This window comes from Arthrobacter sp. ISL-5, from assembly GCF_018613835.1.
GTDB lineage: Bacteria > Actinomycetota > Actinomycetes > Actinomycetales > Micrococcaceae > Arthrobacter.
The window spans coordinates 1-55,463 of the sequence record NZ_JAGGPM010000031.1 but is presented as its reverse complement, the minus strand read 5'-3'; the positions used below and the strand labels follow the sequence as shown (position 1 = coordinate 55,463).

The window sequence follows — 55,463 nt, the reverse complement described above, 5'->3', positions numbered from 1 at the left end:
CGACGGTGCGGAACTCGAGGGCCTTTTCCGCGAACGCGTCCTCGAGTTCGGCCAGGGCGGCGAGCAGTTCCCGGGCGGCGAAGATGGTGCCCAGCTTGACCGCGGTGGGGTAGACGTCGTTGGTGGACTGGCTGAGGTTGACGTGGTCGTTCGGGTGCAGGCGGGCGTAGTCGCCCTTGGGGTGGCCCAGGATTTCCAGGGCCCGGTTGGCGATGACCTCGTTGGCGTTCATGTTCGACGACGTTCCGGCGCCGCCCTGGATGACGTCCACCACGAACTGGTCGCTGAGGAGCCCGTTCATGACGTCGGTGCAGGCCTGCTCGATGGCGGCGGCGCGCTCGGCGTCCAGCAGCCCGAGCTCGAGGTTGGTGCGGGCGGCGGCGAGTTTCACGGCGGCCAGGCCGCGGACCAGGTGCATGTTGGTGGACAGCGGCTGGCCGGTGATGGGGAAGTTCTCCACGGCGCGGAGCGTGTGCACGCCCCAGTACGCGGTGGCGGGAACGTCCCGGTCGCCGAGCAGGTCGTGCTCGGACCGGACGTCCGGGAGGGTATGGGTTTCGGTCATGGGCGGTCCTTATTTGGCGTCGTTGGCAGGGACAAGGGAGGAAAAATCTACGGCCTGCAGCAGGCCCACGGGCGTGCCGCCGCCGAGGACAGCGCCGGTGGCGATGCCCGCGAGCGGGGCGGTGTCGACGTCGAGCGCTTCCAGCGCCTGCACGGTGACGGGCATGCGGGCGCGGTCGCCGCCGTCGGAAATCTTGACCGCGATGGCGCGGCCGTCCGGCAGGCCCACCAGCTGGATGCCCTCAAAACCGTCCTTTGCGAGCATTCCCGGCATGAGGCGCATGAGGTCGGTGACGTCGCGGCCTTCGCCCGCCACCATCTCCGGATGGTTCCGCATGGCATGCGCGACGGCGGCTTCCGGACTTTCCGGGGCGGACGCACCGTCCGGAAGTTCCGCGGAGGCGAGGCGGCCGAAGGCGCGGGCCATGCCGGCGAGGGTCAGGGCGAACAGGGGGGTGCCGCAGCCGTCGGTGCTGGTGCCGGACGGCTCCTCGCCGGTCAGCTCCGCCACGGTCTGCCCCACGAGCTGCTGTAACGGGTGCCCGGGGTCGAGGTAGCCCCGCACCGGCCAGCCGTTGATGACGCAGGTGGCGGCCATGGCGGCGTGCTTGCCGGAGCAGTTCTGGGTGATCCGGGTGGGGAGCCCGCCCTCGCGGAGCCATTCGTCGCGCTCGAGGTTGCCGTAGGGGAGGTCGGTGGTGTTTTCCAGGGCCGAGGCCGTGAGCCCGTGGAGCTGGAGGATACGGAGGGCGCCGTCGCGGTGCTCGGCGGATCCGGAGTGGCTGGCGGCGGTGAGGGCCAGGAGGTCGGCGGGGAGGTCGAGTCCGGCCCGGACCATGGCCACGGCCTGCAGGGGCTTGAGCGAGGACCGCGGATAAAACGCCGCCAGCGGCTCCCCGGCGGAGAGCAGGATGCCGCCGTCGGGCGCGGTGGCGATGAGCGAGCCGTAGTGGACGCTTTCCACGAGGCCGTCGCGGGTCTGGACTGCCAGGGCGGCGTGCCGAGGCAGGGCCGTGAAGTCGAGAGCCGTGAGGTCCGGAGCTGTGTGGTCCCGGGCGTGGGCATGGACGGGCAAGGCAGGGGAGAGCATGGAGTCCTTGGCTGTTATCTGGCTGGGCGGTTACTGGCTGAGGATGGAGTCGAGGGCGTCGCCCACGGCGCGGAGGTGCGCGCTCATGGCGGCGCTGGCGTCTGCGGCGGATCCCGCTTCGATGGCATCGAGGATGCGCTGGTGTTCGACGTCGGAGGCCTGCTGGCGGTCGGTCACCAGGTTCAGGGTTTCGGACTGGTGGGTCAGGGCGTCACGGATGTCCGCCACGACGCTTTCGAAGACCTTGTTGCCGCTGGCCCGGGCAATGGCAGCATGGAAGCCGGAATCGAGCACCACCCAGGCTTCGGGGTCGGTTTCCACGGACATGGAGGCCACCATCGCACGGAGGATGTCCAGGTCCTCGGCGGTCCGGCGCTCGGCGGCGAGCCCTGCGGCGGGAACTTCGATGTGCGGCCGCGCCTCATTCAGGTCACGGGCCGAGAACTGTCCGAGCACGAGGTCATTGGCCACGTGGTCAGCGACGACGAACGAGCCGCGGCCGGTGCGGGTCACGGTCAGGCCGAGGGCGGTGCAGGACCGGAGGGCCTCGCGGATCACCGAACGGCTGACACCGTACTGCTGGGCAAGGGCTGCCTCGGAGTTGAGTTTGGCGCCGACGGCGACGCGGCCGCTTTCGATGTCGCCGCGGATCGCGTTGAAGACAGCCTCGGCGGCGCTGAGGCGGGCAAGCGGAGAAGCGGCTCCAACACCTTGCTGTCCGGCTGTCCGGCTGTCTGACAGGTTCACCCTTGAAATATGGCACGGGTCACACGGCGATGTCAACTGCCGCAATCGCTAGAGGCTGGCTTTGCGGAAACCTTGGGGCTGACATGCGGCACGATCGTTCCGAATCTCACCCCTTTTCGTTCAGCATGGAACGGATTACTCTGGAGGAACGCCTACATCGGCACGTTCGTTCCTATTCGGGAGTCCACGTATGGCCACAACCTTCCCCGAAACACTCGGCGCTGAAGTCCGCGCCCGCAGGGCCGCGCTCCGGTTGAGCCAGCAGGACCTCGCCGACATGGCCGGCGTCTCCGAGCGGTTTGTCCGATTCGTTGAGCAGGGCAAGCCGAGCGTGCAGCTGGACTCGCTGCTGGCGGTCCTGGAAACGCTCGGCCTCGAACTGCGGCTCAGCACACGGTCCCGGGATGCGGCGCGCGCTCTGGTGAGCCAGCCGTCGGGCGTCCCGCCGTCGGACGTCCCGTCGTCGGACGGCGCCTCCGAAAGCAGCGCACGGCCATGAGGCACCGCGTCGCCGACATCTACAAGAGGGGCGTGCTGGCCGCGCGGCTGGAACGTCACGACGGCGGCACGAAGTTCAGTTACCTGCCCGGCTACCTGCAGCAGGGCGGTCCCGCGGTCGCGAGTTCCCTGCCGCTGACTGCGGAGCCGGTGCTGTCCGCGGCAGGCGCCGCCCCGCCGTACTTTACCGGGCTGCTGCCGGAGGGGCGCCGGCTGAACGCGCTGCGCCGGTCCATCAAGACCAGTGCTGACGATGACCTGTCCCTGCTCATCGCCGCGGGCGGGAACCCGGTGGGGGACGTGCAGATTGTGGGGCACGGCGAGCCGCTGGATCCGGAGGAGCACGCCGTGGAGGTGGATCCGCGGAAACCGGTGGACTTCGACGAACTGCTGGGGGACTCGGGCCTGATCGATCCCGTGGCACTGGCCGGCGTCCAGGACAAGCTGTCCGCCGGAATGATCTCCATGCCCGTGGCCAGCGCCGGCCGGCGGTTCATCCTCAAGCTCAACGCGCCGGAGTTTCCGCACGTGGTGGAGAACGAGCTCATCATGTTCCGGTATGCGGCGAAGCTGCGGATTCCGCTGAGCCGGGTGCAGCTGATGCGGGACGTGGCCGGCCGGCCGGGGCTGCTCGTGGAGCGCTTCGATCGGGTGCCGCTGGCGGGCCTGCCTGCAGCGGCGGGTGAGCCGGACGCCGTGCAGCGCCTCGCCGTCGAGGACGGCGCGCAGGTGCTGAAGCTGTACCCGGCCGACAAGTACAACGTGGGGTTCGGGACCGTGTGCACCGCCCTCGCGGCGTACTGCGCGGCGCCGCTGCCGGCCCTGCGAAACCTCGCGATCCAGGTGGGTTTCGCCTGGCTGAGCGGCAACGGGGACCTGCATGCCAAGAACGTGTCCATGGTGCAGCATCCGTCGGGGGAGTGGTCCATCGCGCCCGTGTACGACATCCCCTCCACAGTGGTCTACGGCGACAAAACGCTCGCCCTGACGCTCGGCGGCAAGCGGAGCGGCATCTCGCGGCGGCATTTCCTGGGCTGGGCCATGGAGCTCGGACTCACGGAGCGCGCGGCCACGCAGGTGGTGGAGCTGGCCTTGAAAGCGGCCGGACCGCTGCTCGCGGACCTGGAGGCGGGCGCGGCGTTCGCGTCAGCGCACGACGGCGGCGCCTCGCCTTTCCCGGACATGGTCACCCGGGCATGGGTCAAGGAACTCAGACACAGGCGAAGGCTGCTGGAGGGGTGAATGCCCGGATTCATACCGAGGTCACGGCTGCGCCTGCTCGTACCACTTGAGCACTCGCAGCGCCCTGAGGGTGTTCCACCTGCTCGGTCGCCCGTCGCCGTCCTCGAGTGCGAAGTGGATCCGTCCGGGATGGGTGTTTTCCAGCAGCCAGGTGCCGTCGGGTTGCCGTTTCGAGCGCAGCACCCCGACTGCCTCGGCGAGGCGTTGGTCCGGGGCGCCGCCGGCATCCCGGAAGTAGTCCAGGCCGCGGAGCACGTCGTAGAACCAGCGCGTCGGGTACGAGAACTGCAGCCAGTCCGCGTTGATCAGCTCGCCGGTGCTCTTGCGCCGGAGGAGTGCGCGCTCGAGCAGGTACTCCTCGCCGCGCTGCCGGGCCGCCACCGATGCCGGCGTCCCGCCGGTGGCGCGTTCGTGGTCCAGCAGGCCTTCGAGCACGTTGATCGTGGTGGCGAAGGACGACCGTACGGAGCCCCGTTCCGCTTCGCAGTTCCAGCCGCCGTCCGCGAGCTGTTCCCCGAGCAGCCGCGCGACCACGCCGTCGACGTTTTCGCCGAAGTAGGCTCCAATGGCCACGGCCTTGCCGTTGATGCACGGCTCCACTTCGCCTTCGAAGAACAGCTGGCCGCCCTCTTCCCAGCGGCTGTTCTCCCGGACGAGTTTGACCGCGCGCCGGGCTTCGACGCTACCGGGCTCGAGCCCGAACTCGCGCAGGAGCAGCAGGGTGAACGTCGTGGCAGTCCAGGGCTGGCCCTTCTCGGAGTTATGGTACGGCGACGGGAAGAACGTGCCCCCGTCCCATTGGCCGTCGTCGCCCTGCAGAGCGAGCAGCCGGGAGCCCCAGCCTTCGGTGGCGACGCGGGCCCGTTCGGCGAGGACCTGTTCGTCGGGCGCATCCGTAAGGTCGCGCAGGACCTGCCACCGGATCGAGGGGTCAGAGTCGAGCAGCCAGCCGAGCACGTCCATTCCTCAAGCTAACATCCGTGCGGGCCGCGGGGGAGTGGCCCTTTCGGGCCGAACTCGGTCTACAGGTGCTGGATGCCTGCCCGCTGCATGGCGTCCTTGTAGATGTCGACGCTCTTGGTGAGGAGTTCCTCCTGTTTGGCTTCGGAAACAGCAAAGGCCCGCCCGCCGAGCGCGCTGGCCTTGTAGATTTTGATGCCGCTGTTCTTCAGGGAGGAGTGGTAGGTCTTCTCGAAGAGGGTGAGGAAGGTGGCCGCATCGGTGCCGTGGGCGATGATGGCCGAGACTCGTTTGTTGATTTTCATGAACTGGCGGAAGGGGCGCAGGCCGTCCGTTTTTTCCTGGACGTTCAGGGCTGACGGCAGGTCCGGATCCCGGACCCAGGGGTACGCATTCCACGGCATGACGTAGCGCGGGTCCAGTTCGGCGAGCTCGTAGATCTGCGTTGCCCGGCGCGCGGCCTCGTCGTCGTTGAAGTGGGACACGAAGCCGGACTCGGTACCCTTGCCGGGGCTCACGTGGAGGCTGACGATCCTGCATTCGTCCTCGTCATGGACGGGGTCGATGTAGGGGACGGTGGATCCCGGCTTCTTTTGCATGAGTTCGTCGCAAAGCTGCGTCACCGCCGCGATGTTCGGTTCCTGTAGCAGGGCCTTTTTTTCGTCCCAGTCAATCGTCACGATCTCTCCCTCAGCAGCACGGCGTCCAGAATCAGGCGTCTTGTTCCACTGTACGCTTTTGGCGCGGTGGTCGGGCAGGTCCGGACGTTAACGAGCAACCCGGGACACGGGCCCCGGGAGGACCCAGCGCGTTCTCTGAGGGAACGGCTGGGCCTCCTGACCTGGGGCTACGCCCAGAAGGCGTCTCCCTGGGCTGTGTCAACGTAGAACTCCCGGCCTTCGGTAACCTTGCCGTCGCGGACTTGGAACGTCAGGGCGCCATCCGTGTCCAGAGTCTTGCCGTTGGTCTCAGCATGGTTGTGCTGCAGCCCGACAATGTGGTTATCCCCTCCGATGAGCTCCTGCAGTGTCACCTTGAAGGTTCCGTCAGAGCGCGTCGCCAGTTCGCCGAAATAGGCCAGGATGGCCTCACGTCCCTGTTTGGTCCCCGATAGCACGCCGTTTCCGGCGACGTACCAGACTGCGTCCTCAGCGAATAATTCGCGGAGTGTCGCCATATCCCCGGCGTCGAAAGCCTCGTAGCCGCGCCGGATCAGTTCAACATTTTCCTGGGTTCCCATTTCCGGACCTCTCCGTCTCCATTGTCGGAACACTCTCGGACGGGTCAAGGGTATTCCTGGCCAATACGCTTGTCGATGGCGATTTTGCGAGACATGCCCTAGCAGTTTCCCGGCGCGCAACTGCGCCTTCATCCGGGCGTCCTAACTTGATCGGTGGCAACAACACCCCCGGAAAGGCACCCTTACATGTCCCCCCTCGTCCCCCGCTCCGAACGCACCGCTGCGTCGGGGTTGTCCCGCCGAGGTTTCCTCGGCACTGCGGCGGCAGCGACGGCGCTTGCCGCCACGGGCTCACTGCTCCCGCCATCGGTGCAGGCGGCCATGGCCCAGCCCATCCGGCCCGGCGGCCTCCAGGCCATCAAGCACGTCATCGTCCTCATGCAGGAGAACAGGTCCTTCGACCACTACTTCGGATCGCTGCGCGGCGTCCGCGGCTTCGGCGACAAATCGACCCCGCGGCTGCCCGATGGCAAGTCCATGTTCGAACAGCCCCGCGCCACGGGCGAACCCGTGCTGCCGTTCTCGCTGCGCAAGGCCGCCGAGCTTGCCGGGCGGCCCGGTTCCGACATCCAGTACCTGGGCGACCTCGACCACTCATTCAAGGGCACCACGGCGGCGTGGAACAACGGCTGGTGCGACAAATGGATTCCAGCCAAGGGGCCGTCCACCATGACGTTCTACGAGCGGTCCGACATTCCGCTGCAGTACGAGCTGGCCGACACGTTCACCATCTGCGACGCCTACCACTGCTCGGTGAACGGCTCCACCAATCCCAACCGCAACTACCTGTGGTCCGGAACTTCGCTCAATGAGCCCGGCAGCACCAACCGTGCCGTTACCAACGCCGCCTACGGCTACGACCATGCCGGCTATGACTGGACTAGCTACCCCGAGCGGCTGGAGCAGGCCGGGGTGTCATGGCGGATCTACCAGGACTGGGACAACTTCACCGACAACGCAGTCGAGTACTTCAAGACCTTCAAGGAAATCGGCCACACCATGCTGGCCTCCGTGGACGGCACCCTCCGGACCACGGAAGAGTTCTACGACAAGCTCGCCGGGAAGACGCCCGCTGAACAGCAACACCTCCTGGCCCAGCTTGAGGAGGCCCGCGCGCGTCTGAGCGAAACGGACAGGGCGCTCTTCGATCTTCCTGAACTTCGACGAGAACGACGGCTACTTCGACCACGTTCCCCCGCCTGTCCAGCCGCGACCGGCGTCGGGAGAATCGACGGACTGGTTCACTGGCCAGCCGATCGGGCTGGGCCCCAGGGTTCCCATGACCGTGGTCTCGCCGTGGACGATCGGCGGCTACGTCAGCTCCGAAGTCTTCGACCACACCTCCGTGATCCGCTTCCTGGAACGCTGGACCGGCGTCGAGGAGCCCAACATCTCCGAATGGCGCCGGACGGTCTGCGGGGACCTGACCAGCGTGTTCAACTTCGATTCCGCGGGCAAGCCACCGGTGCTGGAGCACCCCGGTCCTGTCCCGCCGGCCATCAGCCGCTGGCGGCCCAGCCCGCCCGACGTCCAGTCGGCCCCGGTCCAGGAAACGGGTCCGCGGCCTGCACGCCCGTTGCCCTACAGGCCCCAGGGTCCACGGCGTGGCCGCGGCCGCCGGCGTCACCCTGAGCCTGGCGAACAACGGAAAACAGTCGGCGCACTTCATGGTCTACGGCTACAAGGGGGAATTCACCGAACCGCAGCACATCGACGTCCTCGGACGGCAGGACCTCCAGGTACCCGTTCCCGCCGGCAGCTACGACCTGACGGTCCTCGGCCCCAACCGCTTCCAGTACGAACTGAAAGGTTCGACGGCGGGCGCCGCGGCCGGCGTCGACCTCACCGTCGCCGGGCGCACCGGACAGCGCGACGTGGAACTGGAGATCAGCAACCACGGTCCGGGTACTGTGAGCCTTGAAGTGCGCTCGTTGCAGTACGCCGAGGCGGCTGAACAGCTCGTGCTGAAGTCCGGGCAACGGAAGAAACTCGGGTGGCCCGCACCTGGTGGCTGGTATGACGTCGAGCTCACCTCAGTGGACGACGCCGGATTCCGGCGCCGGGCTACTGGCCGGGACGAGGACGGCGGGGAGGGGATCTCCGGCTGACCGCCCGGCGCGGTGGCGCCCAAGGTGTAGCTCCAATGCAGGCCGTGACAGGATCGTCGGTAGCAGGCGGACTTAGACTTGGGCGCCCGCCGTACTCCGCCCCGCGTAAGGAACCCATTGCCGATCAACAAACAAACGCTCAGGGACGCCGGGTTCGCCGGGTTCCGGCCGCTTGCCAGGCTGGAAATCAACAGGGTTCCGCAGGCTCCCGGGATCTTCGCGGTGCTCAAGCCCGACGGCTATGAGCCGCGGTTCCTGGCGAAGAGCACGGCCGGAGTGTTCAAGAAGAAGGACCCCTCGCTGCGCGAGGCAGCTCTGGCTGCGGAATGGATCGACGACGCCGATGTCCTGTACCTGGGAAAAGCCGGACCCGGAAGCAAGGGTAACCGGGGACTTCGCAGGCAAATACAGGAGTTTGTCGACTTCGGGAAGGGCAAGCCGCCGGGCCATTGGGACGGCCGATTGATTTGGCAGCTCGCCGATCCGCAGTCCCTAGTGATCGCCTGGAAAGAGCTGCCGGCAGCCGAGGTGAACCTGGCGGAAGCTAAGTACCACGCCGATTTCCGTGAGCAGTATGGCAGGCTGCCGTTCGCCAACCTCGTCCAGGCGCGCGCCAAAGGGGTCTAAACGCCTGGGCCCCGGTACGTGAGCCGGCCCGCCACCAGCGTGGCGGCAACCGGCATTGCTGCGAACACCGAATCCGGCACCGCCAGCGGGTCGCCGTCGAGCACCGCGACGTCCGCCGCTTCCCCGACACGGATGCGCCCGCGTCCCCGGGTAGAGGCGACGAGCGCCTCCTGGCGCGTGATGGCCTGCTCCTGGTGCCACGGCCCGCGACCGTCCTGCCGGGACCTGGTGGTGGCCGCCGACATTGCCAACCACGGATCCAGCGGTGCCACCGGCGCATCGGACCCGAGGGCAAGGGAGGCGCCGGCTTCCAGCAACGAACGCAGCGGGAAGGCCCGGTCGGTCCGGCCACCCCAGTTGGCGTCCGCGGCGTCGCGGTCGTCGAGGGCGTGGACCGGCTGGACGCTGGCCGTCAAATCCAGTTCGCCAAAACGGACGAAGTCCTCGTGGCGCACAAACTGCGCGTGCTCGACGCGCCCGCGGATGCCCGCTGCGGCGAAGGCGTCCAGCGCCACCTGATTGGCGGCGTCGCCGATCGCATGAACCGCCGGAACGAACCCGGACTCCCGGGCCCGCACCAGCAGCGCCAGCAGTTCCGCTTCGCTCACAGTCAGGATCCCCCGGCCGCCGTGCGGATACGGATCCACGCAGTACGCGGTGCGGGTGTTGAGGGACCCGTCGATCAGCACCTTCAGCGGACCCACGCTCAACAGCCCGGCACCGCCGTCAAGGAGTTGACCGGTCCGCATTCCCGCAGCTGCCGCCCGTTCCAGGTCCTCCGGATACACCCCTGCGTCCACCCGGAACGAGTCGAATCCGCCGGCAATCCGGCGCAGCCAGACGTCGCGGTTCCAGGTCATCTCGAAGTCGACCACACCCACGATTCCGCGGGCGGCCGCCTCGCCGGCGGCGGTGCGCACCCAGCCGTCCACGACGTCGTCGGGCAGGCGGCCCAGCTCGCGCGTGAGCGCAAACGCCGCGTCCTCACGGAGCAGGCCCCCGGCATCGGGCCGCACGCCGTAGCGCTCGGCCGCCGCGGAATTCAGCCACACACAGTGAAGATCATGGCTGATCAGGGCCGTCGGCACTCCCTGCGTCGCGTCGTCGAGCAGTTCCAGGCCGGGAACGTCATCCCACACCGCATCCCGGAAGCCGACCCCCACCAGTGTCCGGGCGGGGCCGGCGCCGGAAATGCGGGAACGAACGAGGTCCACGGCGCCCCGCGCCGACTCCGCCGGCGACAGGTCAATCCGGTTGGCCGCCAGCGCCCACTGCGTCATGTGGACGTGCTCATCCCAGAGGCCAGGAACGGCATACCGCCCGTCGAAGCCGACAACACGGACACTCCGGGGCAGCTCGTCCGCGGCGGTGATCCGGGAAACGAGACCGTCGCGGACGTGAATGTTGGAGCAGGCCGTGTCGCCGGGCTGCCGGACGGAAGCCAGCACAATGTCTGGCAAGGCACGGTCCGCTGCACTGGAAAGCATAGGAACAGGCTATGGGCGGATCGCGTCGTCGCCAATTCACTCTGCCGCTCATTTTGCGCCTGCGTTGCACCGCGCACTCCCCGCGTTTCCGCCCTCTTCCCAGCACAGATAAGAAGGTGCATTCTGGACGTGACACGGGTTCTGACAATGAAGTCGGGGGAGGCGTCGGCATGAGCGCTTACATCCAGGCCGCTGGAATTCTTGAGTCATTGCCGCAGCCCCCCGGAGGGACGTGAGTGCGATGGACCGCACCGCAACGCACCACCGGCTCAAGGTCCTGGTGCACATCGATCCCAACATGGAACGCGCCCGCATCGAGGTGCGCGGAACTGTCACAGCAGCCAACATCCGGGCGCTGTACATCATCGCCCGGCGGGCCCGGACCCTCCTGCCGGGCCGGGAAATCGTCCTTGACCTGACCAAGGCGCGGGCCGTGGAGGAAGCCATCACTGCGCTCCATGACCCCGCCCAGCTGACAGAGCTCAGTGGCGAGGGAACGTCCGAACGTCCGTGCCGGCTCAGCATCCTGGACCCGCGGCCCGCCGCCGCACAAACGCGCGGCCCGCATTCCCACGCCGCCCATCCGCACGGCGCGCAAACGCACGGCGTCCATCCGCACGTCGGCGCCCGACCCAAGGAGCACGCATGAAACCCGGCCGCATTGTGATGGTGGTCCTCGGCACGCTTTCCGCCCTCCTGGGCCTGGGGCTGCTGGCCGGGGCAGTTGGCGTGGGCTGGCTCAACTTCCAGCAGCGGGACGAAGGCTACTTCACGACGCAAACGCACCGGTTCGAAGTCAGCTCGTACGCCATCACGTCCGCCGGGCTGGACATCATGGTAGGCGGAAGGCTGCCGGACGTCATTCCTTCCGACAGCGCGGGCAGCATCCTGCTGCGCGGCGCCTCAGCCACTCCGGGCAAGGAGATCTTCATCGGCGTCGCCCCGCAGGAGGACGCGGCCCGGTACCTCGACGGGGTTAAGAGATCAGAGATCAGGGACCTTGAACTCCGGCCCTTCAGGGTTCAGTACAACGAAGTGCCCGGCACCCGGACACCCGCCGGTCCCGGCGCCCAGGGCTTCTGGGCCGCCTCCGCCGAAGGCACCGGCACGCAGGAGCTGAGATGGGACGTCCGGCCCGGCAGCTGGACCGTCGTGGTGATGAACGCCGACGCCAGCACGCCCGTAGCGACGGACCTGCAGGCGGGAGTCCGCTCCGAGCTGCTCTGGCCGCTCTTCCTGTGGCTGCTGATCTCGGGCATTGTGCTCCTGGCCATCGGCGTGCCGCTGATCGTCGCCGGCGCGGCGGGACTCGGACGGCACGGGCCGCCGCCCCACTATCCGGCGGCGGGACCTCCCGGCGCCGGCGCACAGGCACCGTTCGCCCACGCGGCCGCTCCCGGAGCTCCGGGCGCCGGGTCCGCGGGCGCCGCAGGAGTCCAGGGCGCCGGTGCGGGCGGACAACCTCCCGGCACAGCGGCGCCGCCGGCCGCCGTCGGGCTCTTCGACAACGTGCCGTACCCGGCGCGCCTGAGCGGGCACCTGGACCCGGCACTGTCCCGCTGGATGTGGCTGGTCAAGTGGTTCCTGGCCATCCCGCACCTGATCGTCCTGTTCTTCCTCTGGTTCGCCCTGATCGTGACCACCATCGTGGCCTGGTTCGCGATCCTGTTCACGGCCCGCTATCCGCGCTCGCTGTTCAATTTCAACGTCGGCGTGCTGCGCTGGAGCTGGCGGGTGTCCTTCTACGCCTTCTCGGCGATCGGAACCGACCGCTACCCGCCCTTCACGCTGGCCCGCACGGACTACCCGGCGGACTTCGACGTCGACTACCCGGAGCGCCTCTCCCGCGGCCTGGTGCTGGTCAAGTCCTGGCTGCTGGCCATCCCGCACCTGCTGATCGTGGGTGTTCTCGCCGGCGCCACGCGCACCTGGGTGGCGTCCGACGACGACTGGTCGACGTACGGAGGCCGCTACGCCTCGGGCGGCTCCATTGCGCTGATCTCGCTCCTGGTCCTCATAGCCGGCGTCATACTACTGTTCACGGGCAGATACCTCTGGAGCCTGTTTGACCTGTTGCTCGGCCTGAACCGCTGGGTCTACCGCGTCGCCGCCTACGTGGCACTCATGCGGGACGACTATCCGCCGTTCCGCCTCGACATGGGCCCGGCCGATCCTGGCGAGCCGCACCCTGGCACTCCTCCGAAAGGCCCATCATGAAACTCACGGTCCACACGTTCCTGACCCTCGACGGCGTCATGCAGGGGCCAGGCGGCAGGGAAGAGGATCCGTCCGGGGGCTTCGAATTCGGCGGCTGGCTGGTGCCGCACTACGACGACGACATGGGCAGGATCGTCGACGGCTGGTTCGCCCAGGCCGACGCCATCCTCCTGGGCCGCACCACGTACGAGATGTTCCACCCCTACTGGAAGCAGGTCACGGACCCGGACAACGCCGTGGCCGCCGCGCTCAACCGCCTGCCGAAGTATGTCGTTTCCAACACCCTCACGGACCCCGAGTGGAACAACACCACAGTCCTCTCCGGCAACTTCCTGGAGGCCATCGACGACCTCAAGGCCGAACCCGGCCGGGAACTCCAGGTCCACGGCAGCCACCGGCTTGCCCGCGCGCTGCACGACGCCGGCCTGGTGGACGAGTACCGGCTGTTCATCTTTCCGGTGGTGCTTGGCCAAGGCAAGCGGCTCTTTGAAACCGGGGCAGTGCCCTCCACGTTCACCCTCGCCGGGAGCAAGGCCACGTCGACGGGTGCCGTCTACCTGACCCTCCTGCCCACGGCCTTCGGTGCCGGCGACCTGGAAGTGGGGGAGTTCGAAGTGCGGGACGGGCAGGAAAGGATCCGGGACTGAGGTTCTAACCGGAGCCCTTGAGGCGTTCCATTTCCCGGCGGTCCTTCTTGGTGGGCCGCCCGGCCCCGCGGTCGCGCTGCGGCAGGCCAAGGGCGGGAGCCGCGGGGCGCGGAGGAGTGTGGTCGGTGAAGCAGTGGGACGCCGCCTCGGCACCGACCCGCTTGGCGATCAACCGGCGCACCTCGAGGATGCGCTCGTAGCCCGGCTGGCGGACGCGGACGGTGTCACCGGGAACCAGCGAGTGCGAGGCCTTGGCCGGGTTTCCGTTGAGGCGGACGTGGCCCGCCCGGCAGGCGGCGGTGGCCGCGGATCGCGTCTTGTAGGCGCGGATGGCCCACAGCCACGCGTCGACGCGGACCGTGGCGGGGGCGGAAGGAAGGCTGCTCATGATTGCAGCCGAGTATAGCCCGCCGCCCTTGCCACGTCCGCCGGGCAAGAACATAGTGGAGTGGACTGCCAGAAGTTCACTTCGAGGGAGGCCGACCATGCCCGACGACGGGAATCAGCACAGTGGCATCCTGCAGGGAAAGACTGCCGTGATTTACGGCGCCGGAGGCCCCGTGGGCACGGCTGTCGCCGAGGCGTTCGCCGGCGAGGGTGCCAACGTTTTTCTGGCGGGGCGCACGCAGTCCAGGCTGGACAGGGTGGCCCGGAACATCCGTGAGGCAGGCGGCACGGCCGAGACCGCCGTCGTCGATGCCCTGGACGAAACCCAGGTGGAAGAGTTCGTCGCCCAGGTTGCCAAGAAGGCCGGCCGGATCGACATCTCGTTCAACCTCATTTCCCTCGGCGACATCCAGCAGCCACTCATGGAGATCTCGCCGGCGGATTTCCTCCAGCCCATCGCCAACGCCGCGCGCACGCACTTCCTCACCACCAGGGCTTCGGCGCGCCACATGATCCGGCAGCGCTCAGGGGTGGTGCTGACGTTCGGCGGTTCCGGGCCGCAGACCCTCGCGGGGCTTGGCGGGTTCAAAGTGGCGCTCGACACCATGGAGGGGCTGCGCCGGCAGTGGGCCCTGGAGCTGGGAAAGCACGGCATCCGCGTTGTCACCATTGTCACGGGCGGGATTGCCGAGACCATTCCGTGGCAGATGGAAGGGCGCGAGGAGATCGTGGGTGAGATCATCAGGACCGCTCACTTGGACCGGACCGCCACCCTGGAGGACGTGGGCAACGTGGCCGCCTTCGCCGCCTCGGACAAGGCGGGGTCCATGACCGACGCCACCTTCAACATCTCCGGCGGCGCGATCGTTGACTACTGACGCGATCGCTGGTTACCGGGCGAACCCGAGGACCAAGCGGGCCTACGCCACCAGGACGGCGGCGGCGGAGTCCATGTGCTCGCGGATGGTGTCGCGCGCCAGGGAGGCATCGCCGGTCTCGATGGCCGCCACGATGTCGTGGTGCCGTTCGACGCTCATGTTCCTGACGCCCTTCTCCAGGCCGGCAAACATGATGGACATCCGGATGGATCCCTCCAGCGATTCCCAGGAGTGAAGCAGGGTCTCGTTGCCGGTGAGGCGGCACATGGTGCGGTGGAACTCGAGGTCGGATTCGATCCGCTCCTCGAGGCTGCCCTCGGTTGCGGCCGCCATGGCGTCGATCGCGGCGCGCAGCGACGTGATCACCTTCTGGCGGTCCGGGAGTTCGCACAGGGTGCGGGCCGCAAGGGATTCCAGTGCAGCCCGGACGGAGTAGATGTCGCGGATTTCCTTGGCGTCCAGGTGGCGGACGGAGAGGCGTCCGCGCGGCCCCGCCGACACGAGGCCTTCCTGCTCAAGCTGCCGCAGGGCCTCGCGGAGCGTTCCGCGGCTGATCTGGAGCATTTCGGACAGCTCGGTTTCGACGAGGTGCCGGCCGGGCTCAAGCTCGCCGCTGGTGATGGCGGTGCGCAGCGCGGAGAGTGCCTGCTCGCGAAGGCTCTTCTTTTGCAGTCCCAGCAGGGGTGCTGTTGCTCCGGCCATCATTTGTCCTCAGGGTCAGTGTTCGATGTCAGTGGTCAACTGTTTACAGTGGGTCTGTTAACTGTTGATATTACGGCAGAAGCGCGGAGCCGGGCAGGCCGGCTCCGCGCTTCTCTTGGAGATCTTGGTCAGCCAAGCTCCGCCAGCACCTTGGCCACGATCCGCTGCACGGACAGGCTGTAGCGTTCGTGCAGGGTGGGCAGGGCGCCGGCGTCGAGGAAAGCGTCCGGCAGCGCCACCGGCACCACCCGCTTGCCCAGCCCCGCGGTGACCACTGCCGAGGCAACGGTTTCAAACAGGCCGCCCACCACGCTGTGGTTCTCCAGCGTCACGGCGAGCCGGTCGGTGTTGATTTCGGCCAGCACGGTTTCGGCGTCGAACGGCTTGATCGTGGGCGTGTGGACGACGGCGACGTCCACGTTGTGCTCCGCCAGGGCCTTGGCGGCCTGAAGCGCCCGCATGGTCATCAGCCCGCTGGAGACGAAGACGACGTCGTTGCCGCCGCGCAGCACCTTGGCCTTGCCGAGTTCGAACGTGTAGCCGTATTCGTCCAGCACGGTGGGCACGTTGCCGCGGAGCAGGCGCAGGTAGGTGGGGCCTTCGCTTGCTGCGAGCTGCGGCACTGCCTGTTCGATGTCGATCGAGTCGCAGGGGTCCACGATGGTGAGGTTGGGCATGCCGCGGAAAATCGCCATGTCTTCGGTGGCCTGGTGGCTGGGGCCGTAGCCGGTGGTCAGGCCCGGAAGGCCGCCCACGATGTTCACGTTCAGGTTCGGTTCGGCGCTGTCCAGGCACAGGAAATCATAGGCGCGCCGGGCGGCGAACACGGAGTAGGTTGATGCGAACGGCACCAGCCCGGTCTCGGCGAATCCGGCGGCGGCGCCGAAGAGGAGCTGTTCGGCCATGCCCATCTGGAAGAAGCGCTCCGGGAAGGCCTGGGCGAAGATGTGCATGTCCGTGTACTTGCCGAGGTCGGCAGTCAGGCCAACGATTTTGTCGTTTTCCTGTGCGGCCTTCACCAGGGCGTGTCCGAACGGTGCGGATGCGGTTTTCTGGCCCGGATCGGCGAAGGACGCGATCATGGCCGAGGTCTTCAGCTTGGTGCCCTTCAATGCGGTGGTGGCGCTCATCGGCTTGCCTTTCCTTCGTATCCTGCGGTCAGCTGCTCGCGGCAGAGCTGCCATTCGTGTTCCTCGATGCGCATGAAGTGGGCCTTCTCGCGGTCCTCCAGCAGCGGGACGCCTCGGCCCACCTTCGTGTCGCACAGGATCACGGAGGGACGCCCGACGGCGGCGGCCTGGGCGGCTGCGTTGTCGAAGGCCTGCAGCAGTTCGGCCATGTTGTTGCCGTCCACGCGTTGGGTGTACCAGCCGAAGGACTCCCACTTTTCCGTTACTGGTTCGGTGCGGAGCACGGTGTCCGTCTTGCCGTCCGCCTGCAGGGCGTTGATGTCCACCATCGCGGTGAGGTTGCCGAGCTGGTGGTGGTGCGCGCCCATGGCGGCCTCCCAGGTGGAGCCCTCGTCCAGCTCGCCGTCGGAGAGGAAGTTGTAGACCCTCGCCCGGGACCCCTGGTGCCGCAGCCCCAGTGCCATGCCGACGGCGATGGTGAGCCCGTGGCCCAGGGAGCCGCCGGAAATCTCCATGCCCGGGGTGTAGGTGGACATGCCGGACATCGGGAGCCGGGAATCGTCCGAACCGTAGGTGTCCAGTTCCTCGACCGGAATGATCCCGGCCTCGGCCAGGGCGGCGTAGTGGCCGATTGCGTAGTGCCCGGTGGAGAGCAGGAACCGGTCGCGCTGCTCCCAGTGCGGGTCCTCGGCCTGGAAGCGAAGCTGGTCCGCGTACACGGCCGCCAGCATGTCCGCCGCCCCGAGGGCCTGGCCGACGTAGCCCTGGCCTTGGACCTCGCCCATGGTCAGGGCGTGGTGCCGGATCCGGTACGCGGCGGCCGAAACGCTGTCAACGCGTTCTGTTGTGGTGGCAGTCATGGTTTCCTGTGTGGCGGTCATTTGAGCTTCTTCTGTGGTGGTCATCAGACGGTGACTGTCTGCGGGGTGCTGTTGGTGGCTTCATCTGCCAGCTGCCGCTCACGCTTGCCCCAGGTTTCCCGGGTGACGACGGCCGCCCACAGACCGATGGCTGCGTAGAAGCTGAAGAGGAGGGCCGGGCCCATCCAGCCCAGGGAAACGAACAGGAGCGTGGTGACGAAGGGGGTGAAGCCGGAGACCATGGCGGAGATCTGGTAGGCCAGCGACGCTCCGGAGGAGCGGGTCTTGGCCTGGAACAGCTCGGGGAACCACGGGCCCTGGGCGCCGGCAAGGGAGTTCTGGCAGACAGCGTAGGAGATGACAATGGTGGCGATGACGAAGATGAACATTCCGGTGTTCACGAGCAGGAACATGGGGATGCCGAACAGTGCGGCGAAGGCGCAGGACCAGACGTACAGGGGCCGGCGGCCGATCCTGTCCGTCAGCCGGGCCCAGGCCATGGTGGCAAAGATGCCGATCGCCGAGGCGATGCAGAGGGCCACGAGCGTCTGGGTCTTGTCCGCCAGCTGCTGGGTGTGGAGGTAGGAAATCATGTACGTGATGGAGACGGCGTAGCCGGCAGTCTCCGCAATGCGGAGGCCGATGCCGCGGACAATGCTGCGCCAGTCGGTCTTGATGACCTCGATGATCGGCGACTTCACGATGGAGCCGCTCTCCTTGACCTCGTCGAATACCGGCGATTCCGGGACCTTGGAGCGGATGATGAGGCCGACAGCGACGAGCACGATGCTTGCCAGGAAGGGAACACGCCAGGCGAGCTCGCCGCCAAGGTTCACGCTCACGAGGAAGACGAGGTTCGCCAGGAGGAGGCCAACGGGGAAGCCGGCCTGCACGATGCCGGTGTACTTGCCCTTGGACTTCCAGGGTGCGTGCTCGTAGCTCATCAGGATGGCCCCGCCCCATTCCGCGCCGAAGGCCAGGCCCTGGACCACGCGGACGAACACCAGCAGGGCCGGTGCGAGCAGGCCCACCTGCTCGTAGGTGGGCAGGAGGCCGATGAGGAACGTGGCCACGCCCATGAGGATCAACGAGGCCACCAGCACGGGCTTGCGGCCGACCTTGTCGCCGAGGTGACCGCCGATGATGCCGCCGATGGGCCGGGCCGCGAAGCCCACGCCGAGGGTGGCGAAGGCGGCCAGGGTGCCGGTGACGGGGTCGCCGGTGGGGAAGAACGCCGTTCCGAAGTACAGGGCCGCGGCGGTGCCGAAGCCGATGAAGTCATAGGTCTCAATGACTGCGCCAACACCGGAGCCGATGGCGACGCGCTTTGCGTCCTTCGTGCCGTGCACGTGGCCCCGCATTTTCAGAGCTTCGTTGCTCATGGGTGAATCCCTTTCGAATAGCGACTGAGGCTCAACGCTCCAGCACTGTCGACTGTTAACAAGTGATAAGCCAGTGTGACCTGCATCATGACGCTATGTCAACAGTCAACTTCAGAGGTTGACTGTTGACAGTTAACTTACGTAGTGTGGTGTCCATCACCAAGCCCGCGGGCATGACCAGAGGATCGACGAAGATGTTCAACCCCCGACTCGGCTGCTCATCCATCAGCTTCCGCCACCAGGACCTGAGCACCGCCCTTCACACCATCTCCGGGCTGGGCCTCGAGGAAATCGACCTGGGCGCCCTTCCCGGCGTCTGCGACCACGTCCCCTATGACCTGGATGCGGGCGCCGTCACGGCCGTAACAGCCGAAGTTGCAGCCTCCGGGCTGCGGGTGCGCTCCGTCAATGGGGACATCGGGGATCTCAACGCGGTGCTCGACGCCGGCCAGCAGGCGGCCCGCGACCGGCACCTGGATGCGCTGCTCACCCTCACCGCGAACACCGGCGCGAAGGCGCTGGTCCTTCCCTGCGGCGCCCTGGGCCACGAACCGGTCCGGAGCCTCGAAGAGGACCTGGACGAAATAGCACGCCAGCTGATCCGGGCCGGTCAGCGGGCGGCGGAGTTCGGCGTCGAACTCTGGACCGAATCCCTGCACTTCCTGCGGTTTTGCTGGAACCTGGAACGCGCGGAACTGCTGGCGGGCAGGCTGGCCGGTTCCGGCGTCGGGATCGTGATGGACTTCAGCCACATCGTCGCCGCCGGCGAAGACCCGCTGGAGTACATCGAACGCCACCAGGGCCGGATTGCCCATGTGCACCTGCGCGATGCCGTGCCCGGGAACATCAACCTGAGCATCGGAAACGGCCACGCCGACTTTGCCGCCGGACTCCGGTCGCTTGCGGGGCACGGCTACACCGGCCACTTCTCGCTGGAGTTGGAGACCCGGGACGTCACCCACGATGAACGGCCGGCTGCCGCGGCCAAGGCGGCCAGCTTCATCACCGACCTCATCTGACCATCGATTGCTCCGTAAGCGCCGTTTTGGACCGTGAAAACGGCGCTTGTGGAGCAACCGATTCCAAAAATACACAACCAAGCAACCCAAGGAGCATCATGACCACCATCCAGCGCACAGCCGTCCTCACCGGGGCCACCTCGGACCGGGGCATCGGCATCACCACCGCACGCCGCTACGCCAGCCAGGGCTGGGCCGTGGTGATCCTGGACCTCGACGGCGAGAAGTCCGCTAAGGTCGCCGCCGAAATCGGCAATGAATTCAACGTCCCGGCCTTCGGCTACGAGATCGACGTCGCCAACGAGGACTCCGTCAGCGCCGCCCACAGGGCCGTGGCGGCCGAGGTCACTGCCGGCACGCTTCCCGCGGTCGGCGCCTTGGCCAACATCGCGGGCATCACCTCGCCCGTGCCGTTCCTGGAAACCACGCTGGACCTCTGGAACAAGGTCATGGCCGTGAATTCCACCGGCACCTACCTGGTCACCAAGGCGTTCCTGCCGGACATGATCGCCAGCGGCTGGGGCCGGATCGTCAACATGTCCTCCGTGTCCGCCCAGCGCGGCGGCGGCGTGTTCGGCAAAGTCCCCTACTCCGCCGCGAAGGCCGCCATCCTGGGCTTCACCAAGGCGCTGGCCCGCGAAATCGGCGCCACGGGAGTTACCGTCAACGCCATCACGCCGGGCGCAGTGGACACCAACATCCGCGTGGGCAGCACCGAGGAGCAGGAAGCCGCCATCAACGCCGGCATCCCCCTCGGCCGCAACGCCACCACCGAGGAAATCGCGGCCGTCATCACGTTCCTGTCCTCCGAGGAATCCGCCTACCTCACCGGCACCACCATCGACATCAACGGCGGCAGCCATATCCACTAGCAGCACCTGCCCGCCGCCGTGCGCCGGCCAGCGGGGGCCGTGTCATGACGTGCAACGATGGTGAGGTCCGGCCTACTCCACCGTGACCCGCACGCGCTGGACCACGTTGTTCCCCATGCCCTGATAGTTCCAGTTTTGATCCAGGGGCTGGACGGCTCCGGTGGCGTCGGTGGCCCGGCAGGCAAGCTCGTGATGGCCCGGATCCGCCACCCAGGGCAGGCTCCAGCCGCGCCACGCGAAGGAGCCGGCGGGCTTATCCAGCTGGGCATGAAGCCACTTGCCGTCGATGCCGACCTCTACGCTTGTCACCGCGCCCTCGCCGGACCAGGCCCGGCCGCGCAGCATGACCGGACCGCGGGGGAGGATGCGGCGCCGCGTGAAGAAGTCCGGAATTCCCGGGGGAACCATCAGCGACCGCACCCTGATCCGCGAAACCGGTGTGCCGGCGTCGTCCGCATTGTGCTGGTAGCGGTACGCGACCGACTGCTGGAAGCCGCGGAACGGGGCCGTCACCACCTTGATGGACTGCAGCCATTTGACGCTCGCCATGCCGTACCAGCCGGGAACCACCAGCCGCAGCGGGTAGCCGTGCTGGGGCGGCAGGTCGCTGCCGTTCATCTTGTAGGCAAGCACGACGTCGGGCCGCAGCGCCTCAGCGATCGGCAGGCTCCGCGCGTACTGCTGGCGGACGCCGCCCTGGACCCCTTCATCGACCCCGGTGAACACCACCTCGACGGCTTCGGGCTCCACGCGGACCTGTGCCAGGAGGTAGGCCAGCGGGACACCCGTCCATACGGCCGTGCCCACGCCCTCGAGCACCCATGGCTGGCTGAGCGGCCGCGGCTTGAGCAGGGAGCGGCCGTTGCCGGCGCACTCAAGCGTCACCGGGACGCTGATGGCCGGGTCCTTCTTGAGCGCGGCCAGGCTCAGTTCCATCGCCATCTCGACGGCGCCGCCGATCCGCAGGTGCCAGGATCCGTCGCTTGTCTGCGGGATGTCGAAGTGCGTCAGCACATAGTGCATGCCGGGCGGCGTCACGTCCTCGCGGAGGGCCTCCAGCGGCATCGAATGGTTCCGCGCGGCGAGCTGCAGTTCGTCTTGGGTGAGCGGCCCGTACGTGGGTTCCCCTGAATGCGGCCTGGGCCGGGCGGACTGGCGGCGGCGGTAGATCAGCTTTGTCATGGCGTTGCGATTCTGCTCGGTGCTGCTGACGGGCGTGCTCCCTTTTAGGTTTACGCCGACCCCTCAGGGCCGTCAACAGCCGCTCCCCGGCGGCCCGGCGGGCCGTCCGCCACCGCCGCCAGCCCGCCCCGGCAGCCCGTCCGGCGGTGCTGCCGGCTACAGCTGCGGCAGCTTCGCAAACTCCTCGAGTCCGATCGGGTCCTGCCCGGTCAGCCCGCGCACGTCCGACGTCGGCCCGGCCAGTTCACCGGCGGCGATCGCCGTGTACGTGCTCACCCACGCCTTGACCAGCCACGCCGGAGCCCCGTACGAGGCCCTGGAGGAGTACGCCTCCTCCAGGGTTTCGTCGTGGTACGTGATGGTCCGGCCGGTGGACCGGGTGAGCACCTCGGCCGCACGCGCCAGCGAGATGTCCTCCGGACCCGTGAGGTTGTACGTGAAGCCGGCATGCACGGCAGGATCCCGGAGCACCGCCACCGCGCTCCGGGCGATGTCCTCCCGGGCCACGGCCGCCATGACACCGTCGCGGGCCGGGCCGCGGATCACGCCGTCCTCCCCGGCCAGCGTCGGCAGGAAGTCCAGGTAGAAGTTGTTCCGCAGGAAGGTGAAGGCCGTCCCGGACGCACGGATCCGCTCCTCGGTGGCGTAGTGGTCCCGGCCCAAGGTGAACGTGCAGTCCGGTGCCGCGCCGAAGAACGACGTGTAGACGATGTGCTGCACGCCGGCCGCGGCGGCGGCGTCCACGAACGCGTAGTGCTGCTGCAGCCGGTCCTCCGCCTCAGCCGCCGAGACCATGAACAGGGTCTTCACGCCCTCCAATGCCGGGCGCGAAAGCACCGGGTCCGCGTAGCTGACCAGGACGGGCGGTGCGGTGTCCAGCTCCGGTGCGCGTCCGGCGTCGCGCACCAGCAGCCGCTGCGGGAACCCGGCTTCGGCGAGCTGGCGGGCCACCATTCCGCCGAGGACGCCCGAGGAACCGGTGACGGCAAGGCCGGGAAGGTCTGTCACGGCCGGTCCTAGGCTTCGCGCGTCGCGGGGGATTTAGTCTGGGCGGGATCACGCTCGGCGAGCGAGCCGATGGCGTCATCGATGTTCTTCAGGATCTCCGGTTCCAGCCGGACGCCGGCAGCCGCCGCGCTGTCCGCAATCTGCTCGGGGCGGGAGGCGCCGATGATGGCCGAGGCCACGTTCGGGTTCTGCAGCACCCAGGCAACGGCAAGCTGCGGCATGGTCAGCCCGGCTTCTTCCGCGATGGGCCTGAGCTGCTGCACGCCGGTCAGGACGTCATCGCGCATCCAGTGCTGGATCATCTTGGCGCCGCCCTTGTCATCCGTGGCGCGGCTCCCTTCGGGCAGCGGCTGGCCGGGAAGGTATTTGCCGCTCAGCACGCCCTGTGCCATGGGGGACCAGACGATCTGGGAGATGCCCAGCTCTTCGGACGCGGGAACAACCTCCTCCTCGATGACCCGCCACAGCATGGAGTACTGGGGCTGGTTGGAGATGAGCTGGAAGCCGAGTTCCTTCGCCAGTGCGTGGCCGTTCCGGAGCTGTTCCGCGGTCCATTCGCTGACCCCGATGTACAGCGCCTTGCCCTGCCGCACGATGTCCGCGAACGCCTGCATGGTCTCTTCGAGCGGCGTCTCGAAGTCGTAGCGGTGGGCCTGGTACAGGTCGACGTAGTCGGTCTGCAGCCTGGCCAGGGAGCCGTCGATGGATTCCATGATGTGCTTGCGTGAGAGTCCAAGATCGTTCTTGCCCTTGGGTCCCGTAGGCCCGAAGACCTTGGTGAAAATCTCCAGGGACTGGCGGCGTTCACCCTTTAGCGCTTCCCCGAGCACCGTCTCGGCTGCGGTGTTGGCGTAGACGTCAGCTGTGTCAAAGGTGCTGATGCCGGCGTCGAGCGCTGCCCGCACGCACTGGGCGGCGACGTCGTTCTCCACCTGGGAGCCGTGGGTCAGCCAGTTGCCGAACATGATTTCCGAAATCTTGAAGCCGCTGTTTCCGAGGTATCTGAATTCCATGGGTTTCACGCTAGCGGAGATGGTTGCCCAGGGTAAGGGATACGGGCAGGTCATCTGCCTGCCGCGCCGATCAGCCTTCGTGCCTAACTGTCGGGACTGATGCGTCAGGACCGGACGCGGACGTCCTCGTGCTGCGCCAGCGAGACCATGGAACCGGTGTCCAGGACGGCCATGTGCCCGGCGGGCTTCCGGGAGGGGCGCGGAGGCTGGGCGGACAGGGCAAGCGCGGACCGCACGGGCGCGCCCTTGGATCCCGCGTCGCCCGGCGTCGGTGCCTCCGTGCGGGGGGCCTCGTTGTGTGATGCGTCCTTGTGGGCGGCCTGTTTTTGCAGGGCCTCGGTGTGCAGCGCCCCCGTGTGCAGCGCGGACTCCACGAGCGGCGCAACCTTCACCACGCCGTCCGCAGCCACGCCAAGTGCGGGCCGGTCCGGTCCGGTGACCTTGATCGCCGGGGCAGCCGCCCTGGCGCGCGCCACCGCGCGGGCATCGGCGGCAGCCACCGCGGCTGCCCAGTCCTTCGCCAGGACGGGCGGCACCGGCCGTGCGGCCGTCAGCAGCGGGTGATGGACGACGGCGGTGCGGAGCGCCGCTTTGAGCCCGGCGCGGCTCAGCAGCTTCTTCCAGTCGCGCGGAGGGCGCGGCTCCCGCACCGGACGGGGGGCCTTCGGTGTCTTTGCGGGACGTTCCTGGCGGGCTTCGGGGGTCCGATCAGGTGCAGCGCCGGGGGAAGCCTGCGTGCCTACGGGCAGCCGCACCACTTCGATGGTGTCGTTCCCGGGGAACCGGCCGAACAGGGCCATCAGGATCAGCGCAGCCAGGCGTCCCACGCCCGCGATCACCAGCGTGATCACGACGAGGATGAACATGCCGATGAACATGACGAACGCCACACCCAGCGTGCCGAAAAAGGTCAGATTAAGTGCGATCGTTGTCGGATCTTCCACTTCACCCTCCTAAACCAGCCAGCGGACATTGCTTCCCGCCGCATCACGGCGGACAACGGCCCCTAACCACCTTACGGACTATTTACTGCCGACATGCGCGCATGACAAGCCCCGCCGGGGGTTGTTTCGAAGCTGTTATCGGATGCGCACCCAGTCCGGCGCCTATAGTCGGAAACACCAAGCGAACTCGATACTTTCCAGGGATGCCAATGACCCAGCCCCAGCCCTTTACCGGTAACTGCCCGTGCCTGTCCGGTGAGCAGTATGCAGACTGCTGCGGCCGGTTCCACAGCGGAGCGGCGGAGGCGGCGACGGCCGAGCAGCTGATGCGTTCCCGCTACAGCGCCTTCGTGCTCCTCGACGCCGGCTACCTGCTGAAAACCTGGCACCCTGACACGCGTCCGTCCGAGCTGGAGCTCGATCCCGGACTCGAATGGCGCCGCCTGGACATCGTGTCCACGGGGCGGGGCGGTCCGCTCGACACCGAGGGAAAGGTGGAGTTCAAGGCGCATTTCCGGCAGGGCGGGGAGCGCGGGGTCCACCACGAAACCAGCCGTTTCCTGAGGGTGGACCGCCGCTGGTACTACCTCGACGCCGTCGTCCTTCACCAGACGTAGCGGACGCTACCGCTCCTCATAGTCCGCCGTGGGCGTGAACCCGGCACGGTCCACCTTGCGGTGGAAGTGCATGCCGGCCAGGCCGCCGAGGACGGCGCCCACCAGCGCCACCGCTGCGACCACGACGGCGGCGATGATGCCGGTGGTGGTGAGCTGGCCCTCGTTGACGGGAATGCGCGGGAAGCTGTTCAGCTGGGCCAGGATGTTGAACCGCTCACCGGCGATCATTCCCAGCACCGCCACCACCACGGCGGCAATGAGTGCCCAGATCCACACCATGAGGCCCTGCTTGGCCCCGTTGAAGCGGGCCATCCGACCCGCCACGTAGCCTCCGCTGTAGTAGGAGACGAACAGGATGACGAGCAGCACGATGATGCCCACGATTCCGACCGTCTGGTCCGACGCCGCCTGGCCGACCGCCACGTTGACATCGGTGTTCGTCGCCAGTCCCACGGCCGTTCCGGCTGCCGCGACCAGGGCCGTCAGCAGCACGGCCATCCCGGTGGCGGCCAGCCAGCCGAAGAATGCCGAGCCCACCTTGACCCCGCCGAAAGCCTCCTTTTCGCGGGCAACTGCCATTTCCCGCGTCGCGAGGCTGGGATCGGTGTGGGTCTCATCGGCGGTGCGGGTGTCGGGTGTGTAGTCCCGCTCCGCGTATGGTTCCCTGAGGTCCCTGTTCCGGTCGTCCGTGTCCAGCGCCCTGGTGTCTGTATCCCCGGCTGTACCGCCCGTGCCGCGCGCCTGCGTGGCGTCATAGACTGGCGTGGCCTCGGTGCGGGGTTCGGCGGGGTTGGCTTCTGCGGGGCTGGGTTCGGCAGCGCGGTGTTCGCTGCGGCGGATGCGTCTGTCCTCGGAGCCTATTGAGTTGCTCATCGAACTTCTCACTTTCATTGGACGGACCAGGCTCATGGTCTAAGCCGGGCAACGCAATGCCTAGGCCGCGGCCCTGGCCTCACTTCTAGCTAACTCCGTTCAATGACCGATAGCAAGGAAGCTTAGTATTTGGTTTTCGCGCCGTCCTTCCAGTTGGGAGGCCGATTCCGGTCCGTGATTACCGGTACGTGCGGTGCAGATTCTCCTTCACCGTCGCCCGGGGGGACGCGTCGGCGATCCACGGCCCGGTGCCCTCGGACTGGTCGAGGACCCCTGCCTCAAGCCACTCGTAGTCGCCGGCGAGCACCTTTCGCGAAAGCTGGCGGTCGCCGTCGTCGGTGTTCCTCCACAGCTGATCGAAGTATTCGTCCACGCGCACGCGCGCCTGTTCGCAGAAGGCCTCGGCGAGCTCGAATGCGGTGGCCCCGCGCTCCGGTGACGTGCGGAGCAGCATCTCCGCCCGCGAGCACGACGCCGCCATCGCGAAGAGCTCGGCACCGATGTCCACGATCCGTCCCAGGAATGCCTGCTTGTGCTCGAGCCCGGCCTGCCAGCGGCCCATGCCGTAGAACGTCTGCCGGGCCAGCCGCCGCGAGGACCGCTCCACGAAGCGCAGCTGCTTGGCAAGGCGGCCGAACTCGCTATAGGAGCGCGGGTCCATGCCCGCCCCGGCCACGAGTTTCGGCAGCCACTTCGCGTAAAAGCCGGAAGCCCCGACGGCGGCCCGCGCCTTGTCTGACAGGCTCGCCTCCGCGGAGGCCAGGTCCCCTGCGGCGGCAAGATGGGCGTCCACGGCCTCACGGGCGATCAGCAGCTTCATGATCTCCGAAGAGCCCTCGAAGATCCTGTTGATGCGAAGATCGCGCAGCTGCTGTTCCGCGGGAACGCCCCGTTCGCCGCGGGCCTCCAGCGAATCGGCCGTCTCGAAACCGCGCCCGCCCCGGATCTGCACCAGCTCGTCGGCGATCCGGTAGCTGATCTCGGTGGACCACAGTTTGGCCAGGGCGGCCTCGATCCGGATGTCCTTCTGCCCGGCGTCCGCCATTTCCGCGCAGAGCTCGAACACCGCATCCAGGGCGAAGGCCGTGGCGGCAATGAACGCGATCTTCTTGCCCACGGCCTCGTGCCTGCCCACCGGCCGGCCCCACTGGGTGCGCGCGTTGGACCATTCGCGGGCAATCTTCAGGCTCCAGCGGCCCGTGGCGACGCAGAGCGCGGGGAGGGACAGCCGCCCCGTGTTGAGTGTTGTGAGGGCGATCTTCAGCCCCTGGCCCTCGCGGCCCAGCCGGTTGGCCGCCGGAACCCTGACCTGGTGGAACCGGGTAACGCCGTTCTCGATTCCCCGCAGGCCCATGAAGGCGTTGCGGTTTTCCACGGTGATGCCGGGGGAGTCCATCTCCACCACGAAGGCGGTGATCCCGCCCTTGTGGACGGTGCCGTCGGCGTCGGTGTGGCGCGGCACCACGGCCATCACCACCACCAGTTCGGCGATCACGCCGTTCGTCGTCCACAGCTTGACGCCGTCCAGAACGTACGCTTCGCCGTCGTCCGTGGGAACAGCGGTGCTGCCCATCCGGGCGGGGTCGCTGCCGACATCCGGCTCGGTGAGCAGGAACGCGGTAATGGCCCCTGCGGCGCAGCGCGGCAGGTATTCCTGCCTCTGCTCCGGGGTGCCGAACACCTTGACGGGTTCCGGGACGCCGATTGACTGGTGCGCCGAGAGCAGCGCGCCGAGGCTGGGGTGAACGGAGCCAAGCAGCGCCAGCGCCCGGCCGTAGTACACCAGCGAAAGGCCCAGGCCGCCGTACTCCAGCGGGATCTTCATGCCGAACACGCCGAGGTCGGCGAGGCCCCTGAGGTATTCGTCCGGGATCTTGGCGTCGCGCTCGATCACCCGCCCGGACATGGTCCGGCAGAATTCCGTGAGCCGCTCCATAAAGGCCTCGCCGCGCTCCACATCCTCCGCCCTGGCCGCCGGCCAAGGATGGATGAGGCCGAGGTCGAAGCTGCCGAGGTACAGGCCCTTGGCGAAGCTGGGCCTGCCCCATTCGGTCTCGCGCGCCGCCTCGGCGATGGCGCGGGCGTCCTCGGCGGATGCACCGGCCCCGATCTTCTCGGCGGCGACCGGCGTCTCGGAGGCGGGGCTGTCGATGGGCGGGATCGTCTTGTGACCCGCGGCCTGCGCCTGGGTGGGATCCTCGGTGGCCTGACTATCAGTGGCGGAGCTCACGGGGCATCTCCTCTAACCGGATGACCGGCTCAAGCCCTGGGTCCGCCGCGGGTGGAGGACCCTTCAGCTGTCCCTCAATGCTACTCGCGGGTAAGTACCGGTGCTAGGGGATGGCTGGCCCTGAAAGTCGCCGGGAAGCTCGACAGTGGAGGCATGGTGAACCAGCCTGTCCCACAAATCGTTGATGCCGTGGACCATTCCGACCAGCGTGCCCGCCACGATCAGCCAGGCCAGCCGTCCCACGCCCACCAGGATCAGCGCGGCGAAGGCCGCCGCCGCCACGAACACGACGAGCACCAGGGCAAAAACCAAGGTTCCGATGAACACCAAGGTGGCCGTCTCCACTGCACTTAGGTCGAACTCCATGCTTCCCCCTGCGCCTTTGCTGCGGTTGGATCAGTAGCACGAGCGTAGGGCCTGCCGTGAGTCCGGGCCACTGTCCGCGTGGCGAGTTGGACCCGTTGATACGGGATCGAAATCATACTGCTCCGTAGGTCACGGCTTTGTCTCAGCAGCCCCACCAGTCACAGCCGTAACGTTGCTTCCCAGTCAACATGAGGGCGTCTCATGGCCGGGCGTCGGGTGGAAGTCGGTCTGCGTTAACCTTGTACTTGGCCGTTTTCAGGTTTCCGCCGCCGAAACGATCCCCCAGCTACTGAAGGAGAGTGTGTGCCCCGGTCCGCCACGTCCTCCGCTGACGCGATCAGCGCACGGCTCCGGGACCTCGAGCTCCTCACCAAGGGACCCGCCTGGGCGCTCACGCGTTCCGCCCCGTGGGTCATCGCTGTGCTGCAGGCGTCCTTTACGCGCACGCGGCCGCAGCTTCCGCTGGAAGAGTTCCATGCCGACGTCGACTCCTTCCTTGAGCAGCTCCGCCACCAGGAGCCCGGTCTGGGAGGCGGTGCCAACGGCAAATCCTTCGGCGACGAGTGGACGCGCAAGCAGTTCCTCACCCGGCGGAACCAGTCGGGCCAGATCGTGTACGAGGTCACCGAACCTGCCGCCCGCGTGTTGGCCTTCCTGGACAGCCTTTCCAGCGAACGCTCCACCCTGAACGGGTCCCGGCTGGGCACGCTGCTGGGCGACGTGGAGAAGCTCGCCAACGAGACCAACCCGGACCAGACCGCCCGGCTGGAATCCCTGGAGGAGGAGATCGGGGAGCGCCGCCAGCTGATCCAGGACATCGCCTCGGGCGACTTCGACGGACTGCTCGACGACGACCAGGCCGTGGAAGCCGCGGGCAACATCCTGGACCTCGCGGCGAGCCTGCCCGCCGACTACAAGAAGATGCGGGACCGGATCGAGGAGCTGGTGGGCGAGCTGCGCAACCAGATCATCGAGGAGTCCCTGAGTAAGGGTGCCACCATGGCGCAGGTGCTGGAGGCTGACAAGCGGCTGCGGCAAAGCCCCGAAGGCAGGACCTTCCGCTCCTTCACGGCCTTCCTCGAGGACCCGCAGCAACAGCTGCGGTTCCGTTCGGCGATCGGCGAGGTGCTCAGCCGCCAGTTCGCGGACGACCTCTCGCCGGAGGACCGGGAAACCCTGAAGAACCTTGTGGCAGAGCTCCGGCAGCAGCACAGCCAGATCCAGCGCATCTACGGCAAGCTCAGCGAGAGCCTGAACACCTACGTCCAGAGCGACGACTTCCGCCAGTCGGTGCGCCTCCGCAAGGTGCTCCGGGAGGCCGAGCAGGCCATCCGTTCCCTGCCCTATGAGCGCGAACGCCCGGGCCTGGTCCCGGGGCCGGTGCTGTTCAACGCCGGCTTCGAATCGCTGGCCATGGTCAAGCTGTTCGATCCCGACGAGTTCGCGGCCCCGCCGAAGCTCGCCGACCCCATCGCCTTCAGCGACTCCGACCGCCTGCGCTCGCCGCGCACCGGCAAGGCGAAGCCGGCGGCCATCCGCGCCGCCGCGGCCGGCGCCGCGACCCTCGCCGAGGCCTGGGGGCAGCTTCCGCCAGAGGAGCAGCACATCAACTCGATCCGGGCGCTCCTGTCCCACGCCCTCCACGAAGGCGCCCGGTTTGACCACGCAGCCGTGGACGCCCTCGACTTCGAACAGATAGACGGAACCACCCGCACGGCATACCTGCCGGTGGTCACGCTCAAGAAGGATTCCGATGACTGAACTTCCCCAAGAATCACCCGGCGGGCTGGACACCGACGCATCGGCTGCGGAGCCACCCCGCGCCGACACGTTCTCGGTCACGCCCCGGGACACCTTCGTAGACGGCGCCGCCTTGTTCCCGGGCGACACCGGCGTGCTGTCCATGAAGGTGCGCCAGGCCCTCGTGAAGCTGCTGAAAGGCCCCTACGTGGACGGCGGCCGCGACGAAAAACTGTGGACCACGCTCCTGGACAACCAGCTGATCCTCCGCAGCCGCCTGTCCGAGCTGTTCCTCACGCTGCAGTTGGACCACGAGCGCAAGATCGCCGTGGTCCGGCCGGTTGATCCCGAGGCCATCGGCGGCAGCACGCGCTCCAGCATCCTGCGCCAGCAGCGCGCCCTGAGCCGGGTGGAAACCATCGTGCTGCTCCGGCTCCGGCTGCTGCTGGACCGCCACGTCGCGGCCCAGACCGACCCCACCATCACGCGCGAGGAAATCGCCGAGCTCGTGGCCCACTACCAGCCGGCGGGCCAGCAGGACGCGCTCCGCGATTCAGACGTGGTCAACCGGGCCATCACCAAGCTCCTGGCCCGCCAGCTCTTGCTCACCACCGCCCTGGACGACGTCTACACCATATCCAACGCCCTCCCGCTGGCCCTTCCGTTCGAAAACATAGGGGACATCCCCGCCCAGATCGAAGCCCTCGTCACAGCCACGGCAGACCCCACGGGAACCGAAGCACTGATAGAGCTCGACGGCGACAACTCCGGCGGCGACGAAGAGGCAGACGGCGACGAAACAGCCGATACGGCCACGAACGGAGAGGCCAAGTGAGCATCGCAACCATGCTGCCGATGGGCGAGCTCACCAACCCAGGCCAGATGCGCCTTGCCCTCGTCCAGGTGGTCAACTGGGGCACGTTCCATGGCGCCCACACGATGCACGTGGACCGCAACGGCACGCTGCTCACGGGCAACTCGGGCGTCGGCAAGTCCACGCTGTTCGACGCCATGCTGAGGGTGTTTGACGCCCGGCCCCGCTCCAACGAGGCCGCCGCCCAGCGCGTCGGCGGAGCCGTGGAGGACAAGAGGACCACGTTCACGTATATGCGCGGCAAGGTGGGCGACAAGGCTGTGGGCGAGGGCTCGGCCAGTGCCTTCCAGCGCCCGGGTGCCACGTGGTCCGCCGTCGCCCTGACGTTCGACAACGCGGCCGGCACCAAGGTGACGGTGTCCGCGCTGTTCGACCTGCCGAAGAACGGCACGGAATCGAGCGTCGGCCGGTACTACCTGATCGACAACAAGCCGCTGGACCTTCCCGCGATCGAGGACATCGCCGAGAAACGCTTCACCAAGGCGGCTCTGGAGTCGATCTTCCCGGACGCCCAGGTCTTCGACGTCCACAAGGCTTTCGCCGAGCGGTTCCGCCGCCTCCTGGGCATCAACTCGGACCAAGCGCTGCCGCTGCTCCGCGTGATCCAGGCCGGCAAGGGCCTCGGCGGAAGCGTCAACACCTTCTTCCGCGACCAGGTGCTGGACGCCCCGGCCACCCTCGCTGCGGCGGACGACGTCGTCGAGGAATTCAGCAACCTCATGTCCATCCGGCAGCGGCTGGAGGACGTCCGCCAGCAGCGCGACCAGTTGGCTCCGGTGCCCGGACTGAACAAGGAATATGCCCAGGCGCTGCTGGACGCGAACCGGCTCCGGGAGCTCGCGGGCGAGGAGTTCGAGGCCTACAGGCAGCAACTTGCGGTCACGGTCCACGAGAAGACGCTGGCCCGATTCAAGGCGCTCGCCCAGGCCAAGGCCAAGGAGCTCAGCGCCGAACGGGCAGTCCGGGACGGCCTGGCCAAGGACCTGCGGCAGCTTGAGGCGGACTACAACAACCAGGGCGGCAACGCCATCTCCTCGATCGAACAGTCGCTTGAGAATGCCCGGGTCGGGCTCAAGCTCCGCCAGCAGGTGGAGGACGTGGCCCGCCAGGCTCTGACGGATGCCGGCCTGGAGCTGGAATGGACAGCCGGGGGCTGGGAACAGGCCCACGAGCAGGCGGCCGCGCGCTCGGCCGAGCTCAAGGGCGATTCGGATGCCCTGAAGGAGCTGCGCTTCGAGGCCTTTGACGGCCACGCCACGAAGAAGCGCGAGCTCGCCGCGGCGGAGCAGGAGCTCGTGTCGCTGAAGACACGCAAGTCCCTGCTGCCGCCGTCGAGCATTGAAAACCGCGCCGCCATCGCGGCCGCAACCGGAGTTCCCGAGGAGCAGATGCCCTTCGGCGGGGAGCTCATCGACCTCGCGGAGGGTCAGGAGCAGTGGCGGCCCGCCGCCGAGCGCGCCCTGCGGAACCTGGCCACCACGCTCCTGGTTCCCGGCGAGCACTTCGCCGCCGTCACCAGGTACCTGAACGACCACACCGTCCGGGGAGCCCTGCGCGCAGTGGACGTGTCCAAGCCGCTCGCCGGCGCGGCGCTAGCCGTGGAGGACGTGTCCGACGGCGACCTGCTGACCAAGCTGGAGATCCTCACCGCCGGGCACAACGCCGCGGCCGGGGAATGGGTCCGCGAACGCATCGCCCTCGACTTCGCCTATCCGTGCGTGGAAAGCCCGGACGAGCTTGCCGGGCTGGACAAGGGCCTGAGCCTGGGCGGCGTGGTCAAGCGCAACCGGCACACCGTGGAGAAGGACGACCGCTTCACCAGCAGGCAGGACTACGTCCTGGGATTCGATAACGCGTCCAAGCTGGAACTCGTGGCCGGCCGGGTGGCGGACCTGCGGCAGGAACTCGCCAAGGCCGCCGAGCTGGCCCAAAGCCGGGAGGAGTCCCACCAGGGCATGTCCCGGCAGCTCGAGGCCCTGCGCCGCGTGGCCGACGACCACCGTACGTGGGAGCAGGTCTCGGCTGCCGTGGCCGCGGACGAGCTCGCCAGGATCGAGCAGCGGCTCAAGGATGCCCTGGCCGCGCAGGCGGACCTCGAACCGCTCCGGGCCAACATCGAAGCGGCGCGCCAGAAGCACCAGTCCAGCACCGAGGCAGCGGCCGTGCTGCAGAGCGAATACAAGGCCGTGGACCACCAGCTCACCGCCTCCGATTCGCTGCTGGAAGCCGCGCGGACCCGCCTGCACCAGGCGCCGCCGTCGGACTCCACCGTCACCGCGCTGGAACCGTACTTCGGGGGCTTCGGCGACGTCAGTGAGATGCATGAGCTGGACAACCTTGCCGCCCGGGTCAAGACCCAGCTGCTGGGCGAGCTCCACGCCGCGGAATCCCGCGGCCAGGCAACCTCCGAGCGGCTGACCCGGATATTCGAAGGCTTCGTGCGTGAGTGGGGCACCGCCATCTCCGCCGACCACGGCACGTCCATCGGGGCGGCCGGCGAGTTTGAGGCCCGCTACCACGCGATCGTCAGCGACGGACTGCCCGCCCAAGAGGCGGAGTTCCGGCAGTTCTTCAACCAGCGCACGCACGAGTCGTTCAGCACGCTGCTGCACCTGCTGGACGAGGAACGCCGCTCCATTACCAGCCGCATCCTGCCGCTGAACGGCATCCTGTCCGAGGTCAACTTCCACGAGGGCAGCTTCCTTGAGCTAGACATCAAGCAGACCCTGCCGGCCACCGCCAAGCAGTTCAAGGACGCCATCCAGAGCGCGCTGAAGACCCGGCACACGCGGCACGGCAAGTCCGCAGCGGCCGGAGCGGAAACCGACGACGACGCCGAGCTCACCAACCGGTACAAGTCCCTGGAAACCCTGGTAAAGCGTTTGGGTTCGCAGGCGCCGGAGGACCGGCGCTGGCGCGCCGAGGTGCTGGACGTCCGCGGGCACCTGTTCATCCAGTGCAAGGAGCATCGCGAGGTGGAGGCGCCAGCGAAGCAGAAGGCCGCCAAGGCCGGCACGAAGACGGAAGTCTTTATGCACGCCGACACCGGATCCATGTCCGGCGGGGAGCGGCAGCGCTTCACCGCGTTCATCATGGCTGCGGCGCTGAGCTACCAGCTGGGCATCGCCGAACAGGGCTTCACCACCTACGGCACGGTGATGATGGACGAGGCCTTCGTGCTGGCCTCTGAGGAATTCGCCGGGGCCGGGATCAAGGCGCTGCACGAGTTCGGTTTCCAGCTGCTCCTCGCCGCCCCGGAGAACGTGATCGACCTGTCGCGGCACCTCGGCTCCGTCACGGAAATCCTGCGGGACAAGCGCACCAACCGCTCCGGCGTGCTGACCGCCCCGGTGATCACGCCGAAGCCCGGGTCCGAAGGTCAGTGGCGGTCCGAAGCCAACCCCGTGGACATCGTGCTCCGCTAGCCCCTGGAGGCAGCCGGATCACCCGTTGTCACCTTTCCGCGCCGAAAAATAACAAATCGATGGATTTATTGACGGATCCCTAGGAAGAGCCCGCTCCTGCGTGCGATTGTATTTTGCATCAACTCTTCGCCTCACGCTCCACCAGGGTCATCAACACTCCCATGCGGCGGGCCACAGCTACCCTTCCGGGCTTGACGGCGTCCTTCATGAAAGGCACCATCATGCGTCCTGCACACCAGCGCCCCTTCATCGCAGCCCTCGCGGCCGCCGCCGCACTCAGCCTGGCCGGCTGCGGCGCAGTCGCCCAGTCGGCGTCCTCCGGCACTGCGTCGCCGTCGGGCGTCGCCACGACTTCGCCGGCAACGTCCTCGACCGCCACGGCGAGCCCGACGACGAGCGGCGGCAAACCGTCGTCGTCAGCTCCCGCTCCGGCAGTCCTGGCGACGTACACGTTCCCGGACGGGCGCCTCTCCTTCAAATACCCGGCTGACTGGAAGGTGGAACTCTTCACCGGAGACGTGAAGCCGTCCACCTCCCGGACCGCGACCGTCTTCGACGCCAGCGGCACCAAGCAGGTCACTGTGTATTCGGGGCTGATCGCCGACGGCGTGACCCATCCGGTGACCCGGACCGTGTTCGAATCCGCACCTGTCCCGGGCCTCGGGGAGCAGCCGGCCCCCGCCGCGCACTACTCCTTCTACGTGGACCGGATGGACAGCAATTCCACGTACCGCATGCACCTGACGGCCGGGGCACCGCAGGCAGGGAAGGGCGCGGCACTCGACGGGATCATCCGCATCGGTAAGGAGGTGCTCGTGGCCGAGGCGCAGTTCATCGAGAAGCCCTTCGCCAACGACGCCGCAGCCAAGGCCTGGCTGGCCAGCACCGAGGGGCGGGCCATCAAGGGGCTGCTGCTCAGCGTCACCTACCGGTGACCTAACGCTGGTTTCGGCGGGCTCAGCCAGCTTCTTTGATTATTCGAGGGAGGCGGCGCAGGCGTCGATCTGGGCCTGGACGATCGCCCCGTAGTGCGCCACGAGGTCGTCGAAGTCCCAGTCGTCGAAGAGGCCGAGGGTCCTGACGGTCTCGCCGAAACCGGTCATCAGGGCCGTCACCGTGGACGCGAAACGGCGGTCCGGCGTGGCGTCCCCGATCAGCCGGGCGATGGCGCCGAGGTAGCGTTCGCGCAGTTCTGTCCGCGCCGCCTCGGGATCGGGGGAGTCGTGGACGCTGAACGGAATCATGGCCCACGGTTCCTGCATGCCGCGTTCCCGGCGCATCAGCACGCGGAACACGAGCGCGCTGCCGAGTTCCGACGTCGGGACGTCAAGTTCCGTGAGCAGCGACTCGTCCGGCTGCACGGCGGCAAACAGTTTGTCCTTGGAGATGAAATGCTTCATGACCAGCGCGGCCGAGACGCCGGCCTCGGCGGCGATGTCGCGGACCGTCACCGCGCGGTAGCCCCGTTCGCCGAACAGTCGCCGGGCGGCGCTGAGGATGGCCTCCTGGCTCGGGGCGCTCAAGCGGTCACCGGCTCGCCGGCATTCCGTTCCTCCACAAGGGGAGCGGCGAGGTCCACGGTCACGGAGCGGTTGTCGACGGCGAGCTTCCGCGCCATAGCCTGATGATTCACGGGATGAAGCATAGTCACTATGTAGCGGCCGGCGGCCGGCAGCGGAAGCCTGTAGACGCCGTCGTCGTCAGTCCTCGTGGTGGCCACATGCTCGCCGCTGGCCTGCAGCAGCGTCACCACGGCGCCGTCAACCGGCTCCCCGCCAAGGGTGGCCGTCCCGCCGAGTTCGAGCCGATCCTGCAGCAGGAAGTTCTGCCTCAGGGTGCGGCCGTCGAATTCGAAGACCTCGGCCATCGGCGCCCAACCGGCGGCATTGGCCACCATGAGGTACCTGCCGGCGCCGGGCAGCGCCACCGAATAGTTGCCGTCGGTGTCCACCCGGCTCCAGTCGACGGGCTCGCCGGTGGTCTGGAGGACGGTCACGACGGCGGGAGTCAGCGGGCGGTGGTCGGCCGCCAGGACCCGGCCCTGGACCACGAGCTCCGCAGCAGCTGCGGCGGGCACCGCGGGGCGGTTCGCGGCGGCCCACGGAATGGCGACAGCGGCGAGCACCGAGGCGGCCGATGCCAGCGCGGCCATCCAGAACACGTCCTGGAACGCCTCGAAGGAGGGCAGACGAACCGGCCCCGCCGTCATGGTCACGGAGGTGAGGACGGCGGCGACGGCGGCGCTCGACGTCGAGGTGCCGATCGAGCGCACCAGGCTGTTCAGCCCGTTGGCGGACGCGGTTTCAGTGATGGGGACGGCGCCCATGATCAAGGTGGGCATGGCCGCGTAGGCGATGGCGGTGCCCACGCTCACCACCGTGGAGCCGATGATCACCGTGGCGACGGAGTCGTAGAAGAAGACGCGGCCCACGTAGCCGGCAATCATGACGCACGCGCCGGTCATCAGCGCCGTCTTGCCGCCGAAACGCCGGATGATCCCGCCCGACACCGGTGCGAACACCACCATGGCCAGTCCGGACGGCACCATGCACAGGCCGGCTGTGATGACGTTCAGCTGGAACCCGTAGCCGGTGGCGGTGGGGAGCTGCAGCTGCTGGGTGGTGAGGAGCATGTTGGCGAACATCGCGAAGCCGATCAGCAGCGACGCGAGGTTGGTCATGAGGACCGGGCGGCGGGCCGAGGTCCGCAGGTCCACCATGGGCTGGCCCACCTTGAGCTCGTAGGGCACCCACGCCGCCAGCAGCAGTGCGGCGGCAAGGAACAGCAGGAGGACCGGTTCGGAGTCCCAGCCCCACAAGCCGCCCTTGGAAATGGCCAGCAGCAGGGACCCCAGCGCGGCGGACAGTACCAGGGCGCCCGCATAGTCGAAGCGGCCCGGGGTGCGGACCTTGGATTCCGGGACCACCAGCACCACGGCGAGGAGCAGGAGCGTGCCTGCCCCGGCCGCAACCCAGAAGATCGATTCCCAGCCGAGGCCCTCGTACAGCACCCCTGCCAGGGGGAGGCCCAGGGCGCTGCCGATGCCCAGGGTGGCGCTCATGAGCGCCACCGCCGAGCCCATCTTCTCCTTGGGGAGCTCATCGCGCATGATGCTGATGCCCACCGGGATCAGGGCCGAGGAGAAGCCCTGGAGGGCGCGGCCGATGATGAGCCACAGGAACGTTCCGCCCACGGCGGCCATGATGGAGCCCGCCACCATGATGGCCAGGCACACCACCATCATCCTGCGCTTGCCGTACATGTCGGCGCTGCGGGACACGATCGGCGTCGCCACCGCGCTGGAGAGCAGCGTGGCAGTCACGAGCCATGACGCGTCGTCCGCCGTGACGCCCAGGATCCGGGGGAAGTCCGGGAGCAGCGGCACCACAAGGGTCTGCATGAGTGCCGCCACCGTGCCGCTCAACGCGAGGACGGCCGTGATGGCGGACGGGGAGGGGGTGCGGGATGGTTTCGCGGCTGCTGTCATGAGGCGCTTTCGGGGGTGCGGACGGGTGCGCGGCGTGGTGAACGCGCGTTTACTCCTTTCGAGTGAACCATTGTTCACCCTGGAACGGCAAGGAATCCGGGCATGCTTTGCGTCACGCGGGAATTACGTGACGCAAACCTTTCGTAATCCGGGCGAGGATAGGCTAGCCTTACTCGGGTTCGCATCAATGACCTAAGGAGTTCCGTGACTTCCCCCCTCTTCTCCGGCCCGCACGCCGGCCGCGGCACCGCCGGCACCACCCGCCGGACGCTGCTCAAGACCGCCGGCAAGGCCACCGCCGTCCTGGCCGCCGCGGCCCTCTCGCTGACCGCCTGCTCCACCGGACCTGCCTCCTCGGCCTCCGACGCCGGCGCGACGACGTCAGCCAGCACGCAGTTCCCCGTCACCATCAAGCACGTCTTTGGCGAAACCACCATCAAGTCCCAGCCCAAGCGCGTGGTCACGGTCTCCTGGGTCAACGACGACGTTGCCATCGCCCTGGGCGTGGTCCCTGTGGGCGTCCCCAAGAACGAGTGGGGCGGCAACGACAAGGGCTCCACCCCCTGGAAGGACGCGGCTCTGGAGGAGCTCGGCGCCGGCTTCGGCACGGAGAAGGCACCGGCCCAGTTCTCCGAGGCCGACGGCATCAACTTCACCGAAATCGCCAAGCTCAACCCGGATGTCATCCTGGGCGCCTACTCCGGGCTCACGGCCGAGGACTACAAGAAACTCAGCGAAATCGCCCCCGTGGTGGCGCACCCGGAGCTGGCGTACGGCACCTCCTGGCAGGATTCCACGAGCATCATCGGCAAGGCCCTAGGCAAGGAGGCCGAGGCGACCAAGCTCATCTCCGACACCGAAGCCACCATCAAGGAAAAAGTCGCCAAGTACCCGCAGATCCAGGGCAAGTCCTACATCTACGGCAACCTCGAGCCTGCCAAGGGTGACGGCGTCAACGTCTACACGGCCATCGACAACCGCCCGAAGTTCCTCACCGCGATCGGCATGAAGCTGGCGCCGATTGTGGAGGAAAAGTCGAAGGGCTCCAAGGAATTCTTCGTCGCGTGGTCGGCCGAGAAGGCCAACGAGCTTGAGTCCGACATTTTCGTGACCTGGGTTCCCGACGCCAAGACCGCCGATTCGATCAAGAAGGATCCGCTGCTGAGCCAGATTCCCGCCATCAAGGGCGGCGCCCTGGTGGCCGACTCGGACAACACGCTGACCCTGTCCATCTCCGCTTCCTCGCCGCTGAGCCTGCCGTGGTCACTGGACACGTTCCTGCCGCAGCTGGCCAAGGCCGCCGACGCGGTCAAGTAGGCAGCACTCCATGACATCAGGCACGACGACGGCGGCCAAGTCGCGCGAACTGGCAGCTAACGACGCCAAATCCGGCGCCAAAGGGCATTACCTGCCAGTTCGCGCTCCCCGGAAGGGGAGGGCACGTGGCCCGCAGGCCGCGTGGCTGCTGGCCGCCGTCGTCGTGCTTGCTGTCGCCTGTGCCGCCTCGCTGGCCGTCGGTGCCCGCGGGCTGTCCCCGGACACCGTGTGGCTGGCGCTGACGCAGTTCGACCCCGCCAACGGCGACCACGCCGTGGTGCACGCACGCATCCCGCGCACAGTCCTCGGGCTGCTGGCGGGCGGAGCGCTGGGCCTCGCCGGAGCGGCGATGCAGGGCGTGGCCCGCAACCCGCTGGCCGATCCCGGCATCATCGGCGTCAACGCGGGCGCCGCGCTGGCCGTGGTCACCGGCATCTACGTCTTTGGCGTCTCCTCGCTGACCGGATACATCTGGTTCGCGTTCCTCGGCGCCGCGGCGGCCGCCGTCGTCGTCTATCTCATTGCCTCCATGGGGAGGGACGGTGCGACGCCGGTCAAGCTCGCGCTTGCGGGCGCCGCCCTCAGCGCGGGCCTCTACTCACTGATGAACGTCATCCTGGTCTCCAGCCAGGACACCCTGGACCGCTTCCGCTTCTGGCAGGTGGGCGGAATCGCGGGGCGCGACTGGTCCGTGGTGCTGCCCGGCGTGCCGTTCCTCGTGGCCGGCGCGCTGATCGTGCTCTCGGCCGGGCGGATCCTGAACGGCCTTGCCCTCGGCGACGACATCGCCCGCGGACTGGGCCAGCGCGTTGGCCTGGCCCGCGGGGTGACGGCGCTGGGCATCGTGCTGCTGTGCGGCTCCGCAACCGCGCTCGCCGGGCCGATCGGCTTCGTTGGGCTGGTTGTCCCGCATGCCGTACGGTCCCTGACCGGGCCCGACTACTGCTGGATCCTGCCGTTTTCCCTCGTGCTCGCCCCGGCGCTGCTGCTGCTGTCCGACGTGGTGGGCCGCGTGGTGCTGCTTCCCGGTGAAGTGCCGGCGGGCATCATGACCGCCCTCGTGGGTGCGCCCGTTTTTGTCTGGCTGGTCCGCCGCGGCAAGGGGGCAGGCCTGTGAGCAAGCCAGACCCCGCCTCCGGCACGGTGCGCGAACGGGCAGATAATGCCCTCAAAACCGCAAAAACAGGGCATTATCTGCCCGTTCGCGCTTCGTTGCGGACCGCGCTGCTGAACCGTACAGCGGCCCTGGCGCTCGCCGTCGTGCTCCTCTTCGCAGCGGGCGTCCTGCTGGGCAGCTACACGGTGACCATCCCCGACTTCTTTAGGATCCTGTCCGCCCACTTCACCGGCGGCGAGAAGATCCCCGGCGCCAGCTTCATCGTGATGGAGACCAAGCTGCCCCGGGCCGTGATCGGCGCCATGATCGGCATAGCTTTCGGACTCTCCGGCGGGCTGTTCCAGACGATGCTCCGCAACCCGCTGGCCAGCCCCGACGTGATCGGCATCAGCTACGGGGCCAGCGCCGGCGCCGTCACCGCCATCGTCATCTTCGGCGCCTCCGGGGCGGCCGTTTCCGGTGCAGCCCTGGGCGGCGCGACGGCCGTGGCCGCACTGATCTACGGCATCTCCCGCAGCGGCTCCCTTGGAGGGGGCGGCGGAGGGGGCGGCACCGCCGCTGGCAACCGGCTCATCCTGGCGGGCGTCGGCATCGCCGCGGCGCTCCACGCCGTGGTCAATTTCCTCATGACCCGGGCGGACATCCGCACGGCGGCGGATGTCCTCGTCTGGCTCAACGGCTCGCTCAATTCCGCCAGCTGGGACCGCGCCGGCGTGCTCGCCTTGGCGCTGCTGGTCCTCATTCCGGCCGTGGCGCTGCTGGCCGGCCCGCTGCGCATCCTCGAACTCGGGGACGCCGCCGCCGCGGGGCTGGGAATCCGCGTAGGGCGGACCCGGCTGGGCGTGGTGATGACCGCCGTCGCCCTTGCCGCAGTGGCGACGGCGGCAGCCGGCCCGGTGGCGTTCGTCGCGTTTCTGGCCGGCCCGATCGCGCGCCGGTTCACCGGGAAGTCCAGCCTCCCGGCGTCGGCCCTTGTCGGTTCCCTGATCGTCCTGGCGGCAGACTACTTTGCCGCCAACATCGCCCCGCTGCTGCTGGACGGCACCGTGCTGCCGGTGGGTGTGATCACCGGTGCCCTGGGCGCCCCGTTCCTGCTGTGGCTGCTGGTCACTTCCAACCGAAAGGATGCCTGACATGGCTGTTCTCAAAGCCCGGGACCTCACGCTGCAGTACGATCGGCGCCGGGTCGTGGAGAACCTCACCGCCGAGATTCCCGAGGGCCGCGTGACGATGATCGTCGGGGCCAACGCCTGCGGGAAATCCACGCTGCTGCGCGGGCTGTCGCGGCTGCTCAAACCTGCCGGCGGCACGGTCACCCTGGACGGCAAGGACATCCATTCCCGCCCCGCGCGCGAGCTGGCACGCACGCTCGGCCTGCTCCCGCAGCACCCCACCGCACCGGACGGGATCACCGTCCGCGATCTGGTGGGCCGCGGACGGTACCCGCACCAGGGCTTCTTCCGCAGCTGGTCGGAGAAGGACGACGCCGCGGTGCAGCGCGCGCTGGAGGCCACCGAAACGCTGGACCTCGCCGGGCGGAACGTCGACGAACTGTCCGGCGGGCAGCGCCAGCGCGTGTGGATCGCCTTGGCCCTCGCCCAGGAAACGGAGGTGCTGCTGCTCGATGAGCCCACCACGTACCTGGACCTCGCCCACCAGGTGGAAGTGCTGGACCTCGTCACCGACCTGAACCGGCAGCGCGGCACCACGGTGGCTATCGTGCTGCACGACCTGAACCTCGCTGCTCGGTACGCGGACCATGTCATCGCGCTGAAGGGCGGGCGAATCGTGGCCGAAGGCGCGTCGACCGACGTGATCACCGAGGACCTGGTGCGGAACGTGTTCGGGCTCGAATCCCGGGTGGTGCCGGACCCCGTCTCCGGCACGCCGCTGATCATTCCCCTCGGCAGGCACCACGCAGCCCCAAAAGCCTTGACCTCAATCCTGGAGATGGCCTCATGAGCACAGCAAAGAACAGCCCTGCCCGCGCGTCGTTGACCGGTCGCCCCGGACGTTCCGCCCAGGCAGTCGCCGAGAGGCCCCCGGTCTCCACGGAGCCCATGACGCTCGCGTTCGATGTCACCGTGTCTGCCGTGGAGGAACTGAGCCCGAACTTCCGGCGTGTGACGTTCGGCGGATATTCGCTCCGCGACTTCGGGGTGCATGGCGACACCCTGGACCTGCGGGTCAAGCTCATGATCCCCTCATTGGCGCCGGACGGCAGCCGGCTCCCGCTGCCGAGTTTCCGCATGGAGCAAAGCGGCTGGTACCAGGAGTGGCTGGCCATGGATCCGGCCACGCGCGGCTCAATGCGCACATACACTGTCCGGCAGTCGAGGCTCGATGCCGTCTATCCGGAGATCGACGTCGACTTCGTGATGCACTTTGACGCGGACGGGAACGGCGGTCCCGCCGCGAACTGGGCACTCAGTGCCAAGCCGGGAGACACCCTGACGCTGATCGGCCCGAACAACCGCGCGGCGCACTGCGTCACGGCCGAAACCTACTCCGGCATTGAGTGGCGGCCGGGCCTCGCCCAGCGGGTGCTCCTCGCCGGCGACGAGACGGCCGTTCCCGCCATCAGCGCCATCCTGGAAAGTCTGCCGGAGTTCATGACAGGCCATGTCTTCCTGGAGGTGCCGGAAGCAGGCGACTTCCTTGACCTCCGCACGGCAGCCGACGTCGAAATCACCTGGCTTGCGCGCGGCGCCGCGATCGGCCGGTCCCGGCCGCACGGGGAACTCCTCCAGGACGCCGTCCGCAAGGCGGTCCCCGTCCCGGGCTGGGTGGCCATCAAGGCTGCGGGCGCTGCCGGACCTGAACCGGACGACGTCGACGTGGACCAGGACATCCTGTGGGAAACGCCGGCGCGCATGGACACGGCTGCGATCAGTGCGACCAAGAATCCGGACAAGCCGGCGGGGGCCATGCCCTTCTATGCGTGGATCGCCGGCGAGGCCGGCGTCATCAAGGACATGCGGCGCTACCTGGTCCGCGACGTCGGGATCGACCGCAAACAGGTGGCGTTCATGGGGTACTGGCGGCAGGGAAAGTCCGAACTCTAAGCGGTTTCCTTGGCAGCGGTCCGCAGGGCGCCCGTCCCCGCGTGCTCGGTCGTTTACCCCGCCGTCCCCCTAACCTCGCAAGCTCGGCCAGGGAACCCCGACGGCGGGTCTCTCCCTTAGACGCACGCTTCCGGACGGCCACCTCACGGTCGCCTTTTCAGGACGCTCTCGCAGATCCTGCCGCTTAATCGGCAACGCTCTCGCAGTTCCTGTCGCTGGGCGTTAACCCTGTCGTTTCTTTCGGTGGTTAGGGTAGCCGAGTGGGCTCATATCCTTTGCTTCCGGACAGGGACGAGCGGCGTGTGTTCGTTGCCTTGGGAGATTCCTTCACCGAGGGGGTGGGGGACCGGAGCTCGCGGCTGCCGAACGGGGTACGCGGATGGGCCGACCGCGTAGCGGAGAAGCTGGCCAAGGCGGAACCGGGCTGGGAGTACGCCAATCTGGCCATCCGGAGCAAGCGGCTGCGCCACATCATCGATGAACAGCTCGAGCCGGCGCTGGCCATGGAGCCCACCCTTATCACCCTGTATGCCGGCGGGAACGACATCCTGGACCTCGGAACAGACATCAACGTCCTCATGGCCCAATACGAAGCCCTTGTGGCCAGGCTGGCCGCGACCGGCGCCACGCTGGTCCTGTTCACTGGTTTCGACGTCAAGGTCTCCGCGGTGCTGGAGCCACTGAAGAAGCGGAACGCCGTGTACAACCAGCGGGTGCGCGAACTTGCTGCCAAGTACGGGGCAGTCCTGGTGGACTACTGGTGTTTCGAGGCCTTCCACGACCGCCGGATGTGGGACACGGACCGGCTGCACATGTCCAAGGCGGGCCATAAGTACCTGGCGGCGCAGGTCCTGGACCACCTCGGCGTGCCGCACAAGATCACCCTCAAGGAATGGGAGCCGCCATCCAAGGTGACTCTCCGCGAGTGGGAGCGGAGGCAGCGCCGCTGGGTTAGCGACTGGGTGTTCCCGCTCGTCGGAAGGAAGCTCCGCGGCGTCACGCTGGGAGACAACCTGAGTCCGCGGTGGCCCCGGCCGGTGAAGGTTCCGCGCAAAGGCGGCCTGAAGAAGCTCATGGATTCCAGTCCTTCCCGCTGAACCGGCCCGGTTTTGGGCAGTGTGCCGCGAACCGGGGCTCCGGACAGCGTGTCCGGAGCCTTAAACGTGGGCTAGTTCTGCTGCCCGGGCTCCTCCTAACGAGTGGCTTGAATAGTGCCACCGTAAACAACTGTTGACTTGTGTGCAACGTCACAGCTACTGTTGCGGCACTGACAATCCGTCAATCATCAAGCTTCAAGTCCGCCCAGCGTTGCGTGGACCGTTCGAAGGCGTGAACCGCCGTCGCCGGCAACCCGACGTGACGGCCGGATCCCTGCTCCTGCTCCCCCATTCACGCGGACCTACTTCCTGCGTGCGCCGGGGCGGGCCACCACGAGAGGCACCAACGCCATGACTGACAGCAATTCCCTCCACTTCGACCGCCGGAAGCTCCTGAAGGCTGCGGCGCTGACGCCGTTTGCCGGGCTGGCACTGTCCGGCTGCGGGGCCAAGCCCTCCGACAGCGCGGCAGCCAACAAGACCGTGACGGTCACGTCCTATGGCGGTTCCTACAACGACCAGCTGACGCAGACGATCCTGGATCCGTTCGCCAAACAGACGGGCATTCAGCCCACACTGCTGGCGAATACCAGCCTCGCGGCGCTCAAGGCCCAGGTGCAGTCCGGTGACGTGCAGTGGGACCTCGTGGAAATCACGGCGCCGGAGTACGAGACGGCCGTTGCCGAAGGCCTGCTGGAAAAATTCGATTACGACATCATCAGCGACAAGGGCCTGCCCGGCTACGCCAAGGCCGAATACGGCATCAAGTACCTAAGCTTCCTGTTTGTCATGGCCTGGGACCAGAAGGTCATTTCGGACGCGCAAGCGCCGAAGGACTGGGCCCAGTTCTTTGATCAGGACAAGTACAACACCAAGCGTTCCGTTTACAACCAGCTCTCCGACAGCTCGGTTCTGGAAGCCGCGCTGCTGGCAGACGGGGTTCCGTTCGACAAGATCTACCCCCTTGACGTGGACCGCGCCCTTCGCGTCCTCGGCCACCACCCGGGCAAGGACAGATTGCTCTACCACGCCGCAAACCAGGAACCGATCCAGCAGCTCACCTCCGGCGAAGTCTCGCTCTCGACGAGCTTCAACAACCGGATCAACGCCGCGCGCACAGACGGCGCAAAGCTGAACTTCTCCGCTGAGAACGCGGTCCTCGCCGGAGACTACTTTGTGGTGCCAAAGGGTGCCAAGAACAAGGAAGCGGCATTCAAGCTCATGAACTTCATGTCCAACGACGCCGAGGCCGGTGCCGCGTTCGACAAGGTCACCAACCTGACCCTGGCCAATACGCCGGCTCTCTCCAAGCTGCCGAAGGAGATCGCGGACACGCTGCCCACGAGCCCGCGGCTGGCCGACAAGATCCTCGTGCGGGATGACAAATGGTGGTCCGAGAACCTGAAGAAGACCGAGCAGCAGTTCAAGCTTTGGCAGGCCAGCTGACATGACGGCCGCAACTCTCACGGTCCGGCCACAGGGCCGCCGTGCGCCGGGGGAGGGGAATCCGAAGGCCCGGCGGCGGCTCAGTGGCTGGTGGCTGCTGCTGGCCCCGATCCTGGTTTTCGACGTCATCCTGTTCCTGACGCCTCTCGGGAAGCTCGTGGCCTCGAGCTTCGCCGACAACGCTTACCAGCGGGTGCTCGAGGACCCGCTCGTGCTGCGCTCCCTGGCAAACACTTTGAGCATCAGCCTCGCTTCCACCATCGTGACGGTGGTGCTGGGCTACGTGATCGCACTCGTGCTGTGGCGTGCCGGGAACATCGCGCGGGTGGTCCTGTTCGCCGTCGTGCTTTTGCCGTTCTGGACCGGCATCCTGGTGAAAAACTTTGCCTGGGCGGTCCTGCTGCAGGATAACGGCATCGTCAACGCCTTCCTTCAGGGGATCGGGCTGACCAGCGCACCCATCGAGCTGTTGCACAACCGTTTCGCGGTGATCGTCGGGCTGGTGCACTGCCTCCTCCCGTACGCCGTCTTCCCGATTTTCTCCTCCCTGACTGCCATTGACGACCGGCTTGGCCTGGCCGCCAGGTCACTGGGTGCGCGGGAAGGATCCGTGTTCCGCCGGATCACGCTTCCGCTCTCCGCCCCCGGCATCTCGGCGGCGGGGCTCCTGGTCTTCATCATCAGCACCGGCTTCTTCATCACTCCTGTGGTGATGGGCGGGCCCGGCGACATGATGATCGCCAACCAGATCGACTACTACGCGCGCCAGCTCACCGACTTCTCCGGCGCCGCGGCACTGGCCGTGGTCCTCACGGTGATGGTGAGCATCATGGTGGCCGTATATCAGCGCGTGCTCAAGGCAGGAGGCCAACATGAAGACAACTAATCCGCAGCACCGGGTGCTGGCGCTGCTTTCAGTGCCCGTGTTTCTGTTTCTGGTGATCCCGACGGCGATCGTGGTGCCGGTGGCGCTGAATGACAGCCGCTACATCACCTTTCCGCCGGAAGGATTCTCCTTCGCGGCCGTCGCCGGCTTCTTCGGGGACAAAGCCTGGACCTCGGCACTGACTGCCAGCCTGCAATCGGCGGGCATCGCCGTCGTGATCGGTGTGCTCCTTGGCTCGACGGCCGCGATAGGCCTGCACGGACGGAAGTTTCCCGGCCGATCGGCGGTGATGGGGCTCATTCTCGCGCCGATGATCGTGCCAACGGTGGTGCTGGCGCTGGCCTTCTACCAGTTCTTCATCTCGATCGGGATGGTGGGCAGCATCCTCCCCATCGGCCTGGCCCACGCCGTGATCGCCACCCCGTACGTCTACCTGACCACCAGGGCGGCGCTCGCAGGCCTAAACCCGGCCCTCGTGAGGTCGGCACAAAGCCTTGGTGCGGGCCCGTTGTCGGTACTGCGGCACGTGTACCTCCCCATCATCCTGCCGGGCCTGATCTCGGGCGCCCTGTTTGCGTTCTCGGTCTCGATCGACGAGACCGTGATGTCGCTGTTCATGCAGTCCCCGAGCGCCACCACGCTGCCCGTCAAAATGTTCACGGACATCCAGTTCAACTTGACTCCGAAGATTGCTGTTTCCTCCGCGCTGCTGGTCAGCGTCGCCACCATCGGACTCCTTCTGCAGGTCATGTTTGTCCTCAGGCGCCGGTCCACCGCACGGATGCTGCCCCTGGCAGTGTCCGCCCAAACGTAAGGAATGCCGATGACAACGTCAGTGATTTCCGCAGAATCAATTCCCCGCACCCGGACCGCTTCCCGGGGTGCCATTGAACTCCGCAGCGTCAGCAAGAACTACGGCGACGTCGTGGCCGTGGACCGGCTGGACCTCGTTGTCCAGCCGGGCGAGTTCGTCACCCTGCTCGGGCCCAGCGGGTCCGGTAAAACCACCACCATGATGATGGTTGCCGGCTTCGAGGAGCACAGCGCAGGGTCGGTCCTGATCGATGGCCAGCCGGTGGACACGCTGCCGCCACGGGAGCGCAACCTGGGCGTGGTGTTCCAGAACTACGCACTGTTCCCGCACATGAGCGCGCTCGAAAACGTTGAATTTGCACTCCGCATGCGGAAAATCCCCAAAAACGAACGACGCAAGCGGGCCGAAGAAGCCCTGGTCCGCGTGGGCCTCGGCAAGATGGGCACGCGCAAGCCCCGCCAGCTCTCCGGTGGGCAGCAGCAGCGCGTGGCACTTGCCCGCGCGCTGGTCTTCAACCCGGCCGCGTTGCTCCTGGACGAGCCCATGGCCGCACTGGACAAACGCCTCAGGGAACAGATGCAGGAGGAAATCAAGACCCTGCAAAAGAGCCTCGGCATCTCCGTGCTTTTCGTCACCCACGACCAGGACGAAGCCATGGCCATGTCCGACAGGATCGTGGTGATGAAGGATGGCAAGATCGTCCAGTCCGGACCGCCGGAGGAGGTCTACAACCAGCCGCTGACGGACTGGGTGGCCAGCTTCCTCGGCGACACCAACCTCATTCCCTGCACTGTGCTGGAGCGCAACGGCGCCGAGGCCTTGGTGGACCTCGGCGGCTTGGGCACTGCACGGGTTGCAGACCGCGGAGTCGAGGGCGAAAACTATGCCGTCTCGATCCGACCCGAGCACCTTAAATTCCGCTCGGCCGGTGAGGGCGGCAACGGCGGTGCGGCAACGCTGGTGTCCTCCACCAACCTGGGAGCCACCGTCCGCCACCGCCTGACGGCAGGCGGCCACGAGCTCCAGCTGCGCGAGCTCAGTCCGGACTCTGCCGGCAGGCCCGCACCCGGCGGCCAAGTATTCGTGGGATGGGATTCCGGACGGGCGCAGCTTCTGGTCATGGAGCCCTAAGGCGTCTCATCCGGGCAGAAGCGGCCCGGTTTCGACTCGCACCACGCCTGTTGGGGCCCCGGACAGCGTGTCCGGGGCCTCAAAAGTGGGCTAGTTCTGCTGCCCGGACTCGTCCAGCAGGTTTTCGAAGCCGGCAGCAACCCGGTTCGCCGCGAATTCGATGACCTCGAACTCGGCAACGCCGTTAATGTAGAACGGGTCCTTGGCCAGGGACGCATCGAGAGTCTTCCGGTCCGCCTTGGACAGCAGCAGGCCGCCGGTGCGCGGAACCTTCCGGCCGGCTGCCAGGAACACGCCGTCGTCGAAGGCGTCCTTCAACCAGGCCACGTGGGCGTCCAGGTGATAGTCCACGATGTCTTGTGCAACCTTGTAGGTCAGGGAAACTACGTACATGCCCGACAGCCTACCCGTTGGCCTGTGAGGTCAGAGTGAGCCCGAAAGTAAACGCCAGCGCTCCACCTTGAACTGTCAAGCTTTTTTTCTCCTAGGATGGGGTAATGACCGAACCGCGCTGGCTCAATGCCAATGAACGCCGGGCCTGGCTTGCCCAGCTGAGCATCAACACCATGCTGCCGGCAGCCTTGGACACCCAGCTTCACGCCGCCGGCAAGGTCTCTCTGTTCGACTACAACGTGCTTGCCATGCTCTCCGAGGCGGAGGGCCACTTCCTGCCGATGAGCGAACTCGCGGCGCGGACCAGCGCCTCCCTCTCCCGTCTATCCCACGTGGTCACCAAGCTCCAGAACCGGGGCTGGGTGGAGCGCAGGCCGCACCCGGGGGACGCCCGCGTCACCACCGCGCACCTGACCGAGCAAGGAATGGCCACCATCGTGGAGCTCGCACCGGGCCACGTTGAGTCCGTCCGTTCGCTGTTCCTCGATGCACTGACCGACCGTGACGTTGCGGACCTGGCCCGCATCGGGGAGAAGATCGTGGCGCGGCTGGACAGCAACCACTGGATCCTCCGCGAGCGCTGAGCGCGTTCCGGTGCCAGATCAGCCACTGCCCAGACCAGCCGCCTTGGTTGCTCCCGGCAACGGATGGCAGACTTGCCCTATGGATTTCACGGCCCGGTATGTCGCTCTCGGAGATTCGTTCACGGAAGGCGTGGGGGATGACGACCCCACCCGCCCCAACGGAGTTCGGGGCTGGGCCGACCGCGTTGCCGAGCAGCTCGGATCGGCGGATCCGGCCTTCGGGTACGCCAACCTAGCCATCCGCGGGAAGAAGCTCCGCCAGATCATGGCTGAACAGGTGGACGCCGCCGTCGAGCTTAAACCCACGCTGGTGAGCATCTACGCCGGGGCGAACGACATCCTTCGGCCCAAGGTCGACATCGACACCCTGCTCGTGGACTACGACGCCGCCATCGCCAAACTAGCCGCCACCGGCGCCAAGGTAGTCATGTTCACCGGCTTCGACTCCCGCGGTTCAAAGGTTTTCAGCACTACGCGTGGCCGCACGGCCATCTACAACGAACTGGTCCGTGGGATCGCCGGGGACCACGGGGCGTTGCTTGTGGACTACTGGCGCTTCAGCGAGTACTACGACTGGGGCATGTGGGCGAAGGACCGGATGCACATGTCCGCCGCGGGCCACGCGAATATGGCCAAGCGCGTCCTGACCGTCCTCGAACACGAGCACTCCATCGAGGTGCCGCCCATGACGCCGGTGCCGGAGCTCAGCAAGGTGGAAGCGATCCGGGCCAACGCCCGCTGGGTGCGGGAATTCGCCGCCCCGTGGGTGGTGCGGCGCGTCACCGGCAAATCGTCCGGCGACAACCTCCAGCCTAAGTACAGCCAGCTCGCCCGGCTCTAGCTGGCCCCGCCCCCGGCCGGCCTCACCCCCGCCGGTCGAGGTTGCCCTCGCCGGTCGAGCCTGTCGAGACCTACCGCCGGAATCCGGGCGTCGCGAGGAGTTCGCCGCCCCTGCGGACTGCCAGCACGTCGATGTCCCAGAGCGCGGTTGCACGGCGGAGCATCGGGATGCCGCCGGTCACGATCGCCGTTGCCAGCACATCGGCCGTGACCACGTCCGCGGCAGCCACGGAAACCTGCCTGAACTCCGCGGAGCCGGCGGCGACGCTCCAGATGTGGTCGCCGCGTTCCGCCGAACCGGACGTCGCCAGCGCAACCTTCCCGCCGCCGTCGGACGCCAACGCGCTGGACGTAAAAGCTCCCGGCTGAGACCCCTCCCACGCAGCCCCTCCGAGCGGAAAACCACCCAGCGGAAAGCCGGCCAGCAGCGTTCGCCGGTCGGCCGGATCAACAATTCCCGCCCGCCAGGATTCGCCGCTGCCCGGGGTGGGGGAGCCGCTGACCAGCACATCCCTCCCGCGTTCACACACCAGTCGGCCAGCCCCAGGGCGCGCAGCGAGGTGCCCGCTTCCTTGATCGCGTGCCCCTTGATGAGCCCGGACAGATCCAGGGCGCCATCCGGGCGATCCGGCGTGAATGCGCCCTCGGTCAGGAGCCGCCACCCGGCCGCCTCCTCATACCGTGCCCTCATCTCCGCCGACGCGTCCTGCAGCAGAAGCTCGCCGCGCGCCAGCCTGCTGGCCTCCGAGTCAGGACGGTAGAGGCTGAAGGTCCCGTCCAGTTCAGTGAAAAGACGTTCGACGACGGCGGTTGCCGCTTCCAGCTCATCCTCCGCTGTCGCGGGTGCTTTTTGGGTATCGGAGGGGACGGTCACGCTGATGACGGTACCCATGCAGGTGAACGTGCGGGCCCGCAGGCGGTACCGGCTGTCAGAGGTTTGCTGCATCGAGGGCCGCCTGGAGCGAGGTGAGGTAGGCGTCGCTGGTCACGGTGGCGCCGCCCACGGTCCGCACGTCGGCCGACTGTGCCTGGAGCACTTCGCTGCGCAGAATCGGGGCGGCGTAGTTGCTGATCTGTACGGACCTGCCCTCGTGGTCGGTCAGTTTTAGGGCGGTGACGTCGGTTATGTCGCCGGCCTTGACCGTAATCCGCACCTGGACTATGCCGAAGCGGGTCTGGACGATGTCGCCGTCGTACGTTCCGCCGGCTTTGGCCGCCGCGCCGGCGGCGCCCGTTCCTGCGGCACCCGAAGAACCCGTTGTGCCGGCGGAGCCGGACGTGCCCAGCCCCGACGACGATCCCGAGGAGTTGCCCGTGGACGCGGCGGCAACTGCGCTGCGGGTGTCCGCCACGTGCACCCCGGACTGCCACCCCGCCAAGAGGATTCCGGCCGAAGCCAGGGCGGCTGAAACTGCTGCTCTTGGTCTCACCAGTCGAACCTTTCGTAATGGAGCTGATCTTCGCGGACGCCCGCAGAACGGTCGGCGCTGAGGACATTCCCGGCCCAGGCCGCGGGGCCGCAGACGTAGACGTCGGCATCGGCGATGTCCGGGACGTAGTCCGTCAGGGTGTAGCCCGCCATGTGCCCGGCCGCGGGAAGCCAGCTGTCGGGAGCGACTGGATCCCGTGGCCGACGAGGTGAAACAGGGTGGCGCCGCGCCGCCGGCACAGCTCAAGGACTTCGTCGCCGAGGTAGAGTTCCTGGCCGCTGTGCCCGCGGAGCAGAACGGTGGCCTGGCCGGGGGCCAACGGAGTCCGTTCCAGAAGTGCCCGAAGCGGAGTGATGCCGATGCCGGCGCCGATCATGACGATCCGATCCCTGCTGCGGGCCGCGGAACTGAAGAGCCCGTAGGGGCCCTCAATTGCAACCTTGGTGCCCGGCCTTAGCGCCGCCAGCTGTGCTGTGCCCTGGCCGAGATCCCGCACGGTGATCCGCAGCAGCCCGCGCCCGTCGTTCCCCAGGGCCATCGGCTCGGCTGAAAGGCTGAAGGGATGCGGATGCCACCAGAGGCCCGGGGCCAGGAACCGCCAGATGAAGAACCTGCCGCCGCTGCCTTCCAGCGACTGCAGTTGCAGTCCGCTCATCTCAACACTGATAACGCCACGCGCCTCGGCCGTCACACGCTCAACCGTCAGCTGGTGCCGGAACGTGGCGACGGCCGGCTGTATCACCCGGTAGTAGAGCAGTGCGGCACCGGTCGCGGCGCAGATGGCGGTCCAGCACCAGCGCTGCCACGTTCCCTCCGCGAAGAGGCCGCCCACGCTGAACTGGTGCGGCAGCGACGTCAGCACTGCCGCATAGGTGAGCAGATGCACGACGTACCAGAATTCGTACGGGAAGCGGCGGCGAACGGCCACCAGGGAAGTCACCACCACGGCGATAAACAGCGCCAGGGAGACGAAGGCAAGCCACATGTCCGGCACCAGCGCCCAGAGCGCCACTGCCTCGCTGACCGGGTCCAAGCCCTCCGCCATGCCGTAGCCAACCGCTATCAGGATGCCGTGCGCCAGCAACAGGTACAGGGACGGCTTCCCCAGCTTTCGGTGGAACTCCAGGGCGCGGTCATGTCCCACCGCGCCGTCGATCAGTGGAATCCGGGCGGCCAGCAGGAGCATGAGCAGGACCAGGTCCATGCCGGCCAGCCCGGCAACGATGCCCAGGGCGGTGACGCCGGAGGCGACCGTCGAGACTCCCGCCGTGCCGCCGTCGGCAAGCCACAGCGCGACCGAGGCAGCCAAAGAGCCCCATGCCGCCACTGTCAGTGCATCGGCACGAAGGAGCCGGCGCCGGTGCCGGGCTGCGAAGCCAGGCAAGGCGTCTCTTCCGGCCGGCAGTCCAAGGTCAGGGGTCCGCGGATCCTCGGTCCCGAGGCGGGGCGAGAGCTGTGTGTTCATGACTCAAGATTCCGGCTCGAGGCTTTCGTTTGCTGTGAAAACCCTTCTCCCCGGATATGTCTTCGGAACCGGGAACCGGGAACCGGGCGCCGATGAGCCGGGACTCGGGCCGCCCCTTATACACTCGCTAACGCTATACACCCGCTAACGCTTGATTGGCCTTTAATTGGCGCGTCTCGTAGACTTGGTGGGCGCTAGGTGGCGCGGAGCGTGTGCAATTGCTCCGGTTGACGGTGGTTGTTGGCAGTAATAACAGCTCCGGAGGCCGGTAGTTAGGGGCTCAAGTTGCGTGCATTCCAGTATTCGCCCAGCATCCCGGCACTTCGCGGTGGCTTCCACTGCCCGGTGCCCGTGGCTCATCGTATTCGCCGCAGCACGGAATTCCACGGTTTTTCGCCGTCGATTTCGGGCCTGCGGAATTGGAACGCATGGGGCTGGATGCGGACGCCGCCTGCCGCACGGTGACGCAGAACTCTGCCAGCCGTTTCAATTTATTTTTCAGAGGAGAGTCGTCATGGCAGCACACTGCCAGGTGACCGGAGCCGAGCCGGGCTTTGGACACAGCATTTCGCACTCGCACCGCCGCAACAAGCGTCGGTTCGACCCGAACATTCAGAAGAAGCGCTACTGGGTTCCGTCCCTGCGCCGCAATGTCACCCTGCAGGTCTCTGCAAAGGGCATTAAGACCATCGACGTACGCGGCATCGACGTTGTCGTCGCCGCAATCCTGGCACGAGGGGTGAAGCTCTAGTGGCTAAGGACAAGGACGTACGTCCGATCATCAAGCTCAAGTCGACCGCGGGCACGGGTTACACCTACGTAACGCGTAAGAACCGTCGTAACGATCCGGACCGCATGGTCCTGAAGAAGTACGACCCCAAGATCCGCAAGCACGTCGAATTCCGAGAGGAGCGCTAAACACATGGCTAAGAAGTCCAAGATTGCTCGCAATGAGCAGCGCAAGGTCATCGTTGAGCGTTACGCTGCAAAGCGCCTCGAGCTGAAGAAGACCCTGGTTGACCCCAACGCGACTGACGAAGCACGCGAAGCTGCACGCCTCGGCCTGCAGAAGCTGCCCCGCAACGCCTCCCCGATCCGTCTGCGTAACCGCGACATCATCGACGGCCGTCCCCGCGGTACCTTCCAGAAGTTCGGTATCTCCCGTGTTCGCTTCCGCGACATGGCTCACCGCGGTGAGCTCCCGGGCATCACCAAGTCTTCCTGGTAATCCAGCACCGCTGATTCCAGCTGCTTGAGAAGGGCCGGCAACCGAATGGTTGCCGGCCCTTCTTTGCGTTAACGCCGCTTCGGTGGGGCGCCGGTTTGCGGCACCGGTTTGTGGGTGACGCAGCGCACAAAGTGGAATTACGACGCCGGCACCCGGTTTTTCATCCGGACCGCACCGTTTTTCCGCGTAATCACGCGGATCCCGGCCCAAGGGGGGGCGTGTTTGGGTGGGTTT

Annotated in this window: 56 protein-coding genes and 3 pseudogenes (1 of these 59 running past the window's edge); 32 read left to right on the top strand and 27 right to left on the bottom strand. The window is 67.3% G+C overall.

Annotated elements, in window-relative coordinates; genetic code table 11:
* The 3 genes in view from J7I89_RS17625 to J7I89_RS17615 are tightly spaced (at most 30 nt apart) and all read right to left on the bottom strand, a layout consistent with a single transcriptional unit that may run on beyond the window.
* Positions 1–565, bottom strand: partial view of an aspartate ammonia-lyase gene (locus tag J7I89_RS17625; protein WP_214973024.1) — the start only. The gene continues 851 nt to the left of window position 1, outside the view; 565 of the gene's 1,416 nt are visible here — the first part of the coding sequence; its start codon is at positions 563–565; the stop codon falls past the left edge of the window.
* A 9-nt stretch (positions 566–574) separates the two neighbouring features.
* Positions 575–1,654: an asparaginase gene (locus J7I89_RS17620; protein WP_214973023.1), complete on the bottom strand. Its 1,080-nt coding sequence runs from the start codon at positions 1,652–1,654 to the stop codon at positions 575–577.
* Between the two features lie 30 nt (positions 1,655–1,684).
* Positions 1,685–2,401, bottom strand: coding sequence for a FadR/GntR family transcriptional regulator (locus tag J7I89_RS17615; RefSeq protein ID WP_214973022.1), 717 nt, complete (start codon positions 2,399–2,401; stop codon positions 1,685–1,687).
* A 190-nt stretch (positions 2,402–2,591) separates the two neighbouring features.
* On the opposite strand from J7I89_RS17615, the gene J7I89_RS17610 reads away from it, so the two are divergent.
* Positions 2,592–2,900, top strand: a complete 309-nt coding sequence (locus J7I89_RS17610; RefSeq protein ID WP_214973021.1) for a helix-turn-helix transcriptional regulator — start codon at positions 2,592–2,594, stop codon at positions 2,898–2,900.
* A complete protein-coding gene (locus J7I89_RS17605) occupies positions 2,897–4,141 on the top strand; it encodes a type II toxin-antitoxin system HipA family toxin (RefSeq protein WP_214973019.1) in 1,245 nt (414 codons plus the stop codon). Before J7I89_RS17610 ends, J7I89_RS17605 begins: the two co-directional genes overlap by 4 nt.
* Before the next feature lie 21 nt (positions 4,142–4,162).
* On the opposite strand, the gene J7I89_RS17600 is transcribed toward J7I89_RS17605, so the two are convergent.
* The 3 genes from J7I89_RS17600 to J7I89_RS17590 form a co-directional block, all read right to left on the bottom strand.
* Positions 4,163–5,104: a hypothetical protein gene (locus J7I89_RS17600; protein ID WP_214973017.1), complete on the bottom strand. Its 942-nt coding sequence runs from the start codon at positions 5,102–5,104 to the stop codon at positions 4,163–4,165.
* A gap of 59 nt (positions 5,105–5,163) precedes the next feature.
* Positions 5,164–5,781 (bottom strand): uracil-DNA glycosylase, encoded by a 618-nt coding sequence (locus tag J7I89_RS17595; RefSeq protein WP_214973015.1) that lies wholly within the window; start codon positions 5,779–5,781, stop codon positions 5,164–5,166.
* A gap of 167 nt (positions 5,782–5,948) precedes the next feature.
* Positions 5,949–6,341, bottom strand: a complete 393-nt coding sequence (locus J7I89_RS17590; protein ID WP_214973014.1) for a nuclear transport factor 2 family protein — start codon at positions 6,339–6,341, stop codon at positions 5,949–5,951.
* A 186-nt stretch (positions 6,342–6,527) separates the two neighbouring features.
* On the opposite strand from J7I89_RS17590, the pseudogene J7I89_RS25355 reads away from it, so the two are divergent.
* The 4 genes and pseudogenes from J7I89_RS25355 to J7I89_RS17580 form a co-directional block, all read left to right on the top strand.
* Positions 6,528–7,268: pseudogene (locus J7I89_RS25355) on the top strand (alkaline phosphatase family protein); the annotation flags it as partial.
* Between the two features lie 220 nt (positions 7,269–7,488).
* Positions 7,489–7,659, top strand: a pseudogene (locus tag J7I89_RS25350) (alkaline phosphatase family protein); the annotation flags it as partial.
* Positions 7,660–7,945: 286 nt separating this feature from the next.
* A complete protein-coding gene (locus tag J7I89_RS25345; protein ID WP_308159953.1) occupies positions 7,946–8,449 on the top strand; it encodes a phospholipase domain-containing protein in 504 nt (167 codons plus the stop codon).
* Positions 8,450–8,566: 117 nt separating this feature from the next.
* Positions 8,567–9,076, top strand: coding sequence for a hypothetical protein (locus tag J7I89_RS17580; protein WP_214973013.1), 510 nt, complete (start codon positions 8,567–8,569; stop codon positions 9,074–9,076).
* Here J7I89_RS17580 and J7I89_RS17575 read toward each other — a convergent pair.
* Entirely contained in the window at positions 9,073–10,563 is a 1,491-nt protein-coding gene (locus tag J7I89_RS17575; protein WP_214973011.1) for an amidohydrolase, read from the bottom strand. The genes J7I89_RS17580 and J7I89_RS17575 overlap by 4 nt on opposite strands.
* A gap of 241 nt (positions 10,564–10,804) precedes the next feature.
* Between J7I89_RS17575 and J7I89_RS17570 the strand changes: the two genes are divergently transcribed.
* From J7I89_RS17570 to J7I89_RS17560, 3 genes are read left to right on the top strand one after another with little or no spacing between them, the layout of a single operon-like run.
* Complete coding sequence (locus tag J7I89_RS17570) at positions 10,805–11,212, top strand: hypothetical protein (protein ID WP_214973005.1); 408 nt, start codon at positions 10,805–10,807, stop codon at positions 11,210–11,212.
* Positions 11,209–12,780, top strand: coding sequence for a DUF4389 domain-containing protein (locus J7I89_RS17565; RefSeq protein ID WP_214973003.1), 1,572 nt, complete (start codon positions 11,209–11,211; stop codon positions 12,778–12,780). The genes J7I89_RS17570 and J7I89_RS17565 overlap by 4 nt, the downstream gene beginning before the upstream one ends.
* Positions 12,777–13,427 (top strand): dihydrofolate reductase family protein, encoded by a 651-nt coding sequence (locus J7I89_RS17560; protein ID WP_214973001.1) that lies wholly within the window; start codon positions 12,777–12,779, stop codon positions 13,425–13,427. Before J7I89_RS17565 ends, J7I89_RS17560 begins: the two co-directional genes overlap by 4 nt.
* Positions 13,428–13,431: 4 nt before the next feature.
* On the opposite strand, the gene J7I89_RS17555 is transcribed toward J7I89_RS17560, so the two are convergent.
* Positions 13,432–13,815 carry an RNA-binding S4 domain-containing protein gene (locus J7I89_RS17555; RefSeq protein ID WP_214972999.1) on the bottom strand — a complete coding sequence of 128 codons (384 nt, stop codon included), beginning with the start codon at positions 13,813–13,815 and terminating at the stop codon, positions 13,432–13,434.
* A 97-nt stretch (positions 13,816–13,912) separates the two neighbouring features.
* Here J7I89_RS17555 and J7I89_RS17550 point away from each other — a divergent pair, with 97 nt between their 5' ends.
* Positions 13,913–14,692, top strand: a complete 780-nt coding sequence (locus tag J7I89_RS17550; RefSeq protein ID WP_214972997.1) for an SDR family NAD(P)-dependent oxidoreductase — start codon at positions 13,913–13,915, stop codon at positions 14,690–14,692.
* 42 nt (positions 14,693–14,734) lie between these two features.
* Here the strand turns inward: J7I89_RS17550 and J7I89_RS17545 are convergent, their stop codons facing one another.
* The 4 genes from J7I89_RS17545 to J7I89_RS17530 all read right to left on the bottom strand — a co-directional run bounded on the left by J7I89_RS17545 (position 14,735) and on the right by J7I89_RS17530 (position 18,766).
* Entirely contained in the window at positions 14,735–15,394 is a 660-nt protein-coding gene (locus J7I89_RS17545; RefSeq protein ID WP_214972996.1) for a GntR family transcriptional regulator, read from the bottom strand.
* Between the two features lie 128 nt (positions 15,395–15,522).
* Positions 15,523–16,524, bottom strand: coding sequence for a transketolase family protein (locus J7I89_RS17540; protein WP_214972990.1), 1,002 nt, complete (start codon positions 16,522–16,524; stop codon positions 15,523–15,525).
* Entirely contained in the window at positions 16,521–17,405 is an 885-nt protein-coding gene (locus J7I89_RS17535; protein WP_214972988.1) for a transketolase, read from the bottom strand. Before J7I89_RS17535 ends, J7I89_RS17540 begins: the two co-directional genes overlap by 4 nt.
* Before the next feature lie 23 nt (positions 17,406–17,428).
* Positions 17,429–18,766, bottom strand: coding sequence for an MFS transporter (locus tag J7I89_RS17530; protein WP_214972986.1), 1,338 nt, complete (start codon positions 18,764–18,766; stop codon positions 17,429–17,431).
* Between the two features lie 194 nt (positions 18,767–18,960).
* On the opposite strand from J7I89_RS17530, the gene J7I89_RS17525 reads away from it, so the two are divergent.
* Positions 18,961–19,785 carry a sugar phosphate isomerase/epimerase gene (locus J7I89_RS17525; RefSeq protein WP_214972984.1) on the top strand — a complete coding sequence of 275 codons (825 nt, stop codon included), beginning with the start codon at positions 18,961–18,963 and terminating at the stop codon, positions 19,783–19,785.
* Positions 19,786–19,883: 98 nt separating this feature from the next.
* Complete coding sequence (locus J7I89_RS17520) at positions 19,884–20,657, top strand: SDR family NAD(P)-dependent oxidoreductase (RefSeq protein ID WP_214972982.1); 774 nt, start codon at positions 19,884–19,886, stop codon at positions 20,655–20,657.
* Positions 20,658–20,729: 72 nt separating this feature from the next.
* Here the strand turns inward: J7I89_RS17520 and J7I89_RS17515 are convergent, their stop codons facing one another.
* The 4 genes from J7I89_RS17515 to J7I89_RS17500 all read right to left on the bottom strand — a co-directional run bounded on the left by J7I89_RS17515 (position 20,730) and on the right by J7I89_RS17500 (position 24,804).
* Complete coding sequence (locus J7I89_RS17515; RefSeq protein ID WP_214972980.1) at positions 20,730–21,839, bottom strand: sulfite oxidase; 1,110 nt, start codon at positions 21,837–21,839, stop codon at positions 20,730–20,732.
* Between the two features lie 156 nt (positions 21,840–21,995).
* Complete coding sequence (locus J7I89_RS17510; RefSeq protein ID WP_214972978.1) at positions 21,996–22,847, bottom strand: SDR family oxidoreductase; 852 nt, start codon at positions 22,845–22,847, stop codon at positions 21,996–21,998.
* 8 nt (positions 22,848–22,855) lie between these two features.
* Entirely contained in the window at positions 22,856–23,860 is a 1,005-nt protein-coding gene (locus tag J7I89_RS17505) for an aldo/keto reductase family protein (protein ID WP_214972976.1), read from the bottom strand.
* A gap of 104 nt (positions 23,861–23,964) precedes the next feature.
* The gene (locus tag J7I89_RS17500) at positions 23,965–24,804 is read right to left on the bottom strand and encodes a hypothetical protein (RefSeq protein WP_214972974.1); all 840 of its coding nucleotides are present in this window, start codon (positions 24,802–24,804) and stop codon (positions 23,965–23,967) included.
* A 209-nt stretch (positions 24,805–25,013) separates the two neighbouring features.
* Between J7I89_RS17500 and J7I89_RS17495 the strand changes: the two genes are divergently transcribed.
* A complete protein-coding gene (locus J7I89_RS17495; RefSeq protein WP_214972972.1) occupies positions 25,014–25,421 on the top strand; it encodes a YchJ family protein in 408 nt (135 codons plus the stop codon).
* 6 nt (positions 25,422–25,427) lie between these two features.
* Here the strand turns inward: J7I89_RS17495 and J7I89_RS17490 are convergent, their stop codons facing one another.
* The 3 genes from J7I89_RS17490 to J7I89_RS17480 all read right to left on the bottom strand — a co-directional run bounded on the left by J7I89_RS17490 (position 25,428) and on the right by J7I89_RS17480 (position 28,890).
* Positions 25,428–26,294 carry a TIGR04086 family membrane protein gene (locus tag J7I89_RS17490; protein WP_214972970.1) on the bottom strand — a complete coding sequence of 289 codons (867 nt, stop codon included), beginning with the start codon at positions 26,292–26,294 and terminating at the stop codon, positions 25,428–25,430.
* Between the two features lie 178 nt (positions 26,295–26,472).
* Positions 26,473–28,524: an acyl-CoA dehydrogenase family protein gene (locus tag J7I89_RS17485; RefSeq protein ID WP_374102025.1), complete on the bottom strand. Its 2,052-nt coding sequence runs from the start codon at positions 28,522–28,524 to the stop codon at positions 26,473–26,475.
* Between the two features lie 63 nt (positions 28,525–28,587).
* Entirely contained in the window at positions 28,588–28,890 is a 303-nt protein-coding gene (locus tag J7I89_RS17480) for a hypothetical protein (RefSeq protein ID WP_214972968.1), read from the bottom strand.
* A 303-nt stretch (positions 28,891–29,193) separates the two neighbouring features.
* Between J7I89_RS17480 and J7I89_RS17475 the strand changes: the two genes are divergently transcribed.
* The 4 genes from J7I89_RS17475 to J7I89_RS17460 all read left to right on the top strand — a co-directional run bounded on the left by J7I89_RS17475 (position 29,194) and on the right by J7I89_RS17460 (position 35,864).
* Entirely contained in the window at positions 29,194–30,651 is a 1,458-nt protein-coding gene (locus J7I89_RS17475; RefSeq protein ID WP_214972966.1) for a DUF3375 family protein, read from the top strand.
* A complete protein-coding gene (locus J7I89_RS17470) occupies positions 30,644–31,465 on the top strand; it encodes a DUF4194 domain-containing protein (RefSeq protein WP_214972964.1) in 822 nt (273 codons plus the stop codon). The genes J7I89_RS17475 and J7I89_RS17470 overlap by 8 nt, the downstream gene beginning before the upstream one ends.
* Complete coding sequence (locus tag J7I89_RS17465) at positions 31,462–34,929, top strand: ATP-binding protein (RefSeq protein WP_214972962.1); 3,468 nt, start codon at positions 31,462–31,464, stop codon at positions 34,927–34,929. Before J7I89_RS17470 ends, J7I89_RS17465 begins: the two co-directional genes overlap by 4 nt.
* A 206-nt stretch (positions 34,930–35,135) precedes the next feature.
* Positions 35,136–35,864: a hypothetical protein gene (locus J7I89_RS17460; protein ID WP_214972961.1), complete on the top strand. Its 729-nt coding sequence runs from the start codon at positions 35,136–35,138 to the stop codon at positions 35,862–35,864.
* A 39-nt stretch (positions 35,865–35,903) separates the two neighbouring features.
* Here J7I89_RS17460 and J7I89_RS17455 read toward each other — a convergent pair whose 3' ends face one another.
* Both J7I89_RS17455 and J7I89_RS17450 read right to left on the bottom strand, forming a co-directional pair.
* Positions 35,904–36,452: a TetR/AcrR family transcriptional regulator gene (locus tag J7I89_RS17455; RefSeq protein ID WP_214972960.1), complete on the bottom strand. Its 549-nt coding sequence runs from the start codon at positions 36,450–36,452 to the stop codon at positions 35,904–35,906.
* Positions 36,449–38,416 (bottom strand): MFS transporter, encoded by a 1,968-nt coding sequence (locus J7I89_RS17450; RefSeq protein WP_214972959.1) that lies wholly within the window; start codon positions 38,414–38,416, stop codon positions 36,449–36,451. Before J7I89_RS17450 ends, J7I89_RS17455 begins: the two co-directional genes overlap by 4 nt.
* Before the next feature lie 204 nt (positions 38,417–38,620).
* Between J7I89_RS17450 and J7I89_RS17445 the strand changes: the two genes are divergently transcribed.
* The 10 genes from J7I89_RS17445 to J7I89_RS17400 all read left to right on the top strand — a co-directional run bounded on the left by J7I89_RS17445 (position 38,621) and on the right by J7I89_RS17400 (position 49,289).
* A complete protein-coding gene (locus J7I89_RS17445; protein ID WP_214972954.1) occupies positions 38,621–39,733 on the top strand; it encodes an iron-siderophore ABC transporter substrate-binding protein in 1,113 nt (370 codons plus the stop codon).
* A 10-nt stretch (positions 39,734–39,743) separates the two neighbouring features.
* Entirely contained in the window at positions 39,744–40,850 is a 1,107-nt protein-coding gene (locus J7I89_RS17440) for an iron ABC transporter permease (RefSeq protein WP_214972952.1), read from the top strand.
* A gap of 77 nt (positions 40,851–40,927) precedes the next feature.
* Positions 40,928–41,983, top strand: a complete 1,056-nt coding sequence (locus J7I89_RS17435) for a FecCD family ABC transporter permease (RefSeq protein ID WP_374102026.1) — start codon at positions 40,928–40,930, stop codon at positions 41,981–41,983.
* Between the two features lies 1 nt (position 41,984).
* Complete coding sequence (locus J7I89_RS17430) at positions 41,985–42,812, top strand: ABC transporter ATP-binding protein (RefSeq protein WP_214972950.1); 828 nt, start codon at positions 41,985–41,987, stop codon at positions 42,810–42,812.
* Positions 42,813–42,910: 98 nt separating this feature from the next.
* Positions 42,911–43,915, top strand: coding sequence for a siderophore-interacting protein (locus tag J7I89_RS17425; protein ID WP_251045495.1), 1,005 nt, complete (start codon positions 42,911–42,913; stop codon positions 43,913–43,915).
* 260 nt (positions 43,916–44,175) lie between these two features.
* Complete coding sequence (locus tag J7I89_RS17420) at positions 44,176–45,012, top strand: SGNH/GDSL hydrolase family protein (protein WP_214972946.1); 837 nt, start codon at positions 44,176–44,178, stop codon at positions 45,010–45,012.
* Between the two features lie 351 nt (positions 45,013–45,363).
* The gene (locus tag J7I89_RS17415) at positions 45,364–46,458 is read left to right on the top strand and encodes an extracellular solute-binding protein (protein ID WP_214972945.1); all 1,095 of its coding nucleotides are present in this window, start codon (positions 45,364–45,366) and stop codon (positions 46,456–46,458) included.
* Between the two features lies 1 nt (position 46,459).
* Complete coding sequence (locus tag J7I89_RS17410) at positions 46,460–47,344, top strand: ABC transporter permease (RefSeq protein ID WP_214972943.1); 885 nt, start codon at positions 46,460–46,462, stop codon at positions 47,342–47,344.
* Positions 47,331–48,158, top strand: a complete 828-nt coding sequence (locus tag J7I89_RS17405; protein ID WP_214972941.1) for an ABC transporter permease — start codon at positions 47,331–47,333, stop codon at positions 48,156–48,158. Before J7I89_RS17410 ends, J7I89_RS17405 begins: the two co-directional genes overlap by 14 nt.
* 9 nt (positions 48,159–48,167) lie before the next feature.
* Entirely contained in the window at positions 48,168–49,289 is a 1,122-nt protein-coding gene (locus J7I89_RS17400; RefSeq protein ID WP_214972940.1) for an ABC transporter ATP-binding protein, read from the top strand.
* Between the two features lie 90 nt (positions 49,290–49,379).
* Here J7I89_RS17400 and J7I89_RS17395 read toward each other — a convergent pair whose 3' ends face one another.
* Entirely contained in the window at positions 49,380–49,682 is a 303-nt protein-coding gene (locus J7I89_RS17395) for a YciI family protein (protein ID WP_214972938.1), read from the bottom strand.
* A gap of 104 nt (positions 49,683–49,786) precedes the next feature.
* Between J7I89_RS17395 and J7I89_RS17390 the strand changes: the two genes are divergently transcribed.
* Positions 49,787–50,266: a MarR family winged helix-turn-helix transcriptional regulator gene (locus tag J7I89_RS17390; RefSeq protein WP_214972936.1), complete on the top strand. Its 480-nt coding sequence runs from the start codon at positions 49,787–49,789 to the stop codon at positions 50,264–50,266.
* Positions 50,267–50,345: 79 nt separating this feature from the next.
* Positions 50,346–51,107, top strand: a complete 762-nt coding sequence (locus J7I89_RS17385) for an SGNH/GDSL hydrolase family protein (protein WP_214972935.1) — start codon at positions 50,346–50,348, stop codon at positions 51,105–51,107.
* Between the two features lie 70 nt (positions 51,108–51,177).
* Here the strand turns inward: J7I89_RS17385 and J7I89_RS25840 are convergent, their stop codons facing one another.
* From J7I89_RS25840 to J7I89_RS17370, 5 genes and pseudogenes are all read right to left on the bottom strand, one after another.
* A complete protein-coding gene (locus J7I89_RS25840; RefSeq protein WP_308159952.1) occupies positions 51,178–51,636 on the bottom strand; it encodes an FAD:protein FMN transferase in 459 nt (152 codons plus the stop codon).
* A 158-nt stretch (positions 51,637–51,794) separates the two neighbouring features.
* A pseudogene (locus J7I89_RS25835) lies at positions 51,795–51,998 on the bottom strand (FAD:protein FMN transferase); the annotation flags it as partial.
* 37 nt (positions 51,999–52,035) lie between these two features.
* The gene (locus J7I89_RS17375) at positions 52,036–52,536 is read right to left on the bottom strand and encodes an FMN-binding protein (protein WP_214972934.1); all 501 of its coding nucleotides are present in this window, start codon (positions 52,534–52,536) and stop codon (positions 52,036–52,038) included.
* Positions 52,533–52,688, bottom strand: coding sequence for a hypothetical protein (locus J7I89_RS25340; protein ID WP_251045504.1), 156 nt, complete (start codon positions 52,686–52,688; stop codon positions 52,533–52,535). The genes J7I89_RS17375 and J7I89_RS25340 overlap by 4 nt, the downstream gene beginning before the upstream one ends.
* Complete coding sequence (locus J7I89_RS17370) at positions 52,670–54,001, bottom strand: ferric reductase-like transmembrane domain-containing protein (protein ID WP_251045492.1); 1,332 nt, start codon at positions 53,999–54,001, stop codon at positions 52,670–52,672. The genes J7I89_RS25340 and J7I89_RS17370 overlap by 19 nt, the downstream gene beginning before the upstream one ends.
* A gap of 514 nt (positions 54,002–54,515) precedes the next feature.
* Between J7I89_RS17370 and rpmB the strand changes: the two genes are divergently transcribed.
* From rpmB to rpsN, 3 genes are read left to right on the top strand one after another with little or no spacing between them, the layout of a single operon-like run.
* Positions 54,516–54,752, top strand: a complete 237-nt coding sequence (rpmB, locus tag J7I89_RS17365) for a 50S ribosomal protein L28 (RefSeq protein ID WP_050687447.1) — start codon at positions 54,516–54,518, stop codon at positions 54,750–54,752.
* On the top strand, positions 54,752–54,919 hold the full coding sequence (rpmG, locus tag J7I89_RS17360) for a 50S ribosomal protein L33 (protein ID WP_078026306.1): 168 nt from the start codon (positions 54,752–54,754) through the stop codon (positions 54,917–54,919). The genes rpmB and rpmG overlap by 1 nt, the downstream gene beginning before the upstream one ends.
* A 4-nt stretch (positions 54,920–54,923) precedes the next feature.
* On the top strand, positions 54,924–55,229 hold the full coding sequence (rpsN, locus tag J7I89_RS17355) for a 30S ribosomal protein S14 (protein WP_003798555.1): 306 nt from the start codon (positions 54,924–54,926) through the stop codon (positions 55,227–55,229).
* The last annotated feature ends 234 nt before the right edge of the window (positions 55,230–55,463 follow it).

Excerpts from the sequence above, each read along its gene's own strand:
- J7I89_RS17425 (WP_251045495.1), top strand. The coding sequence starts at position 42,911 with ATGACGCTCGCGTTCGATGTCACCGTGTCTGCCGTGGAGGAACTGAGC.
- J7I89_RS17370 (WP_251045492.1), bottom strand. The coding sequence starts at position 54,001 with ATGAACACACAGCTCTCGCCCCGCCTCGGGACCGAGGATCCGCGGACC.
- J7I89_RS17560 (WP_214973001.1), top strand. The coding sequence starts at position 12,777 with ATGAAACTCACGGTCCACACGTTCCTGACCCTCGACGGCGTCATGCAG.
- J7I89_RS17405 (WP_214972941.1), top strand. The coding sequence starts at position 47,331 with ATGAAGACAACTAATCCGCAGCACCGGGTGCTGGCGCTGCTTTCAGTG.
- J7I89_RS17440 (WP_214972952.1), top strand. The coding sequence starts at position 39,744 with ATGACATCAGGCACGACGACGGCGGCCAAGTCGCGCGAACTGGCAGCT.
- J7I89_RS17495 (WP_214972972.1), top strand. The coding sequence starts at position 25,014 with ATGACCCAGCCCCAGCCCTTTACCGGTAACTGCCCGTGCCTGTCCGGT.
- J7I89_RS17610 (WP_214973021.1), top strand. The coding sequence starts at position 2,592 with ATGGCCACAACCTTCCCCGAAACACTCGGCGCTGAAGTCCGCGCCCGC.
- J7I89_RS17525 (WP_214972984.1), top strand. The coding sequence starts at position 18,961 with ATGTTCAACCCCCGACTCGGCTGCTCATCCATCAGCTTCCGCCACCAG.
- J7I89_RS17590 (WP_214973014.1), bottom strand. The coding sequence starts at position 6,341 with ATGGGAACCCAGGAAAATGTTGAACTGATCCGGCGCGGCTACGAGGCT.
- J7I89_RS17555 (WP_214972999.1), bottom strand. The coding sequence starts at position 13,815 with ATGAGCAGCCTTCCTTCCGCCCCCGCCACGGTCCGCGTCGACGCGTGG.
- J7I89_RS17410 (WP_214972943.1), top strand. The coding sequence starts at position 46,460 with ATGACGGCCGCAACTCTCACGGTCCGGCCACAGGGCCGCCGTGCGCCG.
- J7I89_RS17385 (WP_214972935.1), top strand. The coding sequence starts at position 50,346 with ATGGATTTCACGGCCCGGTATGTCGCTCTCGGAGATTCGTTCACGGAA.
- J7I89_RS17400 (WP_214972940.1), top strand. The coding sequence starts at position 48,168 with ATGACAACGTCAGTGATTTCCGCAGAATCAATTCCCCGCACCCGGACC.
- J7I89_RS17395 (WP_214972938.1), bottom strand. The coding sequence starts at position 49,682 with ATGTACGTAGTTTCCCTGACCTACAAGGTTGCACAAGACATCGTGGAC.
- J7I89_RS17460 (WP_214972961.1), top strand. The coding sequence starts at position 35,136 with ATGAAAGGCACCATCATGCGTCCTGCACACCAGCGCCCCTTCATCGCA.
- J7I89_RS25340 (WP_251045504.1), bottom strand. The coding sequence starts at position 52,688 with ATGGCGGGCTACACCCTGACGGACTACGTCCCGGACATCGCCGATGCC.
- rpmB (WP_050687447.1), top strand. The coding sequence starts at position 54,516 with ATGGCAGCACACTGCCAGGTGACCGGAGCCGAGCCGGGCTTTGGACAC.
- J7I89_RS17575 (WP_214973011.1), bottom strand. The coding sequence starts at position 10,563 with ATGCTTTCCAGTGCAGCGGACCGTGCCTTGCCAGACATTGTGCTGGCT.
- J7I89_RS17480 (WP_214972968.1), bottom strand. The coding sequence starts at position 28,890 with ATGGAGTTCGACCTAAGTGCAGTGGAGACGGCCACCTTGGTGTTCATC.
- J7I89_RS17505 (WP_214972976.1), bottom strand. The coding sequence starts at position 23,860 with ATGGAATTCAGATACCTCGGAAACAGCGGCTTCAAGATTTCGGAAATC.
- rpsN (WP_003798555.1), top strand. The coding sequence starts at position 54,924 with ATGGCTAAGAAGTCCAAGATTGCTCGCAATGAGCAGCGCAAGGTCATC.
- J7I89_RS17540 (WP_214972990.1), bottom strand. The coding sequence starts at position 16,524 with ATGAGCGCCACCACCGCATTGAAGGGCACCAAGCTGAAGACCTCGGCC.
- J7I89_RS17620 (WP_214973023.1), bottom strand. The coding sequence starts at position 1,654 with ATGCTCTCCCCTGCCTTGCCCGTCCATGCCCACGCCCGGGACCACACA.
- J7I89_RS17570 (WP_214973005.1), top strand. The coding sequence starts at position 10,805 with ATGGACCGCACCGCAACGCACCACCGGCTCAAGGTCCTGGTGCACATC.
- J7I89_RS17470 (WP_214972964.1), top strand. The coding sequence starts at position 30,644 with ATGACTGAACTTCCCCAAGAATCACCCGGCGGGCTGGACACCGACGCA.
- J7I89_RS17530 (WP_214972986.1), bottom strand. The coding sequence starts at position 18,766 with ATGAGCAACGAAGCTCTGAAAATGCGGGGCCACGTGCACGGCACGAAG.
- J7I89_RS17520 (WP_214972982.1), top strand. The coding sequence starts at position 19,884 with ATGACCACCATCCAGCGCACAGCCGTCCTCACCGGGGCCACCTCGGAC.
- J7I89_RS17565 (WP_214973003.1), top strand. The coding sequence starts at position 11,209 with ATGAAACCCGGCCGCATTGTGATGGTGGTCCTCGGCACGCTTTCCGCC.
- J7I89_RS17545 (WP_214972996.1), bottom strand. The coding sequence starts at position 15,394 with ATGGCCGGAGCAACAGCACCCCTGCTGGGACTGCAAAAGAAGAGCCTT.
- J7I89_RS17450 (WP_214972959.1), bottom strand. The coding sequence starts at position 38,416 with ATGACAGCAGCCGCGAAACCATCCCGCACCCCCTCCCCGTCCGCCATC.
- J7I89_RS17535 (WP_214972988.1), bottom strand. The coding sequence starts at position 17,405 with ATGACCGCCACACAGGAAACCATGACTGCCACCACAACAGAACGCGTT.
- J7I89_RS17605 (WP_214973019.1), top strand. The coding sequence starts at position 2,897 with ATGAGGCACCGCGTCGCCGACATCTACAAGAGGGGCGTGCTGGCCGCG.
- J7I89_RS17415 (WP_214972945.1), top strand. The coding sequence starts at position 45,364 with ATGACTGACAGCAATTCCCTCCACTTCGACCGCCGGAAGCTCCTGAAG.
- J7I89_RS17390 (WP_214972936.1), top strand. The coding sequence starts at position 49,787 with ATGACCGAACCGCGCTGGCTCAATGCCAATGAACGCCGGGCCTGGCTT.
- J7I89_RS17600 (WP_214973017.1), bottom strand. The coding sequence starts at position 5,104 with ATGGACGTGCTCGGCTGGCTGCTCGACTCTGACCCCTCGATCCGGTGG.
- J7I89_RS17550 (WP_214972997.1), top strand. The coding sequence starts at position 13,913 with ATGCCCGACGACGGGAATCAGCACAGTGGCATCCTGCAGGGAAAGACT.
- J7I89_RS17515 (WP_214972980.1), bottom strand. The coding sequence starts at position 21,839 with ATGACAAAGCTGATCTACCGCCGCCGCCAGTCCGCCCGGCCCAGGCCG.
- J7I89_RS17430 (WP_214972950.1), top strand. The coding sequence starts at position 41,985 with ATGGCTGTTCTCAAAGCCCGGGACCTCACGCTGCAGTACGATCGGCGC.
- J7I89_RS17490 (WP_214972970.1), bottom strand. The coding sequence starts at position 26,294 with ATGAGCAACTCAATAGGCTCCGAGGACAGACGCATCCGCCGCAGCGAA.